This is a genomic window from Pseudomonas sp., from assembly GCF_033723075.1.
Classification (GTDB): Bacteria; Pseudomonadota; Gammaproteobacteria; order Pseudomonadales; family Pseudomonadaceae; genus Aquipseudomonas.
In genome coordinates, this window is record NZ_JAWVXU010000007.1 from 57,128 (window position 1) to 114,798 (window position 57,671).

48 protein-coding genes (2 of these 48 running past the window's edge) are annotated in these 57,671 nt (G+C 62.6%); 10 read left to right on the top strand and 38 right to left on the bottom strand.

Features of this window, described 5'->3' with window-relative positions; genetic code table 11:
* Positions 1-349: the start of a histidine kinase gene (locus R3355_RS10300; protein ID WP_318961104.1), read on the bottom strand. The gene continues 911 nt to the left of window position 1, outside the view; 349 of the gene's 1,260 nt are visible here — the first part of the coding sequence; the start codon lies at positions 347-349; its stop codon lies beyond the left edge, outside the window.
* 3 nt (positions 350-352) lie between these two features.
* On the bottom strand, positions 353-790 hold the full coding sequence (locus R3355_RS10305; RefSeq protein WP_318961105.1) for a copper-binding protein: 438 nt from the start codon (positions 788-790) through the stop codon (positions 353-355).
* A gap of 157 nt (positions 791-947) precedes the next feature.
* Between R3355_RS10305 and R3355_RS10310 the strand changes: the two genes are divergently transcribed.
* The 6 genes from R3355_RS10310 to R3355_RS10335 all read left to right on the top strand — a co-directional run bounded on the left by R3355_RS10310 (position 948) and on the right by R3355_RS10335 (position 6,393).
* The gene (locus tag R3355_RS10310) at positions 948-2,138 is read left to right on the top strand and encodes an ABC transporter substrate-binding protein (protein WP_318961106.1); all 1,191 of its coding nucleotides are present in this window, start codon (positions 948-950) and stop codon (positions 2,136-2,138) included.
* A 32-nt stretch (positions 2,139-2,170) separates the two neighbouring features.
* Positions 2,171-3,136: a YVTN family beta-propeller repeat protein gene (locus tag R3355_RS10315; protein ID WP_318961107.1), complete on the top strand. Its 966-nt coding sequence runs from the start codon at positions 2,171-2,173 to the stop codon at positions 3,134-3,136.
* Positions 3,133-3,855 carry an ABC transporter ATP-binding protein gene (locus tag R3355_RS10320; RefSeq protein ID WP_318945892.1) on the top strand — a complete coding sequence of 241 codons (723 nt, stop codon included), beginning with the start codon at positions 3,133-3,135 and terminating at the stop codon, positions 3,853-3,855. Before R3355_RS10315 ends, R3355_RS10320 begins: the two co-directional genes overlap by 4 nt.
* A gap of 103 nt (positions 3,856-3,958) precedes the next feature.
* Positions 3,959-4,750, top strand: a complete 792-nt coding sequence (locus R3355_RS10325; RefSeq protein WP_318961108.1) for an ABC transporter permease — start codon at positions 3,959-3,961, stop codon at positions 4,748-4,750.
* A gap of 364 nt (positions 4,751-5,114) precedes the next feature.
* Positions 5,115-5,666, top strand: a complete 552-nt coding sequence (locus R3355_RS10330) for a PQQ-dependent catabolism-associated CXXCW motif protein (RefSeq protein WP_318961109.1) — start codon at positions 5,115-5,117, stop codon at positions 5,664-5,666.
* Positions 5,667-5,727: 61 nt separating this feature from the next.
* Positions 5,728-6,393, top strand: coding sequence for a response regulator transcription factor (locus tag R3355_RS10335; RefSeq protein WP_318945896.1), 666 nt, complete (start codon positions 5,728-5,730; stop codon positions 6,391-6,393).
* Positions 6,394-6,611: 218 nt separating this feature from the next.
* Here R3355_RS10335 and nahK read toward each other — a convergent pair whose 3' ends face one another.
* The 13 genes from nahK to R3355_RS10400 form a co-directional block, all read right to left on the bottom strand.
* Positions 6,612-9,251, bottom strand: coding sequence for a hybrid sensor histidine kinase/response regulator NahK/ErcS' (gene nahK, locus R3355_RS10340; protein WP_318961110.1), 2,640 nt, complete (start codon positions 9,249-9,251; stop codon positions 6,612-6,614).
* Positions 9,190-10,344 carry a nitric oxide-sensing protein NosP gene (gene nosP / locus R3355_RS10345; protein ID WP_318961111.1) on the bottom strand — a complete coding sequence of 385 codons (1,155 nt, stop codon included), beginning with the start codon at positions 10,342-10,344 and terminating at the stop codon, positions 9,190-9,192. Before nosP ends, nahK begins: the two co-directional genes overlap by 62 nt.
* Before the next feature lie 117 nt (positions 10,345-10,461).
* On the bottom strand, positions 10,462-10,857 hold the full coding sequence (locus tag R3355_RS10350) for a hypothetical protein (RefSeq protein ID WP_318961112.1): 396 nt from the start codon (positions 10,855-10,857) through the stop codon (positions 10,462-10,464).
* Between the two features lie 232 nt (positions 10,858-11,089).
* Positions 11,090-12,268, bottom strand: a complete 1,179-nt coding sequence (locus R3355_RS10355; protein WP_318961113.1) for a porin — start codon at positions 12,266-12,268, stop codon at positions 11,090-11,092.
* Positions 12,269-12,535: 267 nt separating this feature from the next.
* Entirely contained in the window at positions 12,536-15,076 is a 2,541-nt protein-coding gene (pqqF, locus tag R3355_RS10360; RefSeq protein ID WP_318961114.1) for a pyrroloquinoline quinone biosynthesis protein PqqF, read from the bottom strand.
* Between the two features lie 250 nt (positions 15,077-15,326).
* The gene (gene moaA / locus R3355_RS10365) at positions 15,327-16,319 is read right to left on the bottom strand and encodes a GTP 3',8-cyclase MoaA (RefSeq protein WP_318961115.1); all 993 of its coding nucleotides are present in this window, start codon (positions 16,317-16,319) and stop codon (positions 15,327-15,329) included.
* A gap of 208 nt (positions 16,320-16,527) precedes the next feature.
* Positions 16,528-17,499: a peptidylprolyl isomerase gene (locus R3355_RS10370; protein ID WP_318961116.1), complete on the bottom strand. Its 972-nt coding sequence runs from the start codon at positions 17,497-17,499 to the stop codon at positions 16,528-16,530.
* Between the two features lie 91 nt (positions 17,500-17,590).
* The gene (narI, locus tag R3355_RS10375) at positions 17,591-18,403 is read right to left on the bottom strand and encodes a respiratory nitrate reductase subunit gamma (RefSeq protein ID WP_318961117.1); all 813 of its coding nucleotides are present in this window, start codon (positions 18,401-18,403) and stop codon (positions 17,591-17,593) included.
* The gene (gene narJ, locus R3355_RS10380) at positions 18,396-19,151 is read right to left on the bottom strand and encodes a nitrate reductase molybdenum cofactor assembly chaperone (RefSeq protein WP_318961118.1); all 756 of its coding nucleotides are present in this window, start codon (positions 19,149-19,151) and stop codon (positions 18,396-18,398) included. The genes narI and narJ overlap by 8 nt, the downstream gene beginning before the upstream one ends.
* A gap of 2 nt (positions 19,152-19,153) precedes the next feature.
* The gene (gene narH, locus R3355_RS10385; RefSeq protein ID WP_172149699.1) at positions 19,154-20,692 is read right to left on the bottom strand and encodes a nitrate reductase subunit beta; all 1,539 of its coding nucleotides are present in this window, start codon (positions 20,690-20,692) and stop codon (positions 19,154-19,156) included.
* An 11-nt stretch (positions 20,693-20,703) separates the two neighbouring features.
* Positions 20,704-24,489, bottom strand: coding sequence for a nitrate reductase subunit alpha (locus R3355_RS10390; protein ID WP_318961119.1), 3,786 nt, complete (start codon positions 24,487-24,489; stop codon positions 20,704-20,706).
* A 154-nt stretch (positions 24,490-24,643) separates the two neighbouring features.
* On the bottom strand, positions 24,644-26,059 hold the full coding sequence (locus R3355_RS10395; protein ID WP_318961120.1) for a NarK family nitrate/nitrite MFS transporter: 1,416 nt from the start codon (positions 26,057-26,059) through the stop codon (positions 24,644-24,646).
* Between the two features lie 2 nt (positions 26,060-26,061).
* Positions 26,062-27,342 (bottom strand): nitrate/nitrite transporter, encoded by a 1,281-nt coding sequence (locus R3355_RS10400; protein WP_318961121.1) that lies wholly within the window; start codon positions 27,340-27,342, stop codon positions 26,062-26,064.
* Between the two features lie 236 nt (positions 27,343-27,578).
* On the opposite strand from R3355_RS10400, the gene R3355_RS10405 reads away from it, so the two are divergent.
* On the top strand, positions 27,579-29,378 hold the full coding sequence (locus R3355_RS10405) for a HAMP domain-containing protein (protein WP_318961122.1): 1,800 nt from the start codon (positions 27,579-27,581) through the stop codon (positions 29,376-29,378).
* Positions 29,375-30,031 (top strand): two-component system response regulator NarL, encoded by a 657-nt coding sequence (gene narL / locus R3355_RS10410; protein ID WP_318945919.1) that lies wholly within the window; start codon positions 29,375-29,377, stop codon positions 30,029-30,031. Before R3355_RS10405 ends, narL begins: the two co-directional genes overlap by 4 nt.
* A 339-nt stretch (positions 30,032-30,370) precedes the next feature.
* Here narL and tatA read toward each other — a convergent pair whose 3' ends face one another.
* From tatA to R3355_RS10475, 13 genes are all read right to left on the bottom strand, one after another.
* Positions 30,371-30,544: a twin-arginine translocase TatA/TatE family subunit gene (gene tatA / locus R3355_RS10415; RefSeq protein WP_318961123.1), complete on the bottom strand. Its 174-nt coding sequence runs from the start codon at positions 30,542-30,544 to the stop codon at positions 30,371-30,373.
* A gap of 47 nt (positions 30,545-30,591) precedes the next feature.
* The gene (locus tag R3355_RS10420) at positions 30,592-31,146 is read right to left on the bottom strand and encodes a nitrous oxide reductase accessory protein NosL (RefSeq protein WP_318961237.1); all 555 of its coding nucleotides are present in this window, start codon (positions 31,144-31,146) and stop codon (positions 30,592-30,594) included.
* Between the two features lie 171 nt (positions 31,147-31,317).
* Complete coding sequence (locus R3355_RS10425) at positions 31,318-32,148, bottom strand: ABC transporter permease (RefSeq protein WP_318961124.1); 831 nt, start codon at positions 32,146-32,148, stop codon at positions 31,318-31,320.
* The gene (locus R3355_RS10430; RefSeq protein ID WP_318961125.1) at positions 32,145-33,071 is read right to left on the bottom strand and encodes an ABC transporter ATP-binding protein; all 927 of its coding nucleotides are present in this window, start codon (positions 33,069-33,071) and stop codon (positions 32,145-32,147) included. The genes R3355_RS10425 and R3355_RS10430 overlap by 4 nt, the downstream gene beginning before the upstream one ends.
* On the bottom strand, positions 33,068-34,360 hold the full coding sequence (locus tag R3355_RS10435) for a nitrous oxide reductase family maturation protein NosD (RefSeq protein WP_318961238.1): 1,293 nt from the start codon (positions 34,358-34,360) through the stop codon (positions 33,068-33,070). The genes R3355_RS10430 and R3355_RS10435 overlap by 4 nt, the downstream gene beginning before the upstream one ends.
* 125 nt (positions 34,361-34,485) lie before the next feature.
* A complete protein-coding gene (gene nosZ / locus R3355_RS10440) occupies positions 34,486-36,360 on the bottom strand; it encodes a TAT-dependent nitrous-oxide reductase (RefSeq protein ID WP_318961239.1) in 1,875 nt (624 codons plus the stop codon).
* Positions 36,361-36,460: 100 nt separating this feature from the next.
* Complete coding sequence (gene nosR / locus R3355_RS10445) at positions 36,461-38,575, bottom strand: transcriptional regulator NosR (RefSeq protein ID WP_318961126.1); 2,115 nt, start codon at positions 38,573-38,575, stop codon at positions 36,461-36,463.
* Positions 38,576-38,995: 420 nt separating this feature from the next.
* The gene (locus R3355_RS10450; RefSeq protein WP_318961240.1) at positions 38,996-40,243 is read right to left on the bottom strand and encodes an acyl-CoA dehydrogenase family protein; all 1,248 of its coding nucleotides are present in this window, start codon (positions 40,241-40,243) and stop codon (positions 38,996-38,998) included.
* A gap of 385 nt (positions 40,244-40,628) precedes the next feature.
* The gene (locus R3355_RS10455) at positions 40,629-41,069 is read right to left on the bottom strand and encodes a hypothetical protein (protein ID WP_318961127.1); all 441 of its coding nucleotides are present in this window, start codon (positions 41,067-41,069) and stop codon (positions 40,629-40,631) included.
* 153 nt (positions 41,070-41,222) lie between these two features.
* Entirely contained in the window at positions 41,223-42,611 is a 1,389-nt protein-coding gene (gene hemN / locus R3355_RS10460) for an oxygen-independent coproporphyrinogen III oxidase (protein WP_318961128.1), read from the bottom strand.
* Between the two features lie 366 nt (positions 42,612-42,977).
* The gene (locus R3355_RS10465) at positions 42,978-43,676 is read right to left on the bottom strand and encodes an anaerobic ribonucleoside-triphosphate reductase activating protein (RefSeq protein ID WP_318961129.1); all 699 of its coding nucleotides are present in this window, start codon (positions 43,674-43,676) and stop codon (positions 42,978-42,980) included.
* Entirely contained in the window at positions 43,673-43,840 is a 168-nt protein-coding gene (nrdD, locus tag R3355_RS10470; RefSeq protein WP_318961130.1) for an anaerobic ribonucleoside-triphosphate reductase, read from the bottom strand. Before nrdD ends, R3355_RS10465 begins: the two co-directional genes overlap by 4 nt.
* 135 nt (positions 43,841-43,975) lie before the next feature.
* On the bottom strand, positions 43,976-46,003 hold the full coding sequence (locus R3355_RS10475; protein ID WP_318961131.1) for a ribonucleoside triphosphate reductase: 2,028 nt from the start codon (positions 46,001-46,003) through the stop codon (positions 43,976-43,978).
* 373 nt (positions 46,004-46,376) lie between these two features.
* Here R3355_RS10475 and R3355_RS10480 point away from each other — a divergent pair, with 373 nt between their 5' ends.
* Positions 46,377-46,838, top strand: coding sequence for an isoprenylcysteine carboxylmethyltransferase family protein (locus R3355_RS10480; RefSeq protein ID WP_318961132.1), 462 nt, complete (start codon positions 46,377-46,379; stop codon positions 46,836-46,838).
* 158 nt (positions 46,839-46,996) lie between these two features.
* Positions 46,997-49,291 (top strand): beta-glucosidase BglX, encoded by a 2,295-nt coding sequence (bglX, locus tag R3355_RS10485; RefSeq protein WP_318961133.1) that lies wholly within the window; start codon positions 46,997-46,999, stop codon positions 49,289-49,291.
* Between the two features lie 43 nt (positions 49,292-49,334).
* Here the strand turns inward: bglX and R3355_RS10490 are convergent, their stop codons facing one another.
* From R3355_RS10490 to R3355_RS10535, 10 genes are all read right to left on the bottom strand, one after another.
* Positions 49,335-49,796: a MarR family winged helix-turn-helix transcriptional regulator gene (locus R3355_RS10490; protein ID WP_318961134.1), complete on the bottom strand. Its 462-nt coding sequence runs from the start codon at positions 49,794-49,796 to the stop codon at positions 49,335-49,337.
* A 34-nt stretch (positions 49,797-49,830) separates the two neighbouring features.
* A complete protein-coding gene (locus R3355_RS10495) occupies positions 49,831-50,778 on the bottom strand; it encodes a helix-turn-helix domain-containing protein (RefSeq protein ID WP_318961135.1) in 948 nt (315 codons plus the stop codon).
* Positions 50,779-50,856: 78 nt separating this feature from the next.
* The gene (locus R3355_RS10500; RefSeq protein ID WP_318961136.1) at positions 50,857-51,645 is read right to left on the bottom strand and encodes a 2-keto-4-pentenoate hydratase; all 789 of its coding nucleotides are present in this window, start codon (positions 51,643-51,645) and stop codon (positions 50,857-50,859) included.
* Positions 51,642-53,246: a bifunctional 3-(3-hydroxy-phenyl)propionate/3-hydroxycinnamic acid hydroxylase gene (locus R3355_RS10505; protein WP_318961137.1), complete on the bottom strand. Its 1,605-nt coding sequence runs from the start codon at positions 53,244-53,246 to the stop codon at positions 51,642-51,644. Before R3355_RS10505 ends, R3355_RS10500 begins: the two co-directional genes overlap by 4 nt.
* Complete coding sequence (locus tag R3355_RS10510) at positions 53,243-54,112, bottom strand: alpha/beta hydrolase (protein ID WP_318961138.1); 870 nt, start codon at positions 54,110-54,112, stop codon at positions 53,243-53,245. The genes R3355_RS10505 and R3355_RS10510 overlap by 4 nt, the downstream gene beginning before the upstream one ends.
* A gap of 29 nt (positions 54,113-54,141) precedes the next feature.
* Entirely contained in the window at positions 54,142-54,744 is a 603-nt protein-coding gene (locus R3355_RS10515) for an amino acid synthesis family protein (RefSeq protein ID WP_318961139.1), read from the bottom strand.
* An 11-nt stretch (positions 54,745-54,755) separates the two neighbouring features.
* The gene (locus tag R3355_RS10520; protein ID WP_318961140.1) at positions 54,756-55,205 is read right to left on the bottom strand and encodes a VOC family protein; all 450 of its coding nucleotides are present in this window, start codon (positions 55,203-55,205) and stop codon (positions 54,756-54,758) included.
* 11 nt (positions 55,206-55,216) lie between these two features.
* Positions 55,217-56,257, bottom strand: coding sequence for a WD40/YVTN/BNR-like repeat-containing protein (locus R3355_RS10525; RefSeq protein WP_318961141.1), 1,041 nt, complete (start codon positions 56,255-56,257; stop codon positions 55,217-55,219).
* Between the two features lie 12 nt (positions 56,258-56,269).
* On the bottom strand, positions 56,270-57,064 hold the full coding sequence (locus R3355_RS10530) for an SDR family NAD(P)-dependent oxidoreductase (RefSeq protein ID WP_318961142.1): 795 nt from the start codon (positions 57,062-57,064) through the stop codon (positions 56,270-56,272).
* A 26-nt stretch (positions 57,065-57,090) separates the two neighbouring features.
* A protein-coding gene (locus R3355_RS10535; protein WP_318961143.1) for an aldehyde dehydrogenase family protein crosses the window boundary here: on the bottom strand, positions 57,091-57,671 show its end. It continues 910 nt past the right edge of the window; 581 of the gene's 1,491 nt are visible here — the last part of the coding sequence; its start codon lies beyond the right edge, outside the window — the gene reads right to left on this strand; its stop codon occupies positions 57,091-57,093.

Sequence of the window (57,671 nt, forward strand, 5' to 3'; positions counted from 1 at the left end):
TCTGCACCTGACGCCCGTCAGTCATCTGCAATAGCAGCGCAGGTTGCCGGGCCCTGAGCAGATGCTGGCCCAGCCAGCGATCCAGCCAACCGGGCTCGCTCTCGAGCGCCGTCTGCCCGACCTCCAGCCATTGCACGCGCACATGGCGCAGGCTGTCGGCCAGTCCCGGTTGCAAGCTTGCGGGGTCGCGCAACGCGGCCTCATGCAGGTACTCGACCATAGCTTCGGCGGCCTGCATTTCACGCTGCACATCGTAGCTGGCCTGACGCAGCAGCAGCGCCAGTCCGGCTGCGCTCACCAGGACGAAGAACAGGGTGACCAGCAGATTGATCCGCCGCAGCGCCGACATGACTTACTTGACCACGAAGTAACCGAGCATCCCCTTGCCTTCCAGGCCCTTGGCGAAGAAGCGGAATTTGCCGGGTTTGATCGGCACGAAGAAGATTTCCGCCTCGCCGGCATCCTCGAACTCGAGTTCGGTGAGGGTGATCGCCTTGATCTCCACGCCACCGGCTTCGACCTTGCGCAGGAAGATCGAAGTGGCGAATTCCGGCGCCTGGAATGCGTATTCCTTCTGCCCGCTGGCGATGATCTTCAACTGGTAGGCCTTGCCGGTTTCCAGTTGGTATTCCATCTGCGACATGCCGTAATCGCTTTCTGCGTTGCCCAGCACCAGGTCCGGCAGCGCAGTGCCACGACGGGTCAGGTCGCCGGCGGCATAGATATTGTCGAAGCCGATCAAGCTGCAAATCAGTAACAAGGGGAGAAACAGCGCTTTGAGAATACGCATGGCCAACACCTATTATTGTTATGGGTCGATACAGTCATGCTAGAACCCCTTGCCCTGCGCGGGTTTACTACCTTGGTACCGCCCGCCTGGTACTTTGTACATATTTCCCCGCCCGCTCTCTGTTCCTATGCTGGCAACACCTACACAGGAGTTGTCCATGCGCCAGATCAGTCGTCATCTCTTGCTCTGTGTCGCCGTCACCCTCGGTTATGCGGCCATGAGCCAGGCCAACAGCCCGCCAGCCGAGCTGCAAGTGCGCATCGGCTACCTGGCCTACGTCCCGGAAACCGGGCCGCTGCTGTCCAATGTCATCCCAGAACCAGAGGATGCCGGCCGGCGCGGCGCCGAACTGGCGATCGCCGACAGCAACAGCACCGGGCGTTTCCTCAAGCATGCCTACAGCCTCGACGTCGCCGAGCATGACGACAGTGAAAGCCTGCTTGAGGCCGCCACCGCGCTGCATGGCCAAGGCGTGCGCTTATTTGTCGTCAACGCCCCCGCGGCGACCCTGCGTCAGCTCAGCCAATCGCTCGATGACAGCCTGCTGATCAATGCCGGCAGTGCCGACGACACCCTGCGCCGGAGCGAATGCCTGGCCAACGTGCTGCACACCCTGCCCAGCAGGGCGATGCTTGCCGATGCCCTGGCGCAGTTTCTTACCGTGCGCAAATGGCAACGCTGGCTGCTGATCACCGGACCGACCGAAGACGATCAGGCCTATGCCGCCGCCTTGCGCCGGGCGGCCAAGCGCTTCGGCCACCAGATAGTCGCGGAGAAGACCTGGAGCTTCGACAACGACCAGCGCCGCAGCGCCCAGGCCGAGATGCCGCTGTTCACCCAGACCAAGGAATACGACGTGGTACTGGTGGCCGACGAGCGCGGCGACTTCGGCGAATACCTGCCCTACCAGACCTGGTACCCGCGCCCGGTGGCCGGCACCCAGGGCCTGACCCCGACCGGCTGGCACAAGACCGTGGAGACCTATGGCGCCGCGCAGTTGCAGAAGCGCTTCGAGGCCCACGCCCAGCGCTGGATGAACGACCGCGACTTCGCCGCCTGGCTCGCCGTGCGCAGCATCGCCAGCGCGGTGAGCAAACTGCGTCAGAGCGACGCCGGCGCGATCCGCGCCCTGGCTCTGAGCGATCAACTGCCGCTGGACGGTTTCAAGGGCCGCAAGCTGAGTTTCCGTAGCTGGAACGGCCAACTGCGCCAACCCATTCCTCTGGTGCACCCCCGGGCGCTGGTCAGCAACTCGCCACAGGAAGGCTTTCTGCATCCCAGCAGCGAGCTGGACAGCCTCGGCTACGACGCACCGGAAGTCAGCTGCACGCTGGCTGCTTCATCCTGAATCCACCTTTGAATAACAAGAGGAATAATCCCATGCGTATCGCCTTGCTCGCCGCGAGCATCAGCCTGGCCCTGGCCAGCACTTCGAGCCTCGCCGCCACTGCCTATGTGTCCAACGAGAAGGACGACAGCGTCAGCGTGATCGACCTCAGCACCATGGAAGTCACTGCCACCCTGGACGTCGGTCAGCGCCCGCGCGGCCTGCTGCTGTCCAGCGACAACAAGCTGCTGTACATCTGCGCCAGCGACTCGGACCGGGTCCAGGTGATGGACCTGGCCACGCGTAAGATCATCAAGGAACTGCCCTCCGGCGCCGACCCGGAGCAGTTCGCCCTGCACCGCAACGACCGCTGGCTGTATATCTCCAACGAAGACGATGCGCTGGTGACTGTGGTCGACACCCAGAGCGACGAGGTGCTGGCGCAGATCGATGTCGGCGTCGAACCCGAAGGCATGGCCGTCAGCCCCGATGGCAAGTGGGCGGTCAACACCAGCGAAACCACCAACATGCTGCACTGGATCGACACCGGCAGCCACACCCTGGTCGACAACACTCTGGTCGACCAGCGCCCGCGGCATGTCGAGTTCGACGGCGACGGCAAGCGCCTGTGGGCCTCGGCCGAGATCGGCGGCACGGTAACGGTGATCGACGTCGCCAGCCGGCAGATCGAGAAGGTGCTGACCTTCCAGATCAAGGGCGTGCACCCGGACAAGGTGCAACCGGTCGGGGTCAAGCTCAGCGCCGACGGCAAGCTGGCCTTCGTCGCCCTCGGCCCAGCCAACCATGTGGCGGTGGTCGACGCCAAGACCTATGAAGTGCTCGATTACCTGCTGGTCGGCCGGCGCGTCTGGCACCTGGCCTTCACCCCGGACCAGAAGCAACTGCTGACCACCAACGGCGTCAGCAGTGACGTTTCAGTAATCGACGTCGAGTCGCTCAAGGTAACCAAGTCGATCCAGGTCGGCCGTTATCCCTGGGGCGTGGTCATCACCCCGTGAACGCCCTCGAGGTCAATGCCGTCGGCTTCGCCTATGGCGCTCGCCAGGCTCTGCAGGGCGTCGGTTTCAGTGTCGCGCCCGGCAGCTTCGCCGCGCTGCTGGGGCCGAATGGCGCCGGCAAGTCGACCCTGATCGCCCTGCTCACCCGCCTCTATGACCTGCAGCAGGGCGATATCCAGGTGATGGGCTGCAGCCTGCGCCAGCAACCGCGCCAGGCTTTGCGCCAACTCGGCGTGGTGTTCCAGCAGAGCACCCTGGATCTGGATTTGAGCGTCGAGCAGAACCTGCGCTACCACGCGGCCCTGCACGGTATGGCCAAGCCATTGGCCGGTACCCGAATCGACGAGGAGCTGGCGCGCCAGCAGCTCGGCGAACGGCGCCATGAAAAGGTTCGCGACCTCAATGGCGGCCACCGCCGCCGCGTGGAAATCGCCCGCGCCCTGCTGCACCGGCCGCGCCTGCTGTTGCTCGACGAAGCCAGCGTCGGCCTCGACCCGGCCAGCCGCCTGGCACTCAACCGGCATGTGCGCCAGCTCTGCCGCGACGATGGCCTGGCCGTGCTCTGGACCACCCACCTGCTCGATGAAGTGCAGGCCAGCGACGAGCTGCTGATCCTCAACCGCGGGCGCCTGGTGGCCCAGGGCCTGGCCAGCCAGATCGGCGCCGACGACGCCAGCCTGGCTGCCACCTTCGAACGCCTGACGACGGAGGTCACATGAGGCATCTCGTAGGGTGCGCCGCGCGCACCATGGACGCGACCCCTAACCTGCCGGTGCGCACAGCGCACCCTACCCGTCCGCATCGTCCGATAGAGAGTGCGCCATGAACGCCTACTGGTACTGCCTGCAGGGCATCGTGCAACGCGAATGGCTGCGCTTCGTGCTGCAGCGTTCGCGCTTCTTCAGCGCCCTGGTGCGCCCGCTGCTGTGGCTCTTGGTGTTCGCCGCCGGCTTTCGCGCGGCGCTGGGCATCGCCATCATTGCGCCCTACGACACCTACATCACCTACGAGACCTACATAGTCCCTGGGCTGGCCTGCATGATCCTGCTGTTCAACGGCATGCAGGGCTCGCTGTCGATGGTCTACGACCGCGAGATGGGCAGCATGCGCGTGCTGCTGACCAGCCCGCTGCCCCGCGCCTTCCTGCTCGCCAGCAAACTGCTGGCGATCGCCCTGATCTCGCTGCTGCAGGTCTATGCCTTTCTCGCCATCGCCTGGTTCTACGGGGTGCAGCCGCCGATCTGGGGCCTGCTCGCTGCCCTGCCCGCGTTGCTGCTGGTGGCGCTGCTGCTCAGCGCCCTGGGCCTGCTGCTGTCCAACGGTATCCGCCAGCTGGAGAACTTCGCCGGGGTGATGAATTTCGTGATCTTCCCGCTGTTCTTCCTCTCCTCGGCGCTCTACCCACTGTGGAAAATGCGCGAGGCCAGCGAATGGCTGTACTGGCTCTGCGCGCTCAACCCCTTCACCCATGCAGTGGAGCTGGTGCGCTTCGCCCTCTACCAGCGCCTGAGCCTCAGTGCCCTGCTGATCTGCCTGGGCCTGACCGCGTTGTTCGCCGTGCTCGCCGTAGTCACCTTCAATCCGCAACATGCCGCGCTGCGCCGGGCTAACTAAGCGGCGAACCCCATCGTTCCCAGGTTTCGCGCGGGCATGCAGGCCCAAACGCTCTGCGCCTGCCTAAGCCGCTCGCCCCTCCTACACAAGCCATCCGATCGCTCCCACGTCGAGGCGGCGAAACGCCCGCGTGGGCACGCCCCCGAGACGCTCCGCGTCTGTCGCCAGAGGACGCGGAGCGTCCGCGACGAGGTTACTGCGCGGAGCCTGGCAAGCATCAACCAACCACCTGCGTCTCGATAAAACAGCCATTTGCTATTATCCCTCTACTACTTTGGTACTGCTTTTCCTCTCCAATGTAGAATTTCCAAAGCAGGGGTATTGCTCTGTAATACGCACACAAAAAGAACCGAGACTTAAGGCGATGAAGCACTGCCTAGCCCTATCAACGGGTCTTCCACTGATCGCATGCCTGCTGCTGGCCGCCCCGGTCCAGGCGGAGACTGCGCTGTTTTCCGTGGATGGCTATCGCCTCGGCCATTACCGCAGCCCCACACCGGCACACACCGAGCACGCGCGCACTCTCGACACCCGGGCCGTGCAACATCTGCTCAACGAACAACCGCAGACCCAACTGATCGACGTATACCGGCGCCCGTGGCTGCATGGTCAGTTCATCGAGGATCAAGTGCACGCCAACCTGCCCGGCAGCCTCTGGCTGGCCAACACCGGCGACGGCGAGCTGAGCAGCCAATGGCAAGACTACTTCAGCCACCACCTGCAACTGGCCAGCCATGGCGACAAAGGCTGGCCGCTGGTGTTCTACTGCCGCTCCGACTGCTGGCTGGGCTGGAACGCGGTCAAGCGCGCCCATAGCCTGGGTTACCGCAACCTCTACTGGTACCGCGACGGCATCGACGGCTGGCAGCAGGCCGGTTTGCCCCTGGTCCGCGCACAACCGCTCGTCCTGCCGTAACCCTGCAGCATTTCCCTACGGCTATAGCCACACCATAATCAAAACAATGAGGTGAAAGGCCATGTACAAGATTCTGATTGCCGACGACCATCCGCTGTTTCGCGAAGCCATCCACAATGTCATCAGTGACGGCTTCCCCGGCAGCGAAATCATGGAAACCGCTGACCTCGACAGCGCCCTGGCCATGACCCTGGAAAACGACGACCTCGACCTGATCCTGCTCGACCTGAACATGCCCGGCATGCACGGGCTGAACGGGCTGATCAACCTGCGCAACGAAGCACCGACCATCCCGGTGGTGATCGTCTCCGCCGAGCAGGACAAGCAGATCGTCCTCCAGGCCATCACCTATGGTGCCGTCGGTTTCATCACCAAGTCCTCGCCGCGCGCGCAGATGACCGATGCCATCCAGCAGATCCTCAACGGCAACGTCTACCTGCCGCCGGACATCATCCGCTCACAAAAAACCAGTTCCCACCGCAACCACTCGGACCACCACGGCTTCCCTCAGGAACTGCTGCAAGCCCTGACCCGCAAGCAACTGCTGGTGCTGGAGCGCATGACCAAAGGCGAATCGAACAAACAGATCGCCTACAGCCTGGACATCGCCGAAACCACGGTCAAAGCCCACGTCTCCGCCATCCTGCGCAAGCTCAACGTGCATAACCGCGTACAGGCGATCCTGTCGGCGGGCGATATCGATTTCGCCGCCTATTTGCGCCGGTGAGCCCCATCCCCGACGCCTCGTAGGGTGCGCCGTGCGCACCGCCGACGGCCGGGACTTCCGTCGAATGGCCCGTTCCGCATTGCCCTCCTCCGACGCCTGGCCGGTGCGCCCGGCAGCGACAGATCAAGCCGGTGCGCGCGGCCTAGGCGGCCCCGCACACCCTGCGGTGGCGCCGCTCCGGGTAGGGTGCGCTGCGCGCACCGCGACTGGCCGCGGAGTTAACCCCGCCCCTGCTCCAGCAAATGGCTCATCGCCGTCTTCAGCTTCATCGGCCGTACCGGCTTGTGCATCAGGGTATGGCCGAGTTCGCGCATCTGCTGCTTGAGTTCGTTGCTGTAGTTGGCGGTGATCATCAGCGCTGGTAGTGGTGTGCTGCGCCTGGAGTTGATCAGGGCCACGGCATCGACGCCGTTATGGCCATCGTCGAGGTGGTAGTCGGCGATCAGCAGGTCGGCGTCGGCATGGTAGTTGTCGACCTGGCGCGCCAGGTCCTCCTCCGACAGCGCGGTGACCACCTGACAGCCCCAGGTTTCCAGCAGGGTACGCATGCCGGCGCAAATCGCCGCATCGTTATCCAGCACCCAGATGCGCGAACCGCTGAGGCGCTCGAGCAGCAGGTCAGGCGCGTCATGCACCACCCGGGCGCGTGGTGCGAGGGTGGTCAGGGGTACTTCGATGGCGAACATCGAGCCCTTGCCCAGCTGCGAGGACACACGGATGCGATGGCCGAGCATGCGCGCAATCTTGTCGACGATAGCCAGGCCCAGGCCGAGGCCACGGTCCTGTTTGCGGTGGGTCACGTCACCGCGTTTGAACTCCTGGAAGATTTCGCCGAGTTTGTCGTCGGCGATGCCGATGCCGGTGTCCCAGACCTCGATCGACAGGCTCTGCCGGTGCCTGCGGCAACCGAGCAGGATGCGCCCGCTGGTGGTGTAGCGGATGGCGTTGCTCAGCAGGTTGCGCAGGATCCGCGCGAGCAACTGGATGTCACTGCGCACCAGCGCCGAGCTGGCCACGAAGTCCAGGCACAGGCCTTCGCTGCTGGCGATCTGGTGGTACTCGGCGGCGAGGTTTTCCAGCAGTTCGCTGACGGCGAAGGGGGCGATATCCGGTTTGATCACCCCGGCATCCAGCTTGGAGATATCCACCAGGGTGCCGAGCAGGCTCTCCACATCCTCCAGGGAATTGCTGACGTTGCGCACCAGCGCGGCACTGTCGGCCAGTTCGCGCTTCTCCAGCAGCGCGCTGGTGAACAGCCGTGCGGCGTTCAAGGGCTGCAACAGGTCGTGGCTGACGGCGGCGAGGAATTTGGTTTTCGACAGGTTGGCCTGTTCGGCCTCACCCTTGGCTTCACGCAGGCGTGCTTCCATCTGCGTGCGCTCGTCGATTTCGCAGCGCAGTTGGGCATTGAGGTCGGTGAGTTCGGCGGTGCGTTCGCGCACCCGCTGTTCCAGGTGTTGATAGGCCTGATGCAAGGCCTCGGCGGTGCGTCGGCGCTCGGTGATGTCGCGGATCAGCACGAAGATGCCGAGCACCTCGCCGCTGGCCTGACGATTGGGCACATAGGAACGCAACATATAGCGCTCCTGGCCGTTGTGGTTGGTTTCCGCCACCTCGAAGGTCACGCTTTCGCCGGACAAGGCCCGCTCGATATAGGGCTCCAGGCGCCGGCAATGTTCTTCGTTGTGCACCTCGCGCAGGCTCTGGCCGAGCATGGCGCCACGCGGCCAGCAGTACCATTCCTCGTAGACCTTGTTGGTGAACTCGTAGACCAGATCGGCATTCAGGTAGGCGATCAGCGCCGGCACGTGGTCGGTGATCAGGCGGATCCAGCGCTCGCTTTCGCTGAGCGCTTCGGCATGTCGATAGCGCTCGGTGATGTCGGTGAACGTGTTGACGAAGCCACCAGTGGGCAGTGGATGGGTGCGCACCTCGAGCATCCGTCCGTCGAACAGGCGCAGTTCCAGTTCCTCGATGGGCTTGCCGCTGGCATCGCGGCTGTCGGGGGTCAGCAGTTGCAACTCGCTGTCGGCCATCACCTCGGCGAAGGGCCGATGGGCGTTGATCGGTGCCAGGCCGCAGAGGTCGAGAAAGCGGTGATTCCACAGCTCCAGCTGGCCCTCGGCATTGACCATGGCCATGCCTTGCGACAGGTTGTCCATGGCGCGCTGCAACAGCCGCGACTTCTGCGCCAGGGCCTGCTCGCGGCGCAGGGTTTCGTTGAGTTTGACCTCGGTAATGTCGGTGTAGAGGATCACCAGCCCGCCCTCGCGGGTCGGCCGCTCGCTGACCTGCACCCAGCGCCCGTCGCGCAGGCGGTAGAGCATATGCTCGCCGTCCTTGCCGCGCTGCTCCTCGACCACCAGGCCGGTGCTCTTGCTCAGGCGCTTGATCTCCGTCAGCCGGGTACCCGCGCTGATGCGTGCACGGCTGTGCTCCCAGAACGACTTGAAGCGACTGTTGAACAGGACGATGCGCTGTTCGCTGTCGAACAGCACGAAGCCATCGGAGATGCTCTCGATGGCATCGATCAGATGCTGGTGGGCGGTTTCCGCACGCAAACGCGCATCGCTGAGCAATTGGTTGCTGGACTTCAGCTCGGCCATCGCCTGGTTCAGCGCATCGGTGCGTTCGCGCACCTGTTCGGCGAGTACCACCGAATGCTGGAAGGCCGCGTAGGCATCGTCGCCGCGGGAGTGGACCGACTCGACCCGTTCGATCAGCGCGGTATTGATGCGCTTGAGCTTGTGGTTATCCCTTTCCAGCGCCGCACAGCGGGCTTGCAGCTCGGCGACATCAGCCTCGACCGGGACGGCCAATGGCGACTCCAGTGAAGGTTTGGTTGATGTGCATACCATTGAACTGCTCCCCGTAGGTATTGAACCCTATGACTTGCTGGCTACGCAGGAAGGCCGAAACCGGCTCGACGCCACCGTCGTCCTCGATTTCCAGGCGGCGCAGAAAACAATCGCAACCGATGGTCAGCAGCAAGGGGCCGAGGCGCTCGCGCAGACCGTCGAACAGATTTTCCAGATTGGGCAATAGCGGCCCGGGACGCATGGCAGTGAGGACGATGCCGTTCTCCACCGCACAATAGAAACTCAGGCTGAGGTCCTCGTTGACCCGCTGGATCGAACGCACGTAGTACTGGTCGCTGATCCGCACGGCCAGGGGGTTGGCGGCGAATACCCGATGATCGAGGGCCTCCAGCGGCACGCCGATCAACTCGGCGTATTCCTGCGCGGCCGGGGCCGCATTCAACTCAAATACCCGGCGGCTGGCGCTGTCGGCCCGGGTGACCACCAGTTTCTCGGCGCAGGGTTCGATGTGATGGGTGCTGAACACCTCGAAATCCAGCCAGGTGTTGAACAGCACCACCACTGCCGCGCCGGTGTGGAACTGGCCGCCGTAGTAGACGTGGGTATGGGTCAGATGATTGTCGTCGCCGGCCGAACCGCCGAAATGTGGAATGCTGCCGAACGCCGCGCTGAGTGCGCCGAGCACCACCTCCTCGCGGCTGGACAAGCCATCGAGCAGGGTCAGGGCGAAGCTGTGACCCTTGATCGAGGCCAGTTCGTTGGTACGGCAATCCTTGGCCAGACGTTCGACCAATTGCTGGGCGTCGATCAGGCTGAAACGCTCCATCTCGTCGATCAAGGCACTGGAAATCGAGAAACTGCGGTGATCGAAGCCCACCGCACTGACGCAGCCGCGGCCATAGCCTTGTGGGGTTATTTCGCCGGCGCTGGTGCAGCCGACCAGGCTGATGCCGCCGAAATACTGATCCAGCGCCTCGCCGAGGCTTTCCAGGTCATATTCCGCCGAACAGAAGAACAGCACAAAGCCTAGGTGCGGGTGAATCAGCTGGCGCGCCAGTTCCTGCGCCACCAGCTCCACATCCGTGGCGCTAGAGGTCGCGGTGACGACGCCTTCAGTCCGTTCCTGCTGCATAGCTTGCCCCAATAAAAAACCCACCTGTCATGGGATGATTCTACGAAGCTCTCCGGTTATGCCCCATGCAACTTGAGTCCTGTCGGCCTACTCCCTAAGTAGTGGTGCATCACAGCATCAGGAGGACAACGGCCAGAACAGCAGGGTCAGCAACAATAATCCGGCGTAGAAGGCGATTTCCAGCGTCTCGCTGAGCGGCTGGATACGCCGCAAGGCGCCATAGACGTGCACCACGATCATCATCAGCGCCGTGGCGGCGAGCAGTTCAAAAACCGTGTGAATGGCTTCACCCGTTAGGGCGGCGCGCAGCATCACGGCTTCGAGGATCAGGATAAATGCACCCAGACAGCGGCCGAAATACACCGCCAGGTCAGTCTGCGTGGGTATCCGCCACCCCATCAACCGGGCCCAGGTCAGCGGAACGAGAAAGATCGGTAAAGCAAAGACCAGCGTGGTCGCGACGGTCAGGATCAGCAGGTAATCAGCCGCCGAATCACTCCATATCCCCAGCATCGGTGCATCCTTTCATGAACCTTGGGTAAGTACGGCGCACTCAGAGGCAGCGCATCAGCACAATCGGCAGGGCGAGGAACAAGCCGGTTACCGGAAGCAGAATCAGCAACAAATCCAGGCTATCGATCAGCATTTCCACCTCCATCAAGGGCAACAGCCCCCAGGCGCCCCACTGGCGCCTACAAATAAAAACCGGACAGGTTTGCCCTGTCCGGTTGTTTCACCGCACGAATTACCAGTTCAGTACGGCACCGACGGCGAAGGTGTCGGTGTCTTCGTTCAGACCGCTGCCGGTGGCGGCGTCGATCTCGAACTGGTTGTATTCGGCAACCAGCTTGAGGTTGTCGTTGATGGTGCGGAAGTAGGCAATGCCGCGGGTCTCGTAGTCGGCGGCGGTGCCCAGGCCGTTACCGTCGTCCTCGGTCTTGCCGTAGGACAGCGCCACGCGGTTCTTGCCGAAGGTGTAGGAGGTCTGCAGCAGGTAACCGTCGCTGTCCACTTCGCGCAGCGTGGCCTGACCGGCGTTGTTGGTATAGAACGGGTTCATACCCTCGGCCTGGAAACCCGAACCGGTTACCGAGAAGCCGCCTATCTTGGCCTGGACGCCATAACCAAGACCCTGCGAGGTAACCGAGTCGACGTCGGAATCGGTGTTGTCCGAAGTCTGGTGGGCACCGTTGATCCAGGAGTAGATCTTCGCGCCGGCCACTTCGAACTCGTAGGTGATCTCGGTTTCGAAGCGCGGGCTCTCCTGGTAGGCCTTGCCGTCAGCGTCGATCTGGTTGGAGTCGTAGGGATCCATGATCCCGGCGGCCACCCGCAAGCCGCCCATTTTCGGACTGCGGTAGGTGATCTGCGCGGTAGGGAACGGATAGGGATAACCGCTGCCGATATTGCCGAAGGACACCCCGCCGAAGTCGACCAGACCGAGGGTATCGCTGACCTGGCCATAACCGGACAGCAGTTCGTCGAGGAAGATGTTGGAACGGGCGAACAGGCCGAAATCCTTACCCACCAGCACTTCGCCCCACTCGCTACCCACGGTACCGTAGAACTGCCGCACGTCGATGGCAGTGCTGGTGCCGTTCTGTTCACTGTCGTTGATGGTGACCCAGAACGAAGAACGCGCGCCGAGTTTCAGGTCGTCGACCTGCTTGCCGAAGTTGAAACCGATCCAGTTGGGCAGAAAGCCCATCTTCACCCGCGACTGGCGACGGTCGAAGGTGTCACCCTCGCGATCCACATCGCTGTTGACGTAGAAGGCGTTGATATAGCCATCGGTGGAGAAGGTGGTGTCGTCCTGGTCATACAGGACGATTTCTGCGGCCGCTTGCTGGGCTGTTGCCAGTGCGACGGCGGCAGTCAGAGCCAGAGGCAGGAATCGGGTGTTGGCGATCTTCTTGTTGTTCATAACGCTCTCCGCTTGAGGGACGACCATCGGTCAGTCGGTTCGGAGGCGATTATCGAAAAGCATGGCGCCCGGCCATACGCTGCTATGGCGCTGGTTGCCTGCTGCTTTGGCCGGTCTCGGCGGCGCGCACAATAAGACGTAAGACCTGGCCAGACTATGGAGCAAGCCAAAGGTCGTAGGCCTTTGTTGCGAAGCGCACGACGATCTGACGCCAGACCGGCGACATACCCGGGGCGGAGAAATATAAGGAGGAAGTAGCGCAGCTGATCAGCTTGGCGATGACCAACCCGATGTCGGCGTGGCGGCAGTGGCCAGTACCCGCCAACCACCCTGAGCCTCGCTCAGTCGACGATGGGCATCCAACAGCTGCGATCGTTCGAGCTTCGCCAAGGCCTGCAACACGGCCATCTCGTGCTGCCCGGACAAGCCGGCCAGGTGTGCTTGCCAGTGCCGTTCGGCAAGCTCCTGCAGACTGCTCGTTTGCGCCTGCCGGCGCAGCTCGGCGGCCATCAGCATCAAAGCCCGATCATCGATTGCTGCCAGGCGCTCACCCTGGGTCTGAAGAAAGGCCTCGATATGCTCGAGGACTTGTTCCGCCGACGCATGTGGCGACTGCACGGCAAATAGAATGCCGCGATGCGCCTGCACCTGGCGGAATCCGCAAAATACCGCATAGCCCAGTTGCAGCTCACTGCGCAGACGCCGGAAAAAATCCCCCTGGGAAAACTGCGCGAGCAATCGCCAAGCAGCCTCGGTCGCGGCATCCGTGGCCGGCAACGGGCAGAACAGCAGCAACGCCGAGTCACTGCAATCGATAACGGCGTCTTGCCAGTAACGCCCGGCAGGCCCCATTGCCGGCGCGTCAGCCGTATGCAGCGGCGCTACCGAGTGGAACATTCGCTCGATCTCGGCTTGGCCGGCGGTATCGACCCCCACGCCCAGACCGTCGAACCGCGCCTGCCGGTAGCACTCGTGCAGACGTTGCGGGTTCAAGGTGGCGCACTCGCGCCAGGGCGGCGCGAACAACTCGGGCAAGCGTCTGAGCAACTGACGAAAAGGCATCTCGGCTTGCGCCCGAGCTGCAGCCTGTCGGGCCTCGCGCCGGCCTTGCGGCCAGGCACCAGGCGCGGGGCGAAGCAACACTGGCAGCACCTGTTGCATTACCGCAGGCAACAAACCCACAGGTCCGTGCAGCGACAGTTGCCACCCCTCATCCCGGGCGACCAACTGCAAGGCGACCCCAACCTCCGCCGCATCGGCCTCCAGGCTACGCAACGCCACCCCGAGCAGTGCCTGCAACATGACTGCGTCGACCCGCTCGGCCAGACTACAGCGCCAGTAAAGCACGCCTTGTCCGGCCGAGGCTTGAGCTGGCAACCAACGCACCCGGGCCTCGATGCCAAGAGCAGGCACCACAGCAGCTGCAGGGTCGAGAAACGGATTGGCCGGCGGCAACTGCCACGCCCAGGTACAAGACGCTGCGCTTACCGGCGGCTCGGACTGCATGTGCAAGGCAAAGCCAGGCGCCGGCCAACTCGGCATTGACTCGGCGCTGGCGAATAGCCTGACCAGTCGCCGAGCATCCTGCATCTGCTCCAGCACCGCAGCCATCGCGACCTGGCCTGCCCCGCTCAAGCCGTCACCCGGATCCCAGTCAGCCGCCAGGCAATCCTGCCAATGAATGGCCAGGGCCAGTGGTGGCAAGCTGTGTCGGCGACAATGCTGGATCGCCCGATAGCGCTCATGCAACGCCTCGCCCTGACCGGCAGCAGCAAAGAAACCCAGCCAGCCCAGTACGGCGGCCACAACCGCTGCCTGGCTTGCGCCCGCCTCGTCGACGCCAGCAACGCTCAACAGCAACATGGCCTGATCGGCGTAGCGATACACCACCCGACTCTGCAACGCCTGGCACATGCCTGCCTCGCGCAAGCCGGCGAGCAAACCGCCCGGCGCCTCGGAACGCAGCCAGGTCTGCAGAAAATCCAGTGCCGCGTCCAAGCCAGGCGGCGCCCATTCGAGGGCGAACGCCAATTGCAGGGATGACACACCAGCGGGCTGGGTCATGCGCAACTGCTGCACCCGCAACGGTAATAACGGTGCCGGGGACGACTGCCGCTGCCTGCCGCGTCCCGGCAACGTTGCGCCGCGATGCCGGGCCAGCTCATTCAGCACATCGGTCGTCTGCGGGCCAACCAACAGCAGCGACAGTTGTCCGGCCTGGTAGAAACGCTGGTGAAATGCCTGCAACGCCTGCTGGAACGCGGCCTGTTCGACGGCCAGGGTGTCACGGTTGCCGGCCTGGAAAGCCGCAAAGCGGTGTCCGACTGGCAACGCCTGGCCCAGCGCCACCGACACCAGGGTGTCGGGATCCTGGCCGCGGGCGAGAAACTCGGCATGCACCACCTCGCGCTCGCGCAACTGCGACGCCTCCTCCAGCAGCGGATTGGCCAGCATGTCGAGCAACCGCGCCAGCGCCTCGTCGAGCCACTCCGCCGGCACCTCACAGAAATAATCGGTGTGCCGCGCCTGGGTCGAGGCATTGACCTGCCCGCCACAGGCCTGCACGAACGCCATCAGACTATGCTCGACGGCAAAGCCGCTGCTGCCGAGAAACAACAGGTGCTCGAGAAAATGCGCCATGCCGGGGTATTCATCCGGCTCGTCATGGCTGCCCGCGGCGACCCGCACGCTGATCGCCGCCTTGGCCGTACCCGGCAGGCTGAGCACGGCCACCTGTAGCCCGTTGGCCAACTGCCGGGACTCGGGCAGGGCAACCTTGACCGGCGGTAAGTTACAGGCGGCAGGCATAACGCGACTCGGCTCTGACAGATTTCGACATTTCAGCATCAAGCACCGGACGCGTGAAGGGCAATAGTGCTTTGGACGTAGCCGACTGTTTTTTTCCACAACCGTAATGCCGCTTGCGCCCTACGCACCGTCTCAGGCTCAGCGCGGCCAAAAGGCCGGGTAAAGAGTAGATAGCCCGGATAAACCGCGCTGCGTACGAGCGCAGGAAGACATCGGCTAGCGTCGCGGCCGCCAGGTCATCAGCAACGGCTCAGCCGCCGCTGGCGTTCATGAAGCGCAGGATTTTCACCTCGCCAGCGGCGCTGAATTCGTGGCGCAGTGGTTTGCGTTGCAGCGCCTGCTGCACCGCGTCGATGATCGGTTGATCGTCCAGCGGGTAGCGGCGCACCAGGGCGCGCAGGTCGATGGCGTTTTCATGGCCCAGGCACAACAACAGGCGGCCTTCGACGGTCAGGCGCACGCGGTTACAGGTGCTGCAGAAGTTGTGTGAATTCGGTGAAATGAAGCCGATACGGGTAGCCGCATGCTCCTTCAGGCGCATGTAGCGCGCCGGTCCGCCGCTGTGTTCGGCGCTGTCGAGCAGGGCATGGCGGCTGCCGATCAGCTTGCGTACCTCTTCGCTGGAGCAGTACGACTCGCCGCGCGAACGGCCGACATCGCCCAGGGGCATTTCTTCGATGAAGCTGATATCCAGCTGTTTGGCGATGGCGTAGTCGACCAGGTCGAGCACTTCATCGAAGTTGCGTCCTTTCATGACGACCGCGTTGAGCTTGATCCGCTCGAAGCCGGCATCGCGCGCCGCTTCGATGCCGTCCAGTACCTGGCGCAGGCTGCCGGTGCGGGTGATGCCGCGAAATTTGCCGGCATCCAGGCTGTCGAGGCTGATGTTCAGGCGCTTGACCCCGGCCTCGGCCAGCGGCCTGGCCAGCTTGACCAGTTGCGAGCCGTTGCTGGTCATCACCAGTTCGCGCAGGCCGGGCAAGGCGGCGATGCGTTGGCACAGCTCGACGATGCCGTTGCGCACCAGGGGTTCGCCGCCGGTCAGGCGGATCTTCTTCACTCCCAGGCCGACGAACAGCGCCGCCAGCCGATACAGTTCCTCGATCCCGAGCACCTGCTGACGTGGCAGGAAGGTCATGTCTTCGGCCATGCAATAGACACAGCGAAAATCACAACGGTCGGTAACCGACATGCGCAGGTAATCGACTGTGCGGCCGAAGCCATCCTGCAGTTGTGTGTCCATCGTTCCTCCGATAGCCGGGCTACCTATTGCTGTTAGCATCCAGCGTAAGGCCTGCGATCTCGTAGGGTGGATGACGCTTTATCCATCCACCAATTGCGGTGGTGGATGAAAAAGGTGTCATCCACCCTACCCACTTCCCGTAGCCCGGATGCAATCCGGGGAATTGCGCGCCGACAAGATTGTTCCCGGATTGCATCCGGGCTATGCATTACTGCAGCAGCGGCGAATCGGCGCCTTGCAAGTGGATGCCGACGATATCCGCCGCGCCAACCAGGGTTTGCAGATACTGGGCCACGGCCTTCTGCCATACGCCTTGTTGCAGCAGCGCGCGGATGGAGCCGGCGACCACCTCGTAGGGCAATTGCTTGCCTTCGATGCGCTGGTCGACGCTGACCACATGCCAGCCGTAGCGACTTTCAAGCGGTTGACCGGCCAGCCCGGCAGGCAGCTTGAACAGTTGCCGCTCGAACTCGGGCACGGTCTGGCCTTTGCTCAGTTGCCCCAACGCACCGGCCTGGGCCTTGGACGGACAGGCCGAGTGGGCCAGGGCCAGTTCGGCGAAACGACCGCCATCCTGACGCAACAGCTCGAGCAACTGATCGGCCTTCTCGCGCACCAGGCTGCGGGCCTCGGCATCGTCCGGGGCACATTCGAGCAGGATATGCCGCGCCGCCAGCAAGGGCGCGGTGACGTAGCGCGCCTGGTTGCTCTGGTAATAACGCTGGCAGCTGTGCTCGTCGCACTCCGGTAGCGCCACTTCCAGCTCGATCAGCTGGCGGGTGGCGGCCTCCTCCGCGCTTTCGCCGGGATCGGCCTGCACCGTCAAGCCCAGCTCGGCGATGCGCTGCTGCAGCAACTCACGGACCACCAGCGCCTGGGCGGCCAGAAACACCGCTTCCTCACGGTTTTGCGCCGGATGATATTGCAGCTCCTGGGCCATGGCCTCGGGCGCGATAGTCACGCCATTGACCGTGACCCGTGGCCATTCCTGCTCGCTGCTGGCGATCAGCGTAGGAGCTGACTCGACCTCTTCGGTGACTGCCTCAGGTTCATCGGCCGAGGGCCGCGATTCCGGGACTACCTCTTGTACGCCAGGGGCATCGATCATCAGATCGACTGGCGGCTTCTGTCCGCCGCAACCACCCTGCCCTGCATTGCCACCACCGCATCCGCATCCCATGACAAGTTCCTCGTTAATGCGTGAATCATCAGTTCATGTACCAGGCGTGTGCTGGGCCGCAGCGGATCGCCACCCGGCCCAGTACAGACGCTTAGAGCTCCTTGGCCTTGACCACACCCATCGCATAGCCGGGCTGCGGCGCTGGCGCGGGTGTTGCGCGACCAGGCTGGGCGAGCGGACGAACCTGCGGCCGTTGCGCGACCGGATGTACACCCTTCTGCCGGACGATCTGGTAGCGCCGCCCCAGGTACCACACCGGTGCGCTGATGATGTGCACCAGGCGGGTGAAGGGGAACAACACGAACAGGCTCAAGCCGAGGAACACGTGCAGCTTGTAGACCAGGCCCACCGGCGCGATGGCCGCAGCAGCTGCCATCGGTTGCAGGGTCACGGTGTACTGCGCCCAGTTGGCCAGCATCACCATCACCGAACCATCCATGTGGCTGGTCGAGGCGACGATAGTCAGCAGGCCCAGGACCAGTTGCACCAGCAGCACGACCAACACCAGCATGTCCGAGGTGCTGGAACTGGCCCGCACCCGCGGATCGCCGAGGCGACGCTTGAGCAGCATTACCAGGCCGATCAGGCAGAGAATGCCGAAGAAACCACCGGAGACCATGGCCAGCAGCTGCTTGTTCTGCGTGCTGATGACCGAGTGGTAGAGCGCCTCGGGCATCAACAGGCCGACAAAGTGACCGGCCAGGACGAACAGCACGCCGACGTGGAACAGGTTGCTGGCGATGCGCATGTAGCGTTGCTCGGCCGCCGAACGGGCGAAGATCTGGCTGGAGCCAGCCTTCCAGCTGTACTGCGACAGGTCGAAACGCGCCCAGCTGCCGATGATGCAGATGGCCAGGGCGATATAGGGATACACCCCGAACGCCAGCAGATTGATGTTAGACATTGCGCACCTCCTGAACCGGCTCGACGGCCGGCCCTTCTTGCTTGAAATCCACCCAGTGCAGCGGCACCGGCACGTCTTCGCGGGCCTTGCCCGGCGCACTCTGCATGCTCGGGCAGCGGTCCTGCTGCTCGGCCTGGAGGAAGTCCACGGCCTCCTCCTCCCAGATCTTGTCGAGGGCTTCGAGCGAGTCGTCACGCACCTCGGCGGCGACCTGCTCGCGCACCTCGGCCATGGCTTCCTGCGGCTCGACGCCGGCAATCTGCAAGAGCGCGCGGAAGCAGCTGGCATAGGCGCTTTCACGCTCATCCAGACGAGTGGCCAACAACGCCAGCAGGTGCGCGACATCGGCCAGGCCCTCGCGGGCCTCCAGGTCTTCGCGGGTGGAGAGGAACTCCAGGTACAGCGGGATATAGTCGGGCAGTTCCTTGATGCCGATGGTGAAACCGGCTTCCTCGTACTGCGCCATCATGTCGACCATGGCCTGGCCACGATCACGCGACTCGCCGTGGACGTGCTCGAACAGCAGCAGCGACAGCGAGCGACCACGACCGAACAACGCGCCGTAGTGCTCCTGGCCGTCCATCAGGTCGTTGTCGCAGATCAGCGCCAGCAGTTCGTGCAGCGCGCTGCGTTGCTGCGGGCTGATCTCACGAGTGGCGCTGATGGCCTGGGCGAGTTCGTCGCGAGCTTCCAGCAGCTGCTCGGTCGGGTAATCCAGCAACAGGGAAATCACCTTGAGAATTTGCATGCTCAGTCCTCCCACAACTGTACGGTTTTGAGGATGTCGCGCTTGTTGGCCTTCTTCGCCCCGAACATGTTGGTGTCGGAGGAGCCACTGCAACCGCTGCCGAAGCTGAAGCCACAACCGGAACGCTCGGCGAAGGCATCGCTGGTCGCCTCCTCACGGTGCGCACTGGGGATGACGAAGCGGTCTTCGTAGTTGGCGATGGCCAGGTAGCGGTACATGTCTTCGACCTGGGCCACGCTCAGGCCGACATCGGCCAGCACCTGCAGGTCCTGCACGCCGTCCACTTGCTCGGAGCGCTTGTAGGCACGCATCGCCAGCAGCCGCTTGAGCGCCAGCTTGACCGGGATGACGTCGCCGGCGGTGAGCAGGTTGGCCAGGTAGCGCAGCGGAATGCGCAGGCTGTCGACATCCGGGATCACCCCGTTCATGCCCACGGTGCCGGCGGTCGCGGCGTTCTGGATCGGCGACAGTGGCGGCACGTACCAGACCATCGGCAGGGTGCGGTATTCCGGGTGCAGCGGCAGCGCCAGCTTCCAGTCGACCGCCAGTTTGTACACCGGGGATTTCTGCGCGGCGTCGATCACCGACATCGGTACGCCGTCGGCCAGGGCCTGGGCGATGACCTTCGGGTCATTCGGGTCGAGGAAGATCTCCAGTTGCTTGTGGTACAGGTCCTGCTCGTTCGGCGTGCTGGCCACTTCAAGGATGCGGTCGGCGTCATACAGCAACACGCCGAGGTAGCGGATGCGGCCCACGCAGGTTTCCGAGCACACGGTCGGCATGCCGGCCTCGATGCGCGGGTAGCAGAAGATGCATTTCTCGGATTTACCGCTCTTCCAGTTGAAGTAGATCTTCTTGTACGGGCAACCGCTGATGCACATGCGCCAGCCGCGGCATTTCTCCTGGTCGATCAGTACGATGCCGTCTTCTTCGCGCTTGTAGATCGCCCCGCTCGGGCAGGAGGCCGCGCAGGTCGGGTTGAGGCAGTGCTCGCACAGACGCGGCAGGTACATCATGAAAGTATTTTCATACTCGCCATAGATGTCGGCCTGGATCTGGTCGAAGTTCTTGTCCTTGCGCCGCTTGGCGAACTCGGTGCCGAGAATCTCTTCCCAGTTCGGGCCCCACTCGATCTTCTGCATGCGCTTGCCGGTGATCACCGAACGCGGTCGTGCGACCGGCTGGTGTTCACCCAGGGGGGCGGTGTGCAGATGCTGGTAGTCGAAATCGAACGGCTCGTAGTAGTCGTCGATGGTCGGCAGGTCCGGGTTGGCGAAGATGTTCGCCAGCACGCGGAACTTGCCGCCGATCTTCGGGTTGATCGAGCCGTCCTTGTTGCGGATCCAGCCGCCGCGCCATTTGTCCTGGTTTTCCCATTCCTTGGGGTAGCCGATCCCGGGCTTGGTCTCGACGTTGTTGAACCAGGCGTATTCCATGCCTTCGCGGCTGGTCCAGACGTTCTTGCAGGTGATCGAACAGGTGTGGCAACCGATGCACTTGTCCAGGTTGAGGACCATGCCGACTTGTGAACGAATTTTCATGGCATCAATCCTCAAATGTCTTGTGGCAGGGGTTGTGGCAGGGCTTCGTCGCCCAGGCCGCCGACATCGGTACCGTCAAGCCAGTTGACCTTGTCCATTTTGCGCACCACGACGAACTCGTCGCGGTTGCAACCGACCGTGCCGTAATAGTTGAAACCGTAGGCCTGCTGGGCGTAGCCACCGATCATGTGGGTGGGCTTGAGCACCACGCGGGTCACCGAGTTGTGGTGGCCGCCGCGAGTCTTGGTGGTCTCGCTGCCGGGCACGTTCACGATGCGTTCCTGGGCGTGGTACATCATCACCATGCCGTCCTTGACCCGCTGGCTGACTACCGCACGGGCGGTCAGGGCGCCGTTGGCGTTGAAGCACTCGACCCAGTCGTTGTCCTCGATGCCGGCGCGCTTGGCGTCGGTTTCCGAGAGCCAGATGATCGGCCCGCCACGGCTCAGGGTGAGCATGATCAGGTTGTCGCTGTAGGTGCTGTGGATGCCCCACTTCTGGTGCGGAGTGATCCAGTTGAGGACGATCTCGGTATTGCCGTTCGGCCGCTTGCCTTTGACGTAGTCGATGGTGCGGGTGTTGATCGGCGGCCGGTAGCTCATCATCTGTTCGCCAAACGCCTGCATCCAAGGGTGATCCTGGTAGAACTGCTGGCGGCCGGTGATGGTGCGCCAGGGGATGAACTCGTGGACGTTGGTGTAGCCGGCGTTGTAGCTGACCTTCTCGTCTTCGAGACCCGACCAGGTCGGGCTGGAGATGATCTTGCGCGGCTGCGCCTGGATGTCGCGAAAGCGGATCGCCTCGTGCGCCTTGTTGATCGCCAGGTGGCTGTGATCCAGCCCGGTGAACTCGGACAACGCCGCCCAGGCCTTGAGCGCCACGTGGCCGTTGGTTTCCGGGGCCAGGGTGAGGATCACCTCGCAGGCATCGATCGCCGACTCGATCTGCGGCCGGCCTTTGCTGACGCCTTCGGCACGCACCTTGTGGTTGAGTTCGCCGAGGAACTCGACCTCATGCTCGGTGTTCCAGTTGATGCCCTTGCCGCCGTTGCCTTGCTTGTCGAGCAACGGGCCGAGGGAGGCGAACTTCTTGTAGACGTTCGGGTAGTCGCGCTCGACCACGGTCATGTTCGGGCAGTTCTTGCCCGGCACCGGAGCTTCGCCGGCGGTTTTCCAGTCGATGCCGCCGAACGGCTGGGCCAGTTCGCCGGGGCTGTCGTGCATCATCGGCACGGTGACCAGATCCTGCTCGACACCCAGTTGGCCGACCGACATCTCGGAGAAGGCCTTGGCGATGCCCTTATAGATTTCCCAGTCGGAACGCGATTCCCAGGCCGGATCGATGGCCGCGGACAGCGGGTGGATAAAGGGGTGCATGTCCGAGGTGTTCATGTCGTCCTTCTCGTACCAGGTCGCCGTCGGCAGAACTATGTCCGAGTAGACGCAGGTGGAAGACATGCGGAAGTCCAGGGTGGTGACCAGATCGAGCTTGCCGATCGCGCCTTCGTCCACCCACTCGACGTCGTTCGGCTTGAAGCCGCCACGCTTGCCGAGGTCTTCGTTCATCACGCCGTTCTTGGTACCGAGCAGGTACTTGAGCATGTACTCGTGGCCCTTGCCCGAAGAACCCAGCAGGTTGGAACGCCAGATAAACATGTTGCGCGGGAAGTTGACCGGGTTGTCCGGCTGCTCGCAGGCGAAGCGCAGCGAGTCGTCCTGCAGCGACTTGAGTACGTAATCCACCGGCGACATGCCGGCCGCCTTGGCGTCACGAGTGATCTGCAGCGGGTTGCGGTTCATCTGCGGGGCGCTCGGCAACCAGCCGGCGCGTTCGGCGCGGATGTTGTAGTCCAGCGCGTGCTCGGGGAACTGCGACTTGTCGGCCAGCGGCGAGAGCACTTCGTGCATGCTCATCTTCTCGTGACGCCACTGCGAACTGTGGGCATAGAAGAAGCTGGTGCCGTTCATCTGGCGTGGCGGACGGCTCCAGTCCAGACCGAAGGCCAGGGGCAGCCAGCCGCACTGTGGGCGCAGTTTTTCCTGGCCGACATAGTGGGCCCAACCGCCGCCGGTTTGACCGACGCAACCGCACATCATCAGCATGTTGATCAGGCCGCGGTAGTTCATGTCCATGTGGTACCAGTGGTTCATCGCCGCACCGACGATGATCATGGAACGGCCCTTGGTCTTGTCGGCGTTGTCGGCGAATTCACGGGCGATCTGGATCGCCTTCTCGCGCGACACGCCGGTGATCAGTTCCTGCCAGGCTGGGGTGCCCGGTACGCTAGCGTCGTCGTAATCCTTGGCAACGTTGCTGCCACCCAGGCCGCGGTCGATCGCCAGGTTGGCTGCCGACAGGTCGAACACGGTGGCGACCTTGGCTTGAGTGCCGTCGGCCAGGGTGATAGTGCGCACCGGCACCCGACGCAGTTGCACGGCTTCGCCGGCGACATGCTGGAAGTGCTCGTGGGTCTGGCCGCCGAAATACGGGAAGGCCACTTCGGCGATCTCTTCGCCGATCAGGCTGAGTTGCAGCTTGACCTCGCGACCGTCACCGCCTTCGCGGGCTTCGATGTTCCACTTGCCCTTCTCGCCCCAGCGGTAGCCGATCGAACCCAGCGGCGAGACCAGTTGATTGGTTTCGCTGTCCAGGGCAATGGTTTTCCACTCGGGGTTGTTGTCCTGGCCAAGGTTGTCGGTCAGGTCGGCGGCGCGCAGGAAGCGGTCCGGCTGGTAGCCGTTCAGCTCAGGCGTGGCACCGACGTGATCCTTGAGCAGCACCAGCACCGGGAAGTCGGTGTAGCGGCGCACGTAGTCGGTGAAGTAGGCGCTCGGCTTGTCGAGGTGGAATTCCTTGAAAATGACGTGGTTGAACGCCTGGGCCAGCGCCGCATCGGTGCCCTGCTTGGGGTTCAGCCAGAGGTCGGTGAGCTTGGCCACCTCGGAGTAGTCCGGGGTGATGGATACGGTCTTGGTGCCCTTGTAACGCACCTCGGTAAAGAAGTGCGCGTCCGGCGTGCGCGTCTGCGGCACGTTGGAGCCCCAGGCAATGATGTAGTTGGAGTTGTACCAGTCGGCCGATTCCGGCACGTCGGTCTGCTCGCCCCACACCTGCGGCGAGGACGGCGGCAGGTCGCAGTACCAGTCGTAGAACGACAGGCAGACGCCGCCGATCAGCGACAGGTAACGGCTGCCCGCGGCGTAGCTGACCATCGACATGGCCGGGATCGGCGAGAAGCCGACCACGCGGTCCGGGCCGTGCTCCTTGACGGTGTAGACGTTGGCCGCGGCGATGATCTCGTTGACTTCGTTCCAGCTCGAGCGGATGAAACCGCCCATGCCACGCTTGCTCTTGTAGGACTCGGCCTTGACCGGGTCTTCGACGATGCTCGCCCAGGCCTCGACCGGGTTCAGGCTGGCCCGGGCTTCGCGCCAAAGCTTGAGCAGGGGTTTACGGACCTTGGGGTATTTAAGGCGGTTGGCGCTGTAGATGTACCAGCTGTAGCTGGCACCACGTGGACAGCCGCGCGGCTCGTGGTTGGGCAGGTCGTTGCGGGTACGCGGGTAATCGGTCTGCTGGGTTTCCCAGGTGATCAGGCCGTTCTTCACGTAGATCTTCCACGAGCACGAGCCGGTGCAGTTCACCCCATGGGTGGAACGCACGATCTTGTCGTACTGCCAGCGCGCACGGTAGACGTTCTCCCAATCGCGGGACTCGATGCGGGTTTCGCCATGACCATCGGCGAATTCACCCTGCTTACGGTTGAAGAAACGCAATTGGTCGAGTAGATGACTCATCTCTTTTTCCTCTCAGGCTTGCTGCGGGATCTGCGTCCCGCACACGCAATGATTCGATTCTGTTAACGCGAGTCGCGCAGCGGCGACTTCCTCATGCCCTTCTCCCTCCGGGAGAAGGTGGCGCGCAGCGCCGGATGAGGGAGGCGGTACGCCGCTAGCAGGGGACTTCTGCGCCTTTGCGCGAGTACCACCACCAGGTCACCCCGATGCAGCTGACGTAGAAGCCGATGAACACGTACAGGGCCATTTGCGGGCCGCCGGTAAGGGCCATCGAGGTGCCGAAAGACTTCGGAATAAAGAAGGCGCCGTAGGCCGCCACAGCCGAACTGAAGCCGAGTACCGCGGCCGCTTCCTTGCCGGCGTTCTTGATCGCCTGCTCCTTGATCGCCGCCGTTTTACCGATGCTGCCGCGCTCGTGCAGGGTGCGGAAGATCACCGGAATCATGCGGAAGGTGGAGCCGTTGCCGATGCCGGTGGTGACGAACAGCAACATGAACATGGCCAGGAAGCCGTAGAAGTTGCCCGCGGTGCCGGCTACCGGGATGAAGGCGAGGACGCCGAACACCGCCGCGATCATCAGCACGAAGTTCCACAGGGTCACCCGTGCGCCGCCCAGCTTGTCGGCCAGCCAGCCACCCAGCGGGCGCACCAGGGCACCAACCAACGGACCGAGGAAGGCAAACTGCAGTGGATCGACGCCAGGAAACTGGGTCTTGATCAGCATCGGGAAGCCAGCGGCGAAGCCGATGAAGGAGCCGAAGGTGGCCAGGTACAGCCAGCACATCAACCAGTTGTGCTTGCGCTTGAAGATCACCGCCTGCTCGCTGAAGGATGCCTTGGCGCTGCTCAGGTCGTGCATGCCGAACCAGGCCGCCACGGCCACCGCGAGGATAAACGGCACCCAGATGAAGCCGGCATTCTGCAGCCACAGCTGGCTACCTTCGCCCAGTTCCTGGGCCTGACCGCCGACTGCGCCGAACAGGCCGACGCCAATCACCAGCGGCACGCTGAACTGCATCACCGATACGCCGAGGTTGCCCAGGCCGGCATTCAGGCCGAGCGCGGTGCCCTGCTGCGACTTGGGATAGAAGAAGCTGATGTTGGCCATGCTCGAGGCGAAGTTGCCGCCACCGAAGCCGCACAGCAGCGCGATGATCACGAACACGCTGTAGGTGGTGCTGGGGTCCTGCACGGCGAAGCCCATCCACACTGCCGGCAGCAGCAGCGAGGCGGTGCTCAGGGCGGTCCACCTACGGCCACCGAAGATCGGCACCATAAAGGAGTAGAAAATCCGCAGCGTGGCGCCGGACAAGCCCGGCAGCGCTGCCAGCCAGAACAACTGGTCGTTGCTGAAGGTGAAGCCGATGCTGTTCAGGCGCACGGTCACCGCGCTCCAGACCATCCACACGGCGAAGGCCAGCAACAGCGCGGGGATCGAGATCCACAGGTTGCGGGTGGCTATCTGCTTGCCGATGCTGCCCCAGAAGTGTGGATCTTCCGGGCGCCAGTCGTGAATGACCGGCCCCAGGACAGGCTGTCCGGCTATAGGGGGATTCTTGGTTGCGGACATGCTCATTCTCCTTCAAGCGGCAGGAAAGCAGGAACCGTGGCCTTTTCGGAGGCCAGGCCCATAACGGGAGTTTTGCGAACTTCGCTGAAGTACATCCAGATCAGGGAGACCCAGACCACGCCGTACATCAGCATGAAACTGGAGGAGCGCACGCCGGTCAGGTCGACCAGGGCACCGAACATGATCGGCAGGATGAAACCGCCGAGGCCGCCGGCCAGGCCGACGATGCCGGAGATGGCGCCCATGTTGTCCGGGTAGTCATCGGAGATGTACTTGAACACCGAGGCCTTGCCGAAGGCGAAGGCGATGCCGACGACGAACAGCAGCGCGGTGAAGGTCCAGGCATTGAGGCCGATGTTGTAGGTCTGCGGGCCATTGACGGTCTGCACGATCAGTTCGGTCTGCGGATAGGACAGCAGGAACAGGCACACCCAGCTCACCCACATCACCCACCAGGTCACGCTCTGCGCGCCCCACTTGTCCGACATCCAGCCACCCATGGCGCGCAACACACCACCCGGCAGGGAGAAGCAGGCGGCCAGCAAGGCGGCGCTCTGCAGGTTGAAGCCGTATTCCTCGACGTAGTACTTGGTCATCCACAGGGCCAGGGCCACATAGCCGCCGAAGACGATCGAGTAGTACTGGCAGTAGCGCATCACCTTGGGGTCTTTCAGGGTGCGCAGCTGATCGGCCAGGGACACGTTGCTACGCACCCGATGGCCCTTGTTCTCGTAGGTGCAGAACCAGAACAGCAGTGCGGTGATGAACATGATCGCCGAGTAGACCTTGGGCACCATCTGCCAGCTGGCCGCGGCGATGATCGCCGGCGCGACGAACTTAGTCAGCGCGGCGCCGGCGTTACCGGCACCGAAGATACCCATGGCGAAGCCCTGGTTCTGCCGCTCGAACCACTTGGCGACATAGGCGATACCGACCGAGAAGGAACCGCCGGCCAGGCCGACGAACAGGCCGAGGACCAGGAAGTGCCAGTACTCGGTGGCCAGGCTGATCATGTAGATCGGCAACACGCAGACCAGCATCAGCAGGAAGAACACGATGCGCCCGCCGAACCTGTCGGTGAGCATGCCCAGCGGCAGACGTACCAGGGAGCCGGTGAGCACCGGCGTGGCGGCCAGCAGGCCGAACTGGGTATCGTTGAGTTGCAGTAACTCCTTGATCGGAACGCCGAGTACGGCGAACATCATCCAGACCATGAAGCAGATAGTGAACGCCAGGGTGCTCATGCCCAGAACCAGGCCCTGTTGTGTTCTCAAACGTGCCATAGCGAACCCCCTAATTGCCGAACCATGGGCGGCACACTAGATAGGCAAGGGGCTGGCGCACTTGACCTGGGTCAATTAATTCAGAGCTGCTTGGGCCTACCCTGCCCCCGTCTACCTCTTAAGTGGTAGCTCGGCTTTTCACATAAAACGCTTTTAAAAACAGATACTTACAAACAATATAGATTCTTGGCCAGCAGGCTGCAGGCAGTCCGAGTTCTTTAGAGGTAGTCAGTGCGATGTTGAGATGGATGCGCAGTTCAGTGCCGGTCAGGGCCGGTTTGGCGGTGACCCTGATCGCCGTGCTGGCCCTTGGCAGCTCTATCAGCGCCGGGCTGATCGCCTGGTTCAGCGAGGACGACGCGGCGGCGATCAATACCGCCGGCTCCCTGCGCATGGCCACCTACCGCCTGAACTGGCAACTCGAAGCCGGTGCGCCCCCGGAAAACATCGCCGCGCTGCGCGACGATCTGCAGCAGCGCCTGGACGGCACCCTGCAACAGCACATCAGAGGCAACCCGGATGACCCGCTGTACGACGCCTACGGCGATATTCATAGGCTGTGGCAGGAACAGTTGCGTCCGGCCCTGGATCGCGGCGACAAGGATGCCTTCCAGCAGCACTCCGAGAACTTCGTCGCCCAACTGGAACACTTCGTCATGCTCCTGCAGAAACAGAGCGAGCGCCGTCAGGGCTGGCAGCAGAGCATCCAGGGCGCCGCCCTGCTGATCACCGTGATCATCCTGCTGGTGGGCATGTACGAACTGCAGCTCAATGTGATCAGCCCGCTGCAGGAACTGGTCAGGGCCGCCGAACGCTTTCGCAACGGCGACCATGGCGCGCGGGTCGAATTCCGCTCGGAGGACGAGCTGGGGCAGATGGCCGAGAGCTTCAATGCCATGGCCGAGACCATCGAGGAATCGCACCGCACCCTGGAAAGCCGGGTGGCGCAGAAGACCCAGACCCTGGCGCAAACCAATGCCGCCCTGGAGCTGCTCTACCAGAACAGCCGCAGTCTGGCCACCCGCCTGGCCAATGCCGAGCACCTCGACGAGCTGATCAGCCGCTTCCAGCAACGCCTGCCGGGCCTGCGCCTGACCCTGTGCCTGCAGGACAATGTCCATGCACCCAGCGAGCAACTGCTGGCCCTGCATGGCAGCGAAACCCGCGAGGTCTGTGCGCGCAGCGATTGCGCCACCTGCGAGCGCAAGACCAACCCCGACCAGGCCACCTTCATCATCAGCAACCAGGGCAATAACCTCGGCGAGCTGAAAGCCTACTTCCGCGACGGACACCGGCCGCAGACCTGGGAAACCGCACTGATCCAGGCCCTGGCCAACCAGGTCGGCACGGCGCTGTCGCTCAAACGCCAGCGCGAGCAGGAACATCGCCTGCTGCTGCTCGACGAGCGCACCATCATCGCCCGCGAACTGCATGACTCGCTGGCCCAGGCACTGTCCTACATGAAGCTGCAAGTCAGCCGCCTGCAGACCCTGATCCGCCGCGGTGAAAGCGCACAAACCCTGGAAACCGTCAGCGACGAACTGCGCGACGGCTTGAACACCGCCTACCGGCAACTGCGCGAACTGCTGACCACCTTCCGCCTGCAGATCCAGGACGGCGGCCTCGACCAGGAACTCAAGGACACGGTGCAGGAGTTCGCCAAGCGTGGCGACTTCAGCGCCGAACTGCAGATCGACCGCCTGGCCTTTCAGCTCTCGGCCAGCGAGCAGATTCACCTGTTGCAGATTGCCCGCGAGGCGCTGTCCAACTGCGCCCGGCATGCCCAGGCCAAACACGCCTGGCTGCGCCTGCGCCAGGTCGGCGAACAGGTCGAATTGTCGGTCGAAGACGACGGCTGCGGCCTGGTTCCGGGCTTTGACCCGCGCCAGCACCACGGCCTGACCATCATGCAGGAGCGTGCGCGCAGCCTGCATGGCCAACTCGACATCGAACCCCGCGCGCCCCAGGGCACGCGTATCCATTTGCAGTTCCGCCCCGAGTTCCTCGGGCGTCATGAAGAAGGTAGCGCCGCATGAAGCCATCCATCGGCCACAGCAGTCCCCTGCGCCACAGCATCTTGCTGGTCGATGACCACCCGATGATGCGCCGCGGCATGCGCCAGCTGCTCGAACTCGAGGAAGACCTGGAAGTCGTCGGCGAGGCCGGGCATGGCCAGGAAGCCCTGGAAATGGTCGGCCAGCTACAGCCCGAGCTGATCCTGCTGGACAACAACATGCCGCAGATGAACGGCCTGGAAACCCTGCGCCGCCTGCGCGAGATGCATTATCACGGCAAGGTGCTGATCTTCACCGTGTCCGACTCCGAAGATGACATCCGCGACGCCATGCGCCTGGATGCCGATGGTTACCTGCTCAAGGACATGGAGCCGGAGCTGCTGATCCAGTCGATTCGCGATGCCCTGCAAGGCAGCCTGGTGGTCAGCCCCACCCTGACCCGGATTCTCGCCCAGGCGCTGCGCTCGCCGCAGGCCAGCGCGCAGGCCGACCTCACCGACCGCGAACGCCAGGTGCTGAAAACCATTGCCGCCGGCCACAGCAACAAAGTCATCGGCCACAAACTCGGCATCACCGAAGGTACGGTCAAGGTCCACGTGAAAAACCTGCTGCATAAACTCGGCCTGCGCTCGCGAGTCGAGGCCGCAGTCTGGGCGATGGAGCATTTGCGTTAGACCCCTGCTGTCCGTGCAGTTCGTCGGATGGGTTAACGGCGGGAAAACCCAGCTTCCAGGTACCGCATAACCCAACACCGTGTCAGCAAACACTCCGTGCCCTACAAATGCAGGTACACCCTCGGCCGTAGGAAGGCGTTGAGCGCAGCGATAACCATCCGGCGGTTTATGCCTGTACCCGTTTGCAGCCTACCTGACATCGTCTCGGCGGCTAACCTACGCGGCCCGACCCATCCTAGGGTCTTGATCCTCGAGCACACAGTCTGCTGCGCGACAGCGGGGCGTCGAGGACTGGGCGGCCGCTCCTACGGGGCTATTTGGCAGGCCGGGAGCAACCGGCTACGGCTGCTTGGTCGATTCCGGCTGCTGCGGTGCATCGTCGCTGCCCATCGATTTGCGAAAGCCGCCGATTGCCCCGCCAATGTCGGAGCCCAGGCTGCGCAGGCGTTTGCTGCCGAACAGCATGACCACGATCAGCAGAACGATCAGAAGTTGCCAGATGCTGATACCCATTTGGATCTCCTACTTTGCGAATAATGGCAAACATTCACGACCTGGACTCAATGCGTGGCTTGCCCATGCATACCCACATGTTGCGTGGCGGCGGCCTGTTGCAGCACGCCCTGGTCGATCTGCTCGAAGCGTAACACCCGAGCGCCGTGGATAGCGGCCAGTTTGCCGGCTGCCTGCTCATCGGCAAACGAGGCCAGCACCGCACCCATGGCGCCTTTCAACCCGCTGTCGCCGAGGCCGACCACATAGAAGGCGCTGGTGGCATCGATCAGGTGGCTGTCGTCGGGCTTGAGCCAGTCGCTACGGCCCATGTCGTGCACGTAGAGCTTGGCATCGCCGATTCGGTTTTCCGGTTGCAGCCACCAGCCGAGCATCTCGGCGGCGGAACAGAATTTCTTCACCCCGGCTTTATCCACCGCCTGGCCCTTGGGCCCAGGAAAGTCGGTGATGACCATGCCGCACACATGGCACTCGTCAGTGTCGTGAAACGCCACCGGGTCCAGGCTCCGCTGCAAGCTTTCGGGTTCGCTGCAGGCCAACAGGCCGGCACCGAGCAGCACGGCCAACAGGGTCCGTGTGGTGAGCTGGCAAATAGTCTTTATCACTGTTTTCTCCCTAGCGGGGATGCCGCGAGCGGCTCCCAAATCATCACGCCCTTCGCGGCATAGCCACTTTCGCGTTACTTGAAACAGACCTCGTAGGGTGCGCCGTGCGCACCAGGGCAAACGCCGGTGCGCGCGGCGCCCCCTACAGAAGCACGGTATAGGCAAAAATCAGGTCGGCCGGCGCAGAAACACCCAATAGGCCAACAGCAGCGGCGCGCCAACCCACAGCAACAGGCACAGCCACAGCAGCAGGCCGTCGACCGGCAGGTCGCCGCCCAGGGCCATCACGCCGACGGTATTGTCGCTGCCCGCGAAGCCGGACAGGTTGATCAGCCGGTAGACGTCGGCCGGGTTGAGCAGCAGCAGCCAGGGCAGCAGATCCGGGTTGAACTTGCCTTCGCTCAGCACCAGCAGCGCCAGCAAGGCCAGATCGAACACCAGCACGAAGAGGAACCACACGCCCAGGGCCAGCCCGGCGGCGCTGGATTTTTCACTGACCTTGCTGCTCAGCACATAAGCCAGGGCCAGAAACACCCAGCCGAGCAGCGTGCTGGACAGCATGAAGCGGCCAAAGGCCCAGGCCAGCAGGCCCAGTTCGACATCCTCAACCAGCACGGCGATGGCCAGGGCCGCGCAGCCGAAACCGATCAGGGTGGCCAGCGCCAGGATCAGACCGTGGCCGACGAACTTGCCCAGCAGCAACTGACCGCGACCCAGGGGGTAGGTCAGCAACAGCATCAAAGTGCCGCCCTCGTCTTCGCCGACGATGGCGTCATAGGCCAGCAGCAACGCGATCAGCGGTACCAGAAAGGTGGCCAGGCTGGCCAGGCTGGCGATGGTCGCCGGGATCGAGGTAAAGCCCAGTTGCCCGGACGCCGCCGCGCCGAGCCAGGCGATGCCTACCGCCAGTACCGCGAACAACAGGCTGATGGCGAGCAACCAGCGGTTGCGCAGGCCGTCGCTGAGTTCCTTGCGGGCGATATTCCAGATCTGCGTCATAGCGCACCCTCCCCGGCCCGAGTGCTCCGGGCCTGGTCCATGTAATGCCGGTACAGATCCTCCAGCGATGGCTGGTGGATATCGATGTCCTGCGCCTCGCCCTCGCCAAGCAACTGGCGCAGCAGGCCAAGCTTGTGACCGTTGATCGCCACCACTTCGATGCCATCGACGCCGACCGAGCGGGCTTGATGCCCGTCGGCGTGCCAGCGTTGCAACAACTGCGCGCTCTGTTTCAGCCCACTGGCACGGATCACTGCCGGCAGGCCGGCGTCTTCGCGCAGGCTGGCCAGGCTGCCGACCGCCTGTAGACGACCATGGGCCAGAATCGCCGCGCGGTTGATATGTGCCTCGACCCCCGGCAACACATGGGAGCAGAGAATGATGCTGGTGCCCTGCTGACGCAGGCGGTCGACCAGTTGGTAGAGATCCTGGGTGGCGATGGGGTCGAGGCCGACCGTGGGTTCGTCGAGCAGCAGCAGGCGCGGCGCGCCGAGCAATGCCTGGGCCAGGCCCAAACGCTGACGCATGCCTTTGGAGTAGGTCTTGACCCGTCTCTCCATGGCGTCGGCCAGGCCGACCTGTTCCAGCAGCGCGTCCACCTGGGTCAGTGCGGCGCCCTTGAGCCGGGCGAAATGACGCAGGGTCTCGCGTCCGCTGAGTTGTGCATAGAAGGTCACGTTCTCCGGCAGATAGCCGAGCTGACGGCGCACCAGCGAGTCATTCGGACTGCGCCCGAGCACCTGTACCCGGCCTCTGCTGGCCTGCAGCAGGCCGAGAATCAGTTTCATGCTGGTGGTCTTGCCGGCGCCGTTGTGGCCGAACAGGCCGAGCACTTCGCCTTCGCCCAGACACAGGTTCAAGTCGTGCAGCACGGTCATGCTGCCGTATTGCTGGCTGACGCCTTCGATCTCGACGGCATTCATGGCGTTGGCTCCTGGCGGGTTGGCAGCAGATCGGTGGTCGGCAGTTGCATCAGCGGGTGGCTGTCCTGCACGCCAGGGGATTTCATCACCGGGAAGGCGCGCTGCACCCAACGCAGCAACTCGATGCCCGGGCTGTTCATCAACAGACGCACCTGCGGGTACAGCCACAGCAGACGGTCGACGTTGTCGTTGGGTTCGTAGGCAATATCGCCGAGGCCATCGTCGTTGCGATCCCAGCCCAGATAATCGCTCCAGTAGTTGCCGCGCCCCTCCACCGACCATTCCTGGGTGCGCACCGCGACATACTTGACCTGCTGCTGGTTGTCCACAAAGGCGTTGCCGACGATGCGGTTGTCCTCGGAGCCGGCGGTCAGGTGAATGCCCAGGGCGCTGCCTTGAAAATGGTTGTGCTCGATGCTGTTGAACAGCGAGTTGTAGATAAACAGCGCCTTGCCCTCGGCACCGGCAATCATGTTGTCGCCGGTCGAGCCGCTACCGCTGCGCACATCGCTGACGAAATTGTCACGGATGGTCGAATAGGTGATGTAGTTCATCAGGATGCCGTAGTTCTCGTCCTGTTCGGAGCGATTGCCGATCACCGTCAGCTTGCGGCTCTGCATCAGCGCATAGCCGGTGCGGGTGCGCCGGGTGGTGTTGCCGAGCAGCTGGTTGTCGTTGGAGAACATGTAGTGCACGCCGTAGCGCAAATCTTCGAGGGTGTTGCCTTCGAGCAGGTTGCCGTTGGAGGTGTCGATATAGATACCGTCACGGGTATCGCGCACCTGGTTGCCGATGACCTTGGCGCCGCGCACTGCAAACAGGTGAATCCCATTGCCGCGGTCCTGGGAACGGATGCTCGGATCGCCCTGGATGCGGTTGCCGATCAGGCTGACATCCGCCGTGCCATCGACCCAGATGCCGGAGCCCGGGCCCTGCAGGCGGTTGTCCTTGATCACCGCGCCACGCGCCTCGGGCCCGATGAATACGGCGGAATTCAAGTCGGTAAGGTTGCGCCCCCAGTCGAGGATGGTGCAGCCCTCGATGGTCACCTCGGCCACGCTGATCAGCAGGCCGTTGCCCTGCCCCCGCCCCTGCAGCACGGCGCCCGGTTCGCAGCGGATGTGCATCGGCTGATCGACGCTGAACGAACCTTGATATTCGCCGGCGGGCAGGCGCCAGCGATTGTCACCCTCGGCCTGTAGCGGCAGCGAGGTGATGGGTTGCGGCGCCGCCTGGGCAGCGCCGCAGAGAATAAGCAGCAATAGTGCGCTGGCGTGCAGCCATGCCATTGCCTGGGTGTTTAACACTGCGATTTACCTTGAGCCATTTAGCGGTTAGTCCGTAGCCCGGATGAAATCCGGGGGGCTATATCAACCATCTCCCCGGATTGCATCCGGGCTACGGGGCTATGCCATTACGCCGGCTCGACCAGCATGCGGCCGACCATTTCCATGTGCAGGGCATGGCAGAACCAGCTGCAGTAGTACCAGTGCAGGCCAGGCTTGTCGGCGATGAAGGTGATCGACGAGGTCTGCTGGGCGCTGATCTCCATGCTGGCACCGTGATTGGTCATGACGAAACCGTGGGACACGTCTTCGATCTGGTCGATGTTGGTGATGGTCACAGTGACTTCATCGCCCTGCTTGACGTTGAACTCGGTCAGGCCGAAGGCTGGCGCCATCGAGGTCATGTACACGCGGACCTTGTTGCCATCACGGATGACCTTGTTATCGGCCTCCAGGTTGATGCCGTCCTTCTTCGCCCGCTCGACGGTCGGCGCGAAGAAGTCATCGTTGCGATCCCAGATCTTCTTGGTCTTGATCTGGTCGCGGCGCGCCAGGATGCAGTCGTGCGGCTCGGCAAAGGTCGGGCCGTCGTGCACCAGCTTCATTTCATCGCCGGAAATATCAATCAACTGATCGTTTTCCGGATGCAGCGGGCCGGTCGGCAGGAAGCGATCCTTGGAGAACTTGCTCAGCACCACCAGCCACTTGCCGTCGGCGTCGCGGGTTTCGCAGAGAGAGGCGTGGTTGTGTCCCGGGTTGTAGTGCACATCGAGCTTCTGCTTGATGTAGTTAACCTTCTCGCCCTTGTAGGCGCGCACGGCCTCGTCCATGTTCCACTTGACCACCTGGCTGTCGATGAACAGCGTGGTGTAGGCATTGCCGCGACCGTCGAAGGTGGTGTGCAGCGGGCCCAGGCCGAGTTCCGGCTCGGCGGCGATGGCGTCGCGCGGGTCCTTGAGCTTGTCGTCGAACAGGTCGTCGAGCTTGGCGATCTCGATCATCGAGCAGGTCGGCGACAGCTTGCCGTTGGCGATGAAGTACTTGCCGTCAGGCGAGGTGTTGCAGCCGTGCGGGTTCTTCGGCACCGGGATGTAGCGGGTCAGTTGCGAGCCTGCACGACCGTCGACCACCGGGCTCTTTGAGTCGCCCAGGGTGGTGAACTTGCCGGCCTTGATCGCTGCTTCGATGCGTTCGATGTTGAACACCACCACCCAATCGCGCTCGTTGCGCATCATGCCGCCGAGGTCGGTGGCCTTTTCCGAGTTGTAGCAGGTGGAGGCCGCGTACTTGCCGGTGTAGTCGGCGTCGGTGTTGTCCAGGTTGCCGTCGACTATGACCTGGAAGGCCACCTCCATCTTCTCGGCATCGATGGCATTGAACATGGTGTAGGCGTTCTTGTCCTGCAGATCGAAATTGCTGCCGTCGTTGGGGTGCGGAATGACGAACTCGGCGTTGGCGAACACGTACTTGGTATGCGGCACCTTCTGCAGGCGCAGGCCGTGGATGGCCTGCACGTTGGGCACGGTGAGCATCTTGTCGCACTTCATGATGTCCAGACGGATGCGCGCGACCCGGCTGTTGGCCTTGTCGTTGATGAACAGGTACTTGCCGTCGTACTGGCCGTCGGTCATGGAGATGTGCGGGTGGTGGCAGTCGCCGTTCTGGAACTTGGCGCTCTCGCCCATGATGTGCTTGCTTTCGTTGGTCAGGCCCCAACCGGTGGCGGAGTCGATGTTGAACACCGGGATGCGCATCAACTCACGCATCGAGGGCACGCCCATCACCCGCACTTCGCCCTGATGACCGCCGCTCCAGAAACCGTAGTATTCATCCAGCTCGCCGGGGCCGACATGGATCTTCGACTTCGATTCCTTGACCGCAGCGGCCCAGGACTCGCGGGTCATCACTGCGCTGCCCAAGGCTGTCGCGCCGACCAGGGCCGCGCCTGTCATGGCGCTGGCACCCAGGAAACCGCGGCGGCTCAAGCCGGCCTTTTCCAGCATTTGCGCCTGCTCTTTGCCATCGATTGGCGGCTTGTTCTTCGGTTCTTTATCGCTCACGGTGCTGCTCCTTGACTAGATAAATACGGCCGCGCTCACGCGCTTATAGGGCTCGCTCAGGGACGGCTACTTGCACTACGGGTATCAACTGGGCGCTGACAGGAGCCTGCTTGCTGCGCTTCTTCTGCTTGAGAATCAGCGGCGGGCACTTGTCGTCGTTGTGGTAGGTCATCTGGCAATCGAGGCAGTAGTGGCACTCGTTGTGATTGATATGGCCGTCCGGGTGGATCGCCTGGATCTCGCATTCCTTGGCACACAGCTGGCACGGGTTGCCGCACTCCTTGCGCCGCTTGAGCCAGTCGAACAGGCGGAACTTGCTCGGAATGGCCAGCGCCGCGCCCAGCGGGCAGACATAGCGGCAGTAGACCTTGCGGGTGAAGATGTTGATCACCAGGAGAATCACCGCATAGAGCACGAACCACCATTGGCGGTCGAATTTGAGGGTGATTGCGGTCTTGAACGGCTCCACTTCGGCAAAGCGCTCGGCGGTGGCCAGCGATTCCAGGGAGAGGCCGAACAGCAGCAGGAGGATGATGTACTTGATCGCCCAGAGCCGCTCATGCAGCGCGAAAGGCAGTTCGTACTGGGGGATTTTCAGTTTGCGCGCGGCCTCGTTGATCAGCTCCTGCAAGGCGCCGAACGGACACAGCCAGCCGCAGAACACGCCCCGCCCCCAGAGCAGGATGCTGGCGGCGGTGAAGGTCCAGATAATGAAGATGATCGGGTCGGTGAGGAACAGCTCCCAGCGGAAATCCTGCACCAGGGCATGGACGAAGGTCAGTACGTTGACCACCGACAACTGGCCCAAGGCATACCAGCCGATGAACACCACGGTGAAGATCAGGTAACCACGACGCAACCAGTGGAGGAAATGCGGACGCTGGGTGAACTTGTCCTGAAGGAACAGGATCACCGTGAGCAACAGCAACGCCAGGCTGATCACGCCGATCTGGAAGCTCTTCTGGTACCAGATATTCAACCACAGCGGCCGATTGGCTTCTTCGGTCGCGGCCAGCTCTGCGGCGGTCGGTTGCGGCCGCTCGAGGTACTCTTCCGGCATCTGGTAGGGCAGTTCGAAACTGCTGAAGATGCCGCTGATCGGGCCGGTCTGCCGCTTCACCAGCAGCTCCAGGGCCCAGGGTGAACCCGGATCGAAGCCGGTCGGCTCGCGCACGATAAAGATCGCCATCTCTTTGAAATCCGGCATGCCCTCGGCGTAGACATCGCTCAGGCGCTCGAAATCGCGGTCATGGAAGCTAATCGTTTCGCCGAACTGGCGCAGCTGCACCCGGTCGAAGATGCCACCGCGCACATAGCCCGAACCCTTGAACGAATACTCGCCGCTACCCAGTACGGCAATCGCCTGCTCGCCGGGCTTGAGCCCGTCCATCAGGAAGCGGTACTGACTGTCGCCAAGCAGGTTGCGGCCGATGGTCGGCGCGTTCAGGTGGGCGGCGTAGAGGTCGATGAAGGTGTCGTCGACCTGATCGGGCGCCGCCTCATCGACGCCCTCGGCTTCGCTGCCCTTGAAGGCCTCGTCGATCTGGCCACGGGTCAGGTGCAGGCGGCGGATGGCGCCGTTGCCGGTGAGCTGGGTCCAGTCGGCAGGCTGGTAGAGATCCTCGCGCACCGTGGCCGGTTTCTGCGCCAGGCCGGCAGCCTCTCCGACCAGGCCTAGAGACACCGCCACCTTGTGCGCGGCGCGCATCACCACCTCGTTGACCACCATGACCGTCACGGTGGCGCCGGTGACCGCATCGACAGTCACCGCATCCGGGTCACTGGAACGGCCGACCACCACCCGCTGGTTGACCTTGATGCCCTGGTACTTGGCGTTGAAGGCGTGCAGTTTGGCTTCGGGGATGCCGATCAGCAGAATCGGCTCGTGGTGCTCGAGCACATAGGCGTCCTGAATCACGCCTGCGGTGTCGAGGATCACCTGCATGTTGATCGGTTTGCCGGAATAGGCCGGTATATCGACCACATCCAGGCTCTGGAACACATAGCCGAGCACCTCGTCGCCACTCGACAGGGTGCGCACCTTGAACTCGCCTTGCGGCTCGGAAACGCTATCAGTCTTGGGAAAAACCAGATCGATGCGTTGTTGCTCTATTTCGCCGTAGCTCTTGGCCTGAACGCCCTGGAAAGTTGCAAACATGCAGACGAACAAAACCACGACAGCTACCCCCCATGAGCGCCAGGCACTGTGCAGGGAGGGGAAACTGTCCATGATTGACCGGCTTTGGTGGTTGGATCGAACGACCACCGTAACAGCGGTAGATGAACGACAGGGGACTACATTCGGCAGCTGACAGGTTTGCATATGACTTATCCGCCTTAGGCGGCTAGGAACGTGCCGTCATGGTAGGGGATGCATGCCCACCCTCCCCTTGACCAAAATCAAGTTGCGACATCCTGCCGCGGGGATGCCAACGCCGTACAGCGCCTGATCGGGCTGAGGCATTGGGCCATTGGTGCGCGGCGAGCACGCTCGGTGCCAGACCCCAGGGGGCGTCGCGCGCCCCCAGTCGCGTTACCACAATCCGCAATGTCTTCGAATAGTAGCTGACAAAATCGATCACATCCCGTGCGGGGTCAGATACGCCGCGGTCGCCCCCCGCGTGGCCGCGCTAGCCTTGAGCTCCATGCGGGCGATGCTGCGCAGATGCACCTGGTCCGGGCCGTCGGCGAAGCGCAGGGCGCGGCCGGTGGTCCACATATCGGCCAGCGGCGTATCCGGGGTCAAGCCCATGGCGCCATAGACCTGCATGGCGCGGTCGACCACGCGGGTATGCATGCCCGGCACCAGCGCCTTGATCATGGCGATTTCCTTGCGCGCGGCCTTGGCGCCGACTTCGTCGATCATCCAGGCGGCCTTGAGGACCAGCAGCCGCGCCTGTTCGATCTCGATGCGCGACTCGGCGATCCAGTCGCCGATATTGGCGTACTGGTGCAGGTACTTGCCGAAGGCCTTGCGCTCCTGGCAGCGCTCGACCATCAACTCCAGGGCCAGCTCGGCCATGCCGATCGAGCGCATGCAGTGGTGCACGCGTCCGGGGCCGAGGCGTGCCTGGGCCATCATGAAGCCCGCGCCCTCCTCGCCCAGCAGATTGCCGACCGGCACCCGCACATTGCGCAACAGCAGCTCGCTATGGCCTTCCGGGGCGATGTGGTTCATCACCGGGATGTTGCGCAACAGCTCGACCCCGGGCGTATCGAACGGCACCAGGATCATGCTCTGCTGCTGGTGGGTGTCGGCATCCGGGTCGGTCTTGCCCATGACGATCAGCAGCCTGCAGTCGGGGTGCGAGGCATTGGTGATGAACCACTTGCGCCCGTTGATCACGTACTCGTCGCCGTCGCGGCGGATCAGGGTCTGGATATTGCTGGCATCCGAAGACGGCACGTCCGGCTCGGTCATGGCGAAGGCCGAGCGGATCTCGCCGTTGAGCAACGGCAGCAGCCAGCGCGCACGCTGCTCGGGCGTGGCGAACAGGTGCAGCAACTCCATGTTGCCGGTGTCCGGCGCGTTGCAGTTGAACACCTCCGAGGCCCAGGACACGCGACCCATGATCTCCGCCAGCGGTGCGTATTCCAGATTGCTCAGGCGGGTGCCCGGCTCGTCCGCGCCCAGCGCCGGAAGGAACAGGTTCCACAACCCCTCGCTGCGGGCCAGGGCCTTGAGGTCAGCCATGAATGGCACCGGAAACTGGCCGGCGCCGACAGCTTGGTGCCAGGCGCCGATGCGCGGCAGCACATGAGCGTCCATGAAATTGCGCAGCTGCTGACGCAGTGCTTCGGTGCGGGGGCTGTAGGCGAAGTGCATGGCGAACCTCGAATCGGTAATGGCTTGAGGTTTCACGTTAGGCCGCCACCAGGGTAAAACCCAGGATATTCGCCCGCCTGAATCGCTGCCCATCACAGCCGCTCAGCAGGCGAACAAGCTTGATCGAGATCATTACCTCGGCTGACAAAGCTGATAGTGGCGCGCAGGCTCTTGTGGCCCGGATGCAATCCGGGAGCGGTATTGCAGGTGCCAAAGCTCCCCGGATTTCATCCGGGCTACGGGACTGCTGGCAATAGCCTCATATTTCACAGGGGCTGCGATCCCGTAGGGGGGATGACGCTTTACCCATCCACCAATAGCGATGGTGGATGAAAACAGCGTCATCCCCCCTACTCAGCTCATAGCGGCCTTGGCCGCGATCCCGCTACCAGTGGATATAGAACATACCCTTGGCCAGCAGGACGATGCCGAGCATCTGCGCCAGCACCGCCCAGTGCAGTTTGCGGTACAGGCTCGGGCTCATGCGCCCAGACCTGAGCAGCATGGCGACCAGGCCGAAGCTGAAGAACAGGCTGACGGCCAGCACGATTTTCAGGCTCAACAAGGTGGCGAAACTGCTGGCGAAGGGGTCGGCCAGCGCCTGGCGGTGCTGCCAGGCCAGGCCGAAGCCGGCGCCGTAGACCAGCAGCACCACCCAGTGCAGCACCGTGCGGGTGCGCCGGCCGAGTGCCTGCTCCAGCTCGGCCACCGCGCCAGGCGCGAGCTGCGGCTTGACCTTGGCGAGGATGATCACCTCGAAGAACAGTGTGCCGATAAAGGCAATCGCCGCCAGCAGGTGCAGTACGTGCAGCAGTGAATAACTCATAACTGGATCCTTCCTGGTGAGCCGTCTCAGTGAGCCACCTCGAAATGATCGTAGGAGCCAGGGGGACGCCCAGTTCTTGCTGGCGATCTGATGGTCCCAAGATCGCTAGCAAGCTAGCTCCTACAAATACCAGTGGGTCAGGGCTGGCGCCCCTCAGACCGTACGCGAGAAGCTACCCTTCTGCGCAGCGCCGAGGTAGGCGTCGAAGGCCATGGCCACGCTGCGCATCATCAGATGCCCCTGTGGCAGCAGCACCAGGGAATCGCCGTAGATTTCCACCAGGCGATCCGCCACATGCTCCTCGAGTGCCGCCAGGGAGTCGGCAAAGTAATCCTTGAAACAAATCCCGTGGCGCGCCTCGACGGTGGCGAAGTCGACCCGGCCATGGCACATCAGGGCGCTGATCACCTCGCGGCGCAGCAGGTCGTCGGCGTTCAGACTGTAGCCGCGATGCACCGGCAGCAGGCCCTGATCGAGGCGCGCGTAGTACTGCGAGAGCTCCTTGACGCTCTGGCTGTAGCTGTCGCCGACGTTGCCGATCGAGGACACGCCGAGGCCGATCAGGTCGCAATCGGCATGGGTCGAATAACCCTGGAAATTACGCTGCAAGGTGCCATTGGCGCGGGCCAGGGCCAGTTCGTCATCCGGCAGGGCGAAATGGTCCATGCCGATATACACGTAGCCGGCGTCGGTCAGGCGCTTGATGGTCAGCTCCAGCAGCTCCAGCTTGCGCTCCGGCGGCGGCATGTCTTCGCGGCGGATCAGCCGTTGCGCGCGCACCAATTCCGGCAGGTGGGCATAGCTGTAGGCGGCGATACGATCCGGGCGCAGGGCGATGATCTTGCTCAGGGTGACGTCGAAACTGGCCACCGTCTGCAGCGGCAGGCCGTAGATCAGGTCGACGCTGACCGACTTGAACTGCGCCTCGCGCGCGGCGGCGACCAGCGCATAGACCTGCTCCTCGCTCTGCACCCGGTTGACCGCCGCCTGCACGTCGGCATCGAAGTCCTGCACGCCGAAGCTCAGGCGATTGAAGCCGAGCCCACGCAACTGCTGGATCTGCTCGGTGCTGATGGTGCGCGGGTCGACCTCGATGGAGAACTCGTGGTCGTCGCTGTCATCCATATTGAACGCCTGGTGCAAGGTGGCCATCAGGTCGGCCAGTTGCTCGCTGGTCAGGTAGGTCGGCGTGCCGCCGCCCAGGTGCAACTGGGTCAGCTTGCGCGTGCTGTCGAACAACGCCGCCTGCATGGCGATCTCGCGCTTGAGGTAGGTCAGGTACTCCACCGCGCGGTGGGTCTTCTTGGTGATGATCTTGTTGCAGGCGCAGTAGTAGCAAAGGCTCTGGCAGAACGGGATGTGGATATACAGCGACAACGGCTTGGGCGCGATCGCCTGATTGCTCGCGGCAACGGCGTTCTGGTAATCGTCCATGGCAAACGCCTGATGGAACTGCGGCGCGGTGGGATAGGAGGTATAGCGCGGCCCCGGGCGATCGTACTTCTCGACCAGCGCGCGATTGAAGTTCAGCGATTGGTCCATGTTCGACCACCTCGTAGCATGAATAGGAAGACCGCGACTGCGGCTAGCGCAGCGCCCGCCCTGCCCGCTCAGGGAGCCGGCAATAATGCCGCGATTGTACGGCGCGGCGCAGGCGCAGCACCTGACGAGAGTCAATTCTCGCGCACAACCCGCTCCCGCTACGTGCGCCGCTGTTGTGGGCGGTTAGCCGGATCGTCGCCCGCCCCGACCCGCCCACGCAAACACATAGCTTGGGCCGGGAGCCTAGGCTGAGCGGCGCGAAACCCAGCGAGGTCTAACCGGCAATGTTGCAAATCCACTATAGACGTTGGGCTGTGTCGCTCCGCTCTGCGACGAGGGCATGCCCTGGGAATGCCTATTTCGCGATCAATGATCACGCAATTCGAAATGCGGAAACAGTTGTTCCAGGCGCAGCCACAGCTCGCCCGCCTCGTTCGGCGTCGCGGCCATGGGCAGATCAGGGTCGAGCATGCGCGCGCTGCGCACCAACTGCACGGCGAAGCGTTCGACGCCGAAGGCATGCAGGCGCTGGCCGATGCGCCAGAGCTTTTCCACATCCAGCAGGTGCCAATGCACGGTGGTGCGGCACTCGTAGTCCACGCCGCTGGCCAGCAGGTGTTCCAGGCTGCGCCAGTTGGCCTTGCCGCTGCCGCTGACCCCGGTGATCAGCTCGGCATCCTCGGCCAGGGCCTTGATGTCGAAACCGACCCAGTCCGCCGCCTTGACCGCCCAGGAAAACGCCCAGGGCTTGATCCCTGCACTGTGCAGTCCGACGCGATAACCCAGCTGACGCACCTGTTCCATTGCCGGCACCAGACCGCCCTGCAGGGTCGCCTCGCCGCCACTGAACACCACGGCCTGCAACAAGCCCTGACGCCGCTGGAGAAATTCCAACACCTGCTGCCAGGTGATTTCATGCGAGCCACGGGCCGGGATCAGGTCAGGGTTGTGGCAATAACGACAGCGCCAGGCGCAGCCCTGACAGAACAGTACGCAAGCCAGCAGGCCGGGGTAGTCGAGGGTGGTCAGGGGCACCATGCCCCCGACCCGTAGCGCTCTGCTCACGCAGTGCGTACTCGCGCCGCCGCTTCGGTGAAGTGCTGACGCTCTAAGTGCTCGGACTGCTTGCCCGGGTTGAAGGCAGTGACCGGGCGGTGATAACCCATCACCCGGGTCCAGACTTCACAACGCTGGCGTTGTGCTGCGGGGAGTTGCTGAGTGCTTTGCATGGTGTCGCTCCTTGCTGTGGGTAAAATGGTTCGCATCCTGTATTCACATCCTGTAGGAGCGGGCCATGCCCGCGAAAACCAACGATGCAAAAGCATCGCGGGCATGGGACTGGGCGTCCCCCCGCTCCTACGACGTCAGGCGCTACAGTTTGTGGTGGCGGCGCAGCTTTGCTGCTTCTGCAGCAGCGCCTCGTCGCATTTCGGGCAGAACTCGTGTTCGCCATCCAGGTAGCCGTGCACCGGGCAAATCGAGAACGTCGGGGTAATCGTCAGGTACGGCAGGCGGAAACGCCCCAGGGCATTGCGCACCAGTTGCTTGCAGGCCTGGATCGAGGAAATCCGCTCGGCCATGTACAGGTGCAGCACGGTGCCGCCGGTGTACTTGCACTGCAGTTCGTCCTGCAGTTCCAGCGCCTCGAAGGGGTCGTCGGTGAAACCCACCGGCAATTGCGAGGAGTTGGTGTAGTAAGGCGCATCAAAGGTGCCGGCCTGGAGAATGTCCGGGTAGCGCTTGCGGTCTTCCTTGGCGAAGCGGTAGGTGGTGCCCTCGGCCGGCGTGGCCTCGAGGTTGTACATCTGCCCGGTTTCTTCCTGGAAGCGCACCAGGGTGGCCCGCACATGGTCGAGCAGGAGCAAGGCGAATTCACGGCCCTTCGGCGTATGCATGCCCTCCTCATCGCCGGTGAAGTTGCGCAGCATCTCGTGCATGCCATTCAGGCCGATGGTCGAGAAGTGATTGCGCAGGGTGCCCAGGTAACGCTTGGTATAGGGATAGAGCCCGGCGTCCATGTGGTGCTGGATCACCTTGCGCTTGACCTCCAGGCTCTCCATCGCCAGTTCCATCAACTGATCGAGGCGCTTGAGCAGGCCCTGGGTGTCGCCCTTGAACAGATAGCCCAGGCGTGCGCAGTTGATGGTCACCACGCCCAGCGAGCCGGTTTGCTCGGCCGAGCCGAACAGGCCGCCACCGCGCTTGAGCAGTTCGCGCACGTCCAGTTGCAGGCGGCAGCACATCGAGCGCACCTGATTGGGTTGCATGTCGGAATTGAGGAAATTCTGGAAGTACGGCAGGCCGTAGCGTGCTGTCATCTCGAACAGGCGGTCGGCGTTCTCGCTGTCCCAGGGAAAGTCATGGGTGATGTTGTAGGTCGGAATCGGGAAGGTGAACACCCGGCCCATGGCGTCGCCGGCCTGCATCACCTCGATATAGGCGCGGTTGATCAGTTCCATTTCGGCCTGCAGGTCGCCATAGGCGAAGGGCATTTCCACCCCGCCGATATAGGGGATCTGCTCGCGCAGGTCTTCCGGGCAGACCCAGTCGAAGGTCAGGTTGGTGAACGGCGTCTGGGTGCCCCAGCGCGACGGCACATTGAGGTTGTAGATGAATTCCTGAATGGCCTGGCGCACTTCGGCAAAGCCCAGGTTGTCCTTGCGCACATAGGGCGCCAGATAGGTATCGAAGGAGCTGAAGGCCTGGGCCCCGGCCCACTCGTTCTGCAAGGTGCCGAGGAAGTTGACCATCTGCCCCAGGGCACTGGACAGATGCTTGGGCGGTCCCGCCTCGACCCGCCCGGGAATGCCGTTGAAACCCTCGTTGAGCAGGCTGCGCAGCGACCAGCCGGCGCAGTAACCGGCGAGCATGTCCAGGTCGTGGACATGCAGATCGGCCTCGCGGTGCGCCAGGCCGATGCTCTCGCTGTACACCTCGTCCAGCCAGTAGTTGGCAGTGACCTTGCCCGACACGTTGAGGATCAGGCCGCCGAGGGAATAGCCCTGGTTGGCGTTGGCGCGCACCCGCCAGTCCTCGCGCGACAGGTATTCGTTCATCGACGCCGCCACATCCACCAGCGCCTTGCGATCACGGCGCAAGCGGCCATGGCGCTCGCGATAGACGATATAGGCGCGTGCGGTCTGGTAGAAACCGGCCTCCATCAACACCCGCTCGACGCGGTCCTGCACCTGTTCGACATCGATACTGGGCAAGTCCAGCAGGCGCAGCAGCACCGCTTCGGCCAGCTCCCCCGCCAGTACCTCGTCGAACTCGCCGCTGGCCTCGCCCGCCGCGATGATCGCCTGACGAATTTTGCCGAGATCGAACGCGGCGATGCTGCCATCGCGCTTGCATAACTGCTGAGGATGAAGGGCTTTAACCGGGCTGAGCATGTCGCCTCCTGACACTACATATAGATATTTATGTATCTGAAACCACAATATGCAGTGAAAGTTACCCGAGAAACGCCAAGCCGGGATTGACCTCGATCAAGATCCACGAACGCTCCGAACCGGCCAGCTTCAGCGCTGGCAGCAACCCCCGTAGCTCAGCCGGACACCTAACCCGTAGGGTGCGCCGCGCGCACCAGGCACCACAGACAGTCGGTGTGCACGGCACAGCCTATGAAGCCATGCCGTCGAGCCAGGGATTTTTGCGTTGAGCGTGGTTGAATCAGGCAGGCGTAATGCCACCGGTGATCGACTCTTTACTGAACCAGTCAGAGCACCCTACCCTGCACCCCGAAGCCCATCCCAAGGACAGCCCATGCAAGCACTTGAAAACAGGATTCCACCGCCACTGGTCGCGACCCTGTTCGCGCTGTTTATGTGGGCGCTTTCACGCGTTGTGCCGAGCATCGAGGTGAGCGATTCGCTGCGCCTAGGCTCCACGCTAGCCGTGCTGTTGCTTGGTGCGTTCTTCTGTCTGGCTGGCGTGCTGTCGTTCCGCCGGGCCAGGACCACAGTCAACCCGCTGAAACCGGAGACGGCATCGGCGCTGGTGAGTTCGGGGATCTATCGGGTGTCGCGCAACCCGATGTACCTTGGCTTTGCGCTGTTTCTCGCTGCCTGGGCGGTGTTTCTCGCATCGCCCTGGGCTCTGGTTGGGGTGTTGGGGTTCATCCTCTATATGAACCGCTTGCAGATCGCCGCGGAGGAGCGTGCGCTTGAGCTGTTGTTTGGCGCTGAATTTGACCGCTATAAATCCAGAGTTCGCCGCTGGTTGTAAGCCATAATGCCGGGCTGCAGCCAGAGCCTGCCGTTGACAGGCTGATGCCCAGCGCCTGAACGGTGCCAACGTCTGGTGTGGTTACGCAGCAATCGCACAACCCAGCCAATGCGCACTCCCCGGCGTCCAAGCATTGCATCACTCAGGAATCGCATCGAATGAACAGGCTGTATCTGCTTGGCCTCATAGCCTGCTTCACGAGCCACGCGGCTCTGGCCGGGACTTCTCCCGCCCTACTGGACAACAAACAGGCCTTCATTGCCGATTTGATGACGCAGATGACCCTCGAGGAAAAGGTCGGGCAGTTGCGCTTGATCAGCATCGGCGGGGATATGCCGCGCCCGCGCATCCTCGAAGAGATCGCCGCCGGCAATATCGGTGGCACCTTCAATACGGTGACGCGCCGCGACAATCGCCCCATGCAGGACGCCGCAGTGCAGAACAGTCGGCTGAAGATTCCGCTGTTCTTCGCCTACGACGTGATCCATGGCCACCGCACCATTTTCCCGATCAGCCTGGCGCTGGCGTCGAGTTGGGATTTGCAGGCGATTGCCCTGAGCGGTCGCATCGCCGCCATCGAGGCCAGCGCCGACGGCCTCGACATGGTCTTCGCGCCAATGGTCGATATCACCCGCGATCCGCGCTGGGGGCGCACCTCGGAAGGCTTTGGCGAAGACCCGTATCTGGTGTCGCAGATTGCCCGCAGCATGGTCAAGGCCTTGCAGGGTGCAACGCCCAGCGCCGCCGACAGTGTGATGGCCAGCGTCAAGCACTTCGCCCTGTATGGCGCGGTCGAGGGCGGGCGCGACTACAACGTGGTCGATATGAGCCCGATGCGCATGTATCAGGACTATCTGCCGCCCTACCATGCTGCCGTTGACGCCGGTGCGGGCGGCTTGATGGTCGCCCTGAATACGATCAACGGTGTGCCGGCCACCGCCAACACCTGGCTGATGCAGGATCTGCTGCGCCGCGATTGGGGCTTCACTGGGGTCACGATCAGCGACCACGGCGCGATCACCGAACTGGTCAGCCACGGGATTGCCAGGGATGGTCGCGAGGCTGCCAAGCTGGCGATCAGGGCCGGTATCGACATGAGCATGGCCGACTCGCTGTATCGCCAGGAGTTGCCCGCACTGGTGCGCTCGGGCGAGGTCAAGGTGCAGGAGATCGACAATGCCGTGCGTGAAGTGCTCGGTGCCAAATACGACCTGGGCTTGTTCCATGATCCATACCGGCGCATCGGCATCGCCGCCGAAGACCCGGCCGAAGTCCATGCCGAAAGCCGCCTGCACCGCGCCGAGGCCAGGGCCGTGGCGCGCCAGTCGATGGTCTTGCTGAAAAATCGCCAGCAGACCCTGCCGCTGAAAAAGACCGGCAGCATTGCCCTGGTTGGACCACTGGCAGATTCGCCCATCGACATGCTGGGTAGCTGGTCGGCAGCCGGTAACGCTGCGCAGTCGGTCACGCTGCGCCAGGGCCTGAACGCGGCGCTGGGCGAGCAGGCGCGAGTGATTTACGCCCTTGGGGCGAACGTGACCGATGATCAGCACATTATCGACTACCTGAACTTCCTCAAAGAGGACAAGCCAGTGGTCGTATTGGACCCGCGTCCGCCAACCGAGTTAATCGCCGAAGCGCTGCAAGCCGCCGCACAGGCCGATGTGATAGTCGCGGCGGTTGGCGAGGCGCGCGGCATGTCACACGAATCCTCGAGCCGCACCCGTCTGGACATCCCCCCCAGCCAGCAGGCGTTGCTGCGTGCGCTGAAGAAGACCGGCAAACCGCTGGTACTGGTATTGATGAACGGCAGGCCGCTGGCACTCAACTGGGAGCAGGCCAATGCCGACGCGATATTGGAAACCTGGTTCAGCGGTACCGAGGGCGGTCATGCGATTGCGGACGTTCTGTTCGGCGATTACAACCCGTCCGGCAAGCTGCCCATCACCTTCCCGCGCTCGGTCGGGCAGATTCCGACCTACTACAACCACTTGAGGCTCGGTCGTCCCTTTGTCGAAGGGCATCCGGGCAATTACACCTCGCAGTACTTCGAGGAACCCAACGGGCCGCTGTATCCTTTCGGCTATGGCTTGAGCTATACAGATTTCAGCCTTTCCGAGTTGCAGCTTTCGAGCCGCCACCTGGCGCGCGACGGCACCCTCGACGTCAGCCTGACCCTGAAAAACACCGGGGCGCGCGACGGCGCGACTATCATTCAGCTGTATATCCGCGACATTGCGGCTTCCGTGGTGCGTCCGGTCAAGGAATTGAAGCGCTTTCGCAAAGTCACGCTCAAGGCCGGCGAACAAACCCAGGTACGTTTCAGCATCAATGAAGATGACCTGAAGTTCTTCAACGCGCAGTTGCAACACGTGGCCGAGCCGGGTGAATTCGAGGTGCAGATCGGTCTGGATTCGCAAACCGTGCAGACCCAGCGTTTTGAGCTGCTGTAGCGGGCATCAGTGGCAGGGGTTTCCACGGCCAGCGCTTGGAGCCCTACCGCAACCTCACGGTCGACGCCAGAAAACCCATATGAAATAACTCGTAGGTGACTTGATGCATATCGAAGAATGCCTGACGCCCTTTTTCAGTGATACTGACCTGAGTAATGCGGCCGTCCACGGCGCTCTGATTGGTCTCAACCAAGCCATCACCCTTCATTCGGTAGATGACCTTAGTGATGGTTGAGTGCTTGGCGACGGCGTATTCGAAAATTTCCGTAATACTTGCCCCGTTGCGCTCGAACAGAATATTCAGCACGCGCCAACTCGGGATATCCAGCTGAACCTTTTTGAGCAATTTCTCCATGGCCATGGAGTAGCACCCGTACACGCGTACGAGCCAGTAGAAAGGAAAACCTTCCTTGTAAAAAGCCTTATTGGCGCGATTGTAACGGCTGCAGCGCTTATTGGGGGGGGATATGTGCGAACTGCTTTCATGAAGTGGGTAAGCAATCATAAATGTACTCCGAGCGCGAATAGACCACGCTCAGTCAATGCCCCGCCCGCTGAGTTTCAGAAGGGTATTCACCAAAGAGCTCCCGATAATTCCCAGCAAAGTGACTCAGGTGAAAGAAGCCCATTTCGGTCGCTATCTCACTCACTTTAAATTCGCTAGCTGTCGTACTGATCAGTCGACGCCGGACCGCATTCAACCGTAGATTGCGCAGATACTCTACTGGGCGAATACCTGTCACAACATGAAAACTGTTCTGCAACGTTCTGCGACTAACTCGCAGCTGCTCACACAAGTCGAGAATGCTGATTGGCGTCTCACTATTGGCCAGGGCCAGCTCCTGGCTTCTCTTCACCAGATAGGCGCACACTGCGAAATTACCTCGGCGCCCTCGCCCCTCGTCTGAAGCATTACTGAACAGATCGAGAAAAGCGTCCAACAAGGTGTCTTCGAGCATTTTTTCCGCAGCCGGACCGACATCCATAGCTCGCTGCAGCAGGCACTGAAAAATCGGATAGATCCGTTGTTGGAGGCGCTGCAACACACTTTCGGAAATACTTATCTGCGACATGGTTTTCAAAAGTTTGAGTTTCTCCGTAGAAAGCTCGAACGCCGCCAGTCTTGCAAACCGTACAACATCAACATTCACGGCGAAAAACTGCATGCCTTCTGGAGCGTGCAACAGGAACTCCTCGCCATCGCGCAACAACACTACGCTATGGGCCCCAACTTCAAGCCCCTGCACCATCGGAGCGCGGCCAGAACTCAGCGATATAGCGATACAAAGACGCCCCTCGGGAGCGCAACCATGCTGCACGATACGCTTGTTCAAACTCTCCTGAAATATCTGAAAACGATCGGCCGAGACTTGTCGCAGCTCACTCGAAAAGCTGCCACAACTCAATTGATCATAGGTCTGCTGCCAGCCCAAAATCGAACTGGCATGCTGATGAGGATCAGCGAAGGAACGGGTTTCGGTAAGCATGATCATCGCGCCTCTAGCGTCATAATTCTTATTATCAGACCAACAGGTAGTCCGTCATCCATGACGCGCCAGGCTGCATCAGTCGGGTTTTGACATCGACTCGAAGCGTAAAGCCAACTCCATGCCAACCATCTGCAAACGATATTCACCGGGCTTGATGTCCAGCGGTGCCAGCAAGGCTCCCGAGAGAATGACCTGCCCCGCACTCAACGGCCGACCGTCAGCCAGTAGTCGACGCAGCAACCAGCACAGGTTCACCAGCGGAGTGTCGATGCGCCCATCGCTATGACCCACGCCACACAATTCACCCTCGTGCTCCAGACAATACTCCACCCGCGCATGCCGCTTAGAGTCGAAGGTTTGCCGCGGGCCAAGGCAATACAACGCCGCGGCGGCATTGTCGGCGAGGAAAGCACCCGCAGCGAAACGCCAGCCTTGCCAGCGGCAATCGGCGATCTCCAAAGCTGGTGCCACCTCGGTTATGGCCTCGATCAATTGTTCGTCAGTATAGTCCCCGGGGATAATCTCACGCCCTAGCAGGAATGCCAGTTCGATCTCCAGCTTGGGCTGGATCAGGCTGGCCAGGCCGACGCGGCTGCCCGGCTCTACCTGCATGGTAGATGTCAGCGCCCCATAGACCGGCTCGCTCAGGCCGAAACGTGCCTGCGCGGTGGCAGCGCTGAAGGCCACCTTCCAGCCGCGAAGGAACTCTCCCTCCCGCAACCTCAGCTGCAACGCCAGCTGCTGCAGACGGTAGCCTTGCGCCACATCCGGCGCTGCACCATCCGTCAGGGATGGCAGCACCGTCGCGCTCAGCCCCGCCTGGCGCAATGCGTCAGGCAGATCCGCAAAGAGATCCAGGTTCATGACAGTTGTCCAGCCAGCTTGGCCAGCACGCCTTCCAGGCGCTCCGGTGTGGTGATGGCCGCGATGAAGCGGTCGGGACGGACCACCACAATGTTGTCACGGGCTTTGGAGAACCAGTCGTCCAAGCGGTTATCCACGTCCTCCACGCTGATCACACCCTCGGCGCTCAACGGCTGATTGCGGTTGCCGCTACGCGAGCGGTTGACCTGGATGAAGCGGGTCTCCAAGCCATTCCAAAATGCCCGCGCCTCGGCACTCAGCCCAGCGGTCGGATTGGTCCGGTAGCCGATCACCGCGTACCAGGGACCTAGCACATCGTCGAAGCGCACGCGCGCGCCGTCGGCATTCTCGACCTGGGGCTGGATGAACAGTTGGCCGACCAGGTCACCCTCGCGCACATCAGGTCGCTCGTGATAGACCAGCCCCTTGGTGATGGTCGCCTTGGGCTTGAACTTGAACTCCAGCAGGTGCGAACGCAGGTTGTCGACGGTGTTGACCGCCTGGAACAGCCAGTCGCGAACACCCGCCACCAGCGGATTGGTCAAACCCAGTACCGCACCCATGTTGTCGGCCAGAGCGATCAGGTCGGTGGCATGACCACGGCGTTCCAGGTCGTAGCTCTGGATGATCGATGCCTTGGCGCGCCCCTTGACCACAGCGGCCAGCTTCCAGCAGAGGTTGGCCACATCACGCAGACCGGAGTTGAGACCCTGGCCAGCCCAAGGCGGGGTGATGTGCGCAGCATCACCGATCAGCGCCACCCGACCAGAGACGAAACGCTCGGCCACCCGCGAGTTGTGGGTGTAGGCACGAATCCGCACGATCTCCAGCTGATCTACCGCATCGCCGATATGGCCGCGGATCAGGCGCCGGATATTATCCTCTTCACACATCTTCGCCTCGTCCTCGCCCTCCATCAGCATGAACTCCCAGCGGCGCTGACGGTACGGCAAGTAGATGCACACAAAGGGCCGCTGCGGGTCAGCGTGCAACGCCGTATAAGGCGCTTCCAGCGTGTCGTTGGCGGCATCGACTACCACCCACTTGCGCGGGTGGGTCAGGCCGATCAGCTGGATGCCGAGCTGCTTGCGCACGCAGGAACGGCCGCCATCGGCGCCAATCACATACTGGGCACGCAGCTCATAGGGCTCGCCAGCGGCGTCCTTGACCTTGAGCGTGACGCCTGCGCAGTCTTGGCTGAGTTCGAGCATTTCATGGCCCTGGCGCAGGTCGACGCATTCACGCTTGTCCAGTTCCTCGCGCAAGGTCCCCTCGAGCAACTGCTGCATGAAGATGTTGCGCATGGGCCAGCCGTAGTCGGCGATGCTTGGCTTCACCTCGGCGAAACAGACGCCACGGGCGTTGTAGTAACGCAGGGGCACATTGCTGATCATGTCGCGATGGGCGGGTTCTGCGACGCCCACCGTCTGTAACACGCGTAGCGCCTCGTCATCCATGCCGACCGCTCTTGGGTAGGGCAAAATGCCTTCGTTTAGCTCCAGTACCACGCAGTCGATACCGTAAAGGCCCATGTAATGGGCGGCAGCTATCCCGTTCGGTCCACCACCGACAATCACAATCTGAGTAGTCTCGCGTTTCATGCTTTATCACCGGTTTCTTGTTGTGATCGATCGGCCAACTCACCTATATAACCAGCCACGACACTATTGAAGGTTTCACCCTGATCATCATGCACATAGTGACTTGCGTCGGCGATCTCTACTGTCTGGACATGAGGATTGGCGTCCTTGACTGCGTCCAGCGTGGCCAACGGCAGGAAATCCGAGCGACCGCCGCGGATAAATAAGGTCGGGCAATCCAATGCCCTTACTGCTGGCCAGAGATCGGTCGGGGTAATGCTCAGGCGCGCCTCGGCGATCCCCTGCTGGTCGTGCCGCCAAGTAACCCCATCCGCGGTTTCTTTCATGGAGTATGCCAACCGCGATGCCAGCCCCGTCTCCGACAATCCTGAGCGGGATTTGCGCCAGAACGCTCGGGCGGCATTCCAGTCCACGAACTGCAGGGGCGTCTCGCTCATCTCCCGACGAATCCGCGCAGCACCATCGCCGCTAGTTGACGAGCCGGGACCGATGTCCTCGATCACCAAAGCCAGCAGCCGTCCTGGGTTCTGCCGCGCATACTCCAGCGCGTTGGTGCCTCCCAGCGAGTGGCCCACGAGCACGAAGCGCTCCAGCGCCAGATGGGCCACCAGATCCTCCAGATCGTTGACATAGCACTGCGTCTGGTAACTCGAGCTATCTGCCCAATCACTCAGGCCGCGCCCACGCTGATCAAGCGCATAACAGCAGAATCTATCGCCCAGGGTGGTGGCCAGCGGCTCCCAGGTCTGCGCATAGGCCCGCAAACCATGCAACAGAATCACTGGAATACCATCCGGCCGCCCCAAGCGCAGGAAATGAAGGCGCAGCCCGGAACGGTTGGTAAAGAAATGGTTTTCCGTGGACATCGGTTCTCTCCGGCCAGCAGTAGTATTCATCAGGTCAGGCCGTTGTCGCCCTTGATATCCTTGGCCTGCAGGCCGCCCAGGCGGGCGTGCAGACGACCACGGCTAGCAAAGGCCCAGATGACAATGACCTCATCCGGTGCCGGACCATCGCCGAAGGACACAGAAACGGTGTCGTACTGGGCGCGCACATACAGCGCATCCTTGTGTGCCAGCGGCACATCGATGGTGACACCCGGCGCACCGCGCTTGCCGGTGGACGGTACCCAGGACTTGCCGCCGCCCAGGGCTTCGCGCACCGGATCGGCCGCGGGATTGGTCAGGAAAGCATTGCCATGCTCGTATTCGCAGTTGCTGCCCACCAGGCAGGCCTTGCCGTAGCTGACGATGGCGCGCCCGCCTGCCAGTGCCTGAATGCGCCGGCCGAATTCGCGGCCCAGTTCGGGCGAACTCTCGATCAGTTCGCTGAGATCCTCACTGAAACGCCCGGCATAGGGATTATGGATGGCCGCGGCGACCACGTACTTGAACAGCGGCTCGCCATCGGCCAGTTGTCCGCTCTCGTTGGCCAGGGTTTCTTCGCTGAAGCTGTACCACTTACGGATGTGGTAGTTGGCAAAGTTGCTCGGTTTCATTGTGCAGGTCCTTACAGTGGATCGAGTTTGAAATTACGGCTGGGCGCGCCGGCCGCCTTGAAACGCGCCTTGGCACGTTCGTCGTCATGGTCGGTTTCGAGGAAGAACTCCAGGCGGTTATCGTCGGGGTCGTTGAAGTACACACCGTTGCCGATTTCATGATCGGTGATCTTCACCACCTCAACGCCCTTGCTCAGCAACATGCCGTAGAGCTGACGCAGGGTGTCCATGTCACCGGCGATCTCCAGCCCGTAGTGCTGCAGCCCCAGGCCACCCTGGTGGGCACCAGGTGCCGCCTTGATCAGTGCGATGTCGTGGTGCTTGGTGCCGAACGCCATCATGATCCAGCTCTCGCCCCGGGCACTTTCGTGCATGCCGAGAACGTCGGCGTACCAGAGTGCGGAAGCCTCTGGATCGGTGACGAACAGCGATAGATGAGTACGAACAACCTCGACTTTCATCAGGTGACTCCTCAATTTTTGCTGGCGATGGATTGGTGCCCGGCCTTGATCTGTGCCACGGCAGGCGTCCACAGCACGTCGGCGATCTCGCTGAAGTCGCGCCATTGCTTGCGCCAGCTGTTGCCACCATTTTCCGAGGTGAACAAATGGCCGTACTTGGTGCCAGCCACCACTTGCAATGGATTGGCCGGGTTGAAAGCAATCGCCCAGACACAGGAGTTCGGCTGCTGCGGCAGCGGTAGAACCTCCCAACTGGCGGCGGCGTCGCGCGAGATCAGCACCTTGCTGGTAGTACCCGGTGTGCCATCGGAGATACTCAGGTAGAGCGTGTCTTCGCTGCCGAGTGGCGCGGTCAGCACACGGGAGTAGTAGAGACCGAAGGTTTCGCTGGCGAGGATCCCGCTCCAGGTCTGGCCTTCATCGAAGCTGCGGTAGATGGCATTGACACAGACCACCACAATCACTTTCTTGCCATGGTTGGGCAACACCACGATGTTGTGGATATCCGAGTTGTAGTCCCACAACAGGCGATCGTCGATACGGGTCCAGCTATCGCCGCCGTCACGGCTGTGGAACAGACCACCTTCTTCCAGACCGAACCAGACCTGGTTGCGATCGCTAGGATCGTAGGCGAACGCCAGCAGGCGCGGCCGACTGACCCCGGCGCAGAACTCGGGGATTTCCACCGGTGCGCGATCCCAGCTCTGCCCACCATCGAGCGTACGCCAGAGCACCGCGCGGGAGGGTGCGCCGGTGCCGACGAAGATGCGCTGCGCATCCTGAGGGTCGACCGCGACCTTCCATACCGTCTGGCCATTGAACGGCGAATCCACCAGCGCCCAGCTACCACCGACATCGCGGCTGACCACCAGGCCGATATCGCTGCCGGCATAGATAACCTCGGGGGCGTCAGGACTGATGCTCAACGAACGGGTGATGGCGTCGAACTCCAGCGGCTGACCGAGTCCCAGGCGATGCCAGGTATGACCATCATCGGCGCTGCGGATGACGGCCTGACCGACCGTCGCTACAAGAAATGTTCCGTTACTCATCGCTGTCACCTCTTAGATGAAGATGCCACGGGTCAGGCCGCCGTCGATGCCGATGGACTCGCCGGTCACTGCGCCAGACTTGGGCGATGCCAGGAAACCGATCAGCCAGCCCATTTCGATGGGCTGCAGGGTGCGACGAATTGGCGTTGCGTCGATGTAACCCTGCTCGACCTGCTGAGGCGTTTTGCCTTGCTTGATGCCCTCGCGCTCGTACAGCTCCTGGATATGCGGTGTGTCGACCACCCCCGGATGGATCAGGTTGACCGTGACGCCAAACGGCCCCAGCTGGTCGGAGAGCGTCTTGGTCATATGGGCGATGGCCAGGTTGCGCATGCCCGAAAGCACCTTGCTACTGCGCCCGGTCAAGCCACCGATATTGATGATGCGACCGAACCCTGCCGCCTTCATGTGCGGGGTTACCGCCTTGGCGCAGCGGAAGTAGCCGATCACCTTGGTGTTCAGGTCGGACAGCAATTCGTCGTCGCCAGCATGTTCGATGTCGTTACGCACCACACCGGACGGCGCCGCCGCGCCGTTGACTAGGATGTCGATACGACCGAAATGGGCCTTGGCCGCGCTCACCATGTCGCCAACCGCAGCCATGTCGTTGGTGTCGCAGAACAGCGGCAACACTTCATTGCCGGTTTCAGCGGTAATCTCCGCTGCGGCCTGCTGCAGGTACTCCATGCGGCGTGCACAGATCACCACCTTGCAGCCTTCCTGGGACAGAAAACGCGCGACTTCCTTGCCAATCCCCATGCCGCCACCGGTGACGATGGCCACACGGTCTTTCAATTCCAGATCCATGCCTATTCCTCTTGTCGTTGGTTTGTTCAGGCGAGATCGACGAAGACGCTTTTCGTCTCGGTGTAGGCGTCGATCACGTGCTTGCTCATTTCCCGGCCCCAGCCGGATTGCTTGTAGCCACCGAAGGGCGAAGCCGGGTCGACCACGTTCCAGCAGTTGATCCACACCGAACCGGCCTTGAGCTGCGCCGCGACCCGGTGTGCAGAGCGCAGGTCGTTGGTCCAAAGACCGGCGGCCAGGCCGAAGGGTGAGTCGTTGGCGCGGACAACCAGTTCATCTATGTCAGACCAGCTCATGACGGTGAGCACCGGACCAAAGATCTCCTCACGCGCCACGCAGGCGCGTTCGGCGCGGTCGAGGAACACACTCGGTTCAATGAAATGGCCCTGTTCGAGGTGCGTCGGCCGGTTGCCGCCGCAAATCAGCTCGGCACCGTCTTCCCGGCCGCGCTGCAGGTAGCCCTTGACCGTGTCCAGTTGCCGCTGCGAGACCAGCGGCCCCATGCTGGTTGCTGGATTGAGGCCGGAGCCGAGCACGTAAGCCGCGGCATGTCGCTGCAGTTCATCCAGCACTTGATCGAGCACGCTCTCATGCACATAAAGACGTG

Bases quoted from the DNA above. Each gene is read 5' to 3' on its own strand.
- nahK (WP_318961110.1), bottom strand. From the start codon at position 9,251: ATGGTATGCACATCAACCAAACCTTCACTGGAGTCGCCATTGGCCGTC.
- R3355_RS10530 (WP_318961142.1), bottom strand. From the start codon at position 57,064: ATGGATCTGGAATTGAAAGACCGTGTGGCCATCGTCACCGGTGGCGGC.
- R3355_RS10455 (WP_318961127.1), bottom strand. From the start codon at position 41,069: ATGAGTTATTCACTGCTGCACGTACTGCACCTGCTGGCGGCGATTGCC.
- R3355_RS10330 (WP_318961109.1), top strand. From the start codon at position 5,115: ATGAAGCACTGCCTAGCCCTATCAACGGGTCTTCCACTGATCGCATGC.
- tatA (WP_318961123.1), bottom strand. From the start codon at position 30,544: ATGGGTATCAGCATCTGGCAACTTCTGATCGTTCTGCTGATCGTGGTC.
- R3355_RS10335 (WP_318945896.1), top strand. From the start codon at position 5,728: ATGTACAAGATTCTGATTGCCGACGACCATCCGCTGTTTCGCGAAGCC.
- R3355_RS10370 (WP_318961116.1), bottom strand. From the start codon at position 17,499: ATGGGATGCGGATGCGGTGGTGGCAATGCAGGGCAGGGTGGTTGCGGC.
- hemN (WP_318961128.1), bottom strand. From the start codon at position 42,611: ATGGACCAATCGCTGAACTTCAATCGCGCGCTGGTCGAGAAGTACGAT.
- R3355_RS10495 (WP_318961135.1), bottom strand. From the start codon at position 50,778: ATGCTTACCGAAACCCGTTCCTTCGCTGATCCTCATCAGCATGCCAGT.
- R3355_RS10430 (WP_318961125.1), bottom strand. From the start codon at position 33,071: ATGAATGCCGTCGAGATCGAAGGCGTCAGCCAGCAATACGGCAGCATG.
- narI (WP_318961117.1), bottom strand. From the start codon at position 18,403: ATGTCTAACATCAATCTGCTGGCGTTCGGGGTGTATCCCTATATCGCC.
- R3355_RS10525 (WP_318961141.1), bottom strand. From the start codon at position 56,257: ATGAGTAACGGAACATTTCTTGTAGCGACGGTCGGTCAGGCCGTCATC.
- R3355_RS10520 (WP_318961140.1), bottom strand. From the start codon at position 55,205: ATGAAAGTCGAGGTTGTTCGTACTCATCTATCGCTGTTCGTCACCGAT.
- R3355_RS10435 (WP_318961238.1), bottom strand. From the start codon at position 34,360: ATGGCATGGCTGCACGCCAGCGCACTATTGCTGCTTATTCTCTGCGGC.
- narJ (WP_318961118.1), bottom strand. From the start codon at position 19,151: ATGCAAATTCTCAAGGTGATTTCCCTGTTGCTGGATTACCCGACCGAG.
- bglX (WP_318961133.1), top strand. From the start codon at position 46,997: ATGAACAGGCTGTATCTGCTTGGCCTCATAGCCTGCTTCACGAGCCAC.
- R3355_RS10425 (WP_318961124.1), bottom strand. From the start codon at position 32,148: ATGACGCAGATCTGGAATATCGCCCGCAAGGAACTCAGCGACGGCCTG.
- nosR (WP_318961126.1), bottom strand. From the start codon at position 38,575: ATGTTTGCAACTTTCCAGGGCGTTCAGGCCAAGAGCTACGGCGAAATA.
- R3355_RS10405 (WP_318961122.1), top strand. From the start codon at position 27,579: ATGTTGAGATGGATGCGCAGTTCAGTGCCGGTCAGGGCCGGTTTGGCG.
- R3355_RS10395 (WP_318961120.1), bottom strand. From the start codon at position 26,059: ATGTCCGCAACCAAGAATCCCCCTATAGCCGGACAGCCTGTCCTGGGG.
- R3355_RS10515 (WP_318961139.1), bottom strand. From the start codon at position 54,744: ATGAAACCGAGCAACTTTGCCAACTACCACATCCGTAAGTGGTACAGC.
- R3355_RS10500 (WP_318961136.1), bottom strand. From the start codon at position 51,645: ATGAACCTGGATCTCTTTGCGGATCTGCCTGACGCATTGCGCCAGGCG.
- R3355_RS10480 (WP_318961132.1), top strand. From the start codon at position 46,377: ATGCAAGCACTTGAAAACAGGATTCCACCGCCACTGGTCGCGACCCTG.
- narL (WP_318945919.1), top strand. From the start codon at position 29,375: ATGAAGCCATCCATCGGCCACAGCAGTCCCCTGCGCCACAGCATCTTG.
- R3355_RS10305 (WP_318961105.1), bottom strand. From the start codon at position 790: ATGCGTATTCTCAAAGCGCTGTTTCTCCCCTTGTTACTGATTTGCAGC.
- pqqF (WP_318961114.1), bottom strand. From the start codon at position 15,076: ATGCCTGCCGCCTGTAACTTACCGCCGGTCAAGGTTGCCCTGCCCGAG.
- R3355_RS10390 (WP_318961119.1), bottom strand. From the start codon at position 24,489: ATGAGTCATCTACTCGACCAATTGCGTTTCTTCAACCGTAAGCAGGGT.
- nosP (WP_318961111.1), bottom strand. From the start codon at position 10,344: ATGCAGCAGGAACGGACTGAAGGCGTCGTCACCGCGACCTCTAGCGCC.
- R3355_RS10355 (WP_318961113.1), bottom strand. From the start codon at position 12,268: ATGAACAACAAGAAGATCGCCAACACCCGATTCCTGCCTCTGGCTCTG.
- R3355_RS10450 (WP_318961240.1), bottom strand. From the start codon at position 40,243: ATGCACTTCGCCTACAGCCCCCGCACCGAAGCACTGCGTCAGCAGCTG.
- moaA (WP_318961115.1), bottom strand. From the start codon at position 16,319: ATGGACACACAACTGCAGGATGGCTTCGGCCGCACAGTCGATTACCTG.
- R3355_RS10505 (WP_318961137.1), bottom strand. From the start codon at position 53,246: ATGAAACGCGAGACTACTCAGATTGTGATTGTCGGTGGTGGACCGAAC.
- narH (WP_172149699.1), bottom strand. From the start codon at position 20,692: ATGAAAATTCGTTCACAAGTCGGCATGGTCCTCAACCTGGACAAGTGC.
- R3355_RS10510 (WP_318961138.1), bottom strand. From the start codon at position 54,112: ATGTCCACGGAAAACCATTTCTTTACCAACCGTTCCGGGCTGCGCCTT.
- R3355_RS10315 (WP_318961107.1), top strand. From the start codon at position 2,171: ATGCGTATCGCCTTGCTCGCCGCGAGCATCAGCCTGGCCCTGGCCAGC.
- R3355_RS10350 (WP_318961112.1), bottom strand. From the start codon at position 10,857: ATGCTGGGGATATGGAGTGATTCGGCGGCTGATTACCTGCTGATCCTG.
- nosZ (WP_318961239.1), bottom strand. From the start codon at position 36,360: ATGCTGGAAAAGGCCGGCTTGAGCCGCCGCGGTTTCCTGGGTGCCAGC.
- R3355_RS10325 (WP_318961108.1), top strand. From the start codon at position 3,959: ATGAACGCCTACTGGTACTGCCTGCAGGGCATCGTGCAACGCGAATGG.
- R3355_RS10490 (WP_318961134.1), bottom strand. From the start codon at position 49,796: ATGATTGCTTACCCACTTCATGAAAGCAGTTCGCACATATCCCCCCCC.
- R3355_RS10310 (WP_318961106.1), top strand. From the start codon at position 948: ATGCGCCAGATCAGTCGTCATCTCTTGCTCTGTGTCGCCGTCACCCTC.
- nrdD (WP_318961130.1), bottom strand. From the start codon at position 43,840: ATGCAAAGCACTCAGCAACTCCCCGCAGCACAACGCCAGCGTTGTGAA.
- R3355_RS10475 (WP_318961131.1), bottom strand. From the start codon at position 46,003: ATGCTCAGCCCGGTTAAAGCCCTTCATCCTCAGCAGTTATGCAAGCGC.
- R3355_RS10400 (WP_318961121.1), bottom strand. From the start codon at position 27,342: ATGGCACGTTTGAGAACACAACAGGGCCTGGTTCTGGGCATGAGCACC.